Raw genomic sequence first — 57,671 nt, 5'->3', positions numbered from 1 at the left:
GGTACGTATTTACGGATAACGGAAACCACGGGATTTAGTATCCTGGATAGCGCAGAAAACGCACGGTACACAAATTCGTTGTACCTGTTAACAACGCCCATAGCAATCAGCCACCCCAGCAACACCCAGGCAATGAGCGCCACATTATATATGCTCAGCAACGTGTCAATAAGGTAGGCCACCGGGTGCATACACGAGCTCCTCCACTACGCCATCTGTCCAAAACAGCGGGCCATTATACAGCAATAAGAGACAATTAAAAACCGTAAATGTTCGGCATTTTTTGATAATGCTCTGGCAGGCATCATAAAAATCGACTTGAGGGACGTAAGGTTATTGTGTATATTCCGACCCATGGTGGGTTTTGTTCCCTGTAGTGTTTCTTGTTTTCATTTTTTTACTTCTGGCCTCTGCTTTTTTCTCGGCAGCGGAGACTGCGCTAACCTCGGTCAGCGCTTCTTCTATACACAGGTTGGTGCTTAGCGGGGATGAAAGAGCAAAGGTTGTGGACTCGCTTAACAAGCGGAAGGAGCTGGTTATCAGTGCTTTGCTGGTAGGCAATACTATCGTTAACATATCCTCCTCCTCAGTGGCGACCGCTATGTTCTTGAAGTTTTTGGGTCCCGAGGGGATTGTGGTTTCCACATTCACAGTTACCTTGCTAATTCTACTGTTCTCTGAAGTATTACCAAAAACATACGCCATACAGAATCCGGAGAAGATATCGTTACGAAGTGCCAGAATTGTGGCCTGCTGTTCATTCGTCCTATCGCCTTTATGCTCTTTAGTGACGCACATAGTGAACTACATGATGAAAGTACTCGGGATACAGGAACACAAAGAGATAGTGTCCGCTGCCGAGGCCGTACGAAGTTTGATAATGATGCACGGAAGCAAGGGAACCATGCTCAAGCAAGATCTGGACATGCTGAGCAGTGTGTTGGATCTTGCGGAAACTGAAATATCTCAGGTTATGACGCATAGAAAGAATCTGTTCGCGCTGAACATAGACGAAGATGTTAGTGTTTTGATCAAGCAGATCCTCCAAAGCAGCCACAGTAGAATCCCAATGTGGCAAAAAAGTGAAGAGTCTATAGTTGGCGTCGTGCATGTTAGGGATGTAACTGACCTGGTGCGAGAGAAGAGCAGTAACGTCACGAGGGATGATATCTACAGCATAATGACCAAACCCTGGTTTGTGCCTGACACTACACCTCTTAGCGTTCAGTTGCACAACTTCCGCAAAAAGCGCAGGCACCTGGCACTCGTGGTTGATGAGTACGGAACTTTGCAGGGAGCAGTGACACTAGAGGATATTTTGGAGGAAATAGTCGGCGACATCTCCGACGAACATGATGTTGTACCCGAAAGCTTTATCACCGCAATCAGCAACAGTGAATACTGCATTAGCGGTGAGGCGCCCATCAGGGACGTAAACAGGGAGCTGGGGTGGAACTTGCCTGAAGAAGCCTCCACATTGGCCGGACTTATTCTGCATGAGGTAGAGCGAATACCAGAAGAGGGAGAAACGTTCCGGCTATACGGATTCTCATTCAAAATTCTGAAAAAAAATGGGAATATCATATCCCTAGTTGGCATAAGTGCACCAGAGAGTGACCCAGCTTAGGCGACTTGTGTGCTCGAAGCAGCAGAGCAAGCAAACGCGTGGTCGGCTGAGGGCAATCTAGTGTCTACAAAGTTTTTCCGTAGATTTATAGACGTGTAAACGTGTCAGAGCTATATCCCTCCACACATTGGGCGGCGAGCACCCGACACTAGGCGGCGCAGTCAGCTGTAGCTTGTTTTAGGTGTCGCACTACACTTTCCGGATCTTCAGCCTCAGTGATGGCTGAAACCACGGCTACCCCTCTCACACCACAATCCACAACAGAACTTACATTGGACACATTAATTCCGCCAATGCCTACCACGGGAAATTTTGCACACTGTACCCACTGCTTCAACAGCTCTAACCCCTGAGGGTTAAATCTCATGTCCTTTGAAGTAGTGTGAAATACGGGCCCAAGCGCCACATAAGAGGGACAAAAAAAGCTCGCGCGTGCTAATTCATGATAGCAGTGCGTGCTAATGCCCAACCTTATTCCAGACTTCAGCATTTTATCAAAATCAGCAGTTTTTATATCCTCTTGACCCAAATGCACGCCATATGCGCCATGCTTTATGGCAAGGTCCCAGTAGTCGTTAACAATAAGCCTTACCCAGTTGTCCGCAGACAACTTGGCGCAGCGCTCTATCATTTTTTCAACCGCACCCATTGGCGCTCCTTTTGAACGCAGTTGTATGGTTTTCACTCCGCAGCGCATAACGCGCTCAAACCAATAATCATCAGGCACAATGGGATACAAACCTACTTTTTCCATCTTGCCAAAACTAGTCTTCGCATCCTGTGAGCAAAATCCATTTACAATGACAGGCAGGTACTCGCTTGTTGCACAATTCAGGCTCCACTCAGAAAGCAAGCCCCCTGATAGGACAAAGCTAGTAAGTGTTCTCGCCAGCACAACACAATCTAGCTGGATGTCCCCCGCATCCCTGCATTTTGTTGTGCTCGACACCACATCAGCTACATAGTTGTAAGAATTTGCAAAAGTGCCACTATCCGTAACTGTAGCGCACCTATACAAAAGCTTGATCTCCTCTACCCCGTCGAAGTAATAATCCGCATAGACGCCACAACTTTTGCACTCCGCATTCACCACGTAAACACCAGTCTTCATCCGCAAATGGGCGTCACGCACGACTTCTGCCATCACCCCATGCGCTGAGTCTGCTCCATCAATCAGGTGCATGTCACAACCGACTAGAGCTGCAATGGTTACGCAGAGCACATGTCACAAGTGCTACCAACACGCCAAGCCTGGTAACGTTAGCAGAACGTTCCCCCAATCTGGTTACTCCTCTTATTATTAAAAAATTGCGTAATTGTGGCTGCAATTTCTTCAACGGATTTTTGAGTCACATCAATCACGGGCCACCCGTGTTTGGCGCATATTTTCTTCATATCATTAATTTCTTCCACAACCTGTTCGTAGCTAACGTAGTTGCAGTTTTCCTGGTGTCGCATTGAAATCAGCCTATTCCGACGAATTTGTATTAACCTATCAGCATCAATGGTTAGCCCAACAACCAGCTTGTCTGTGAGTGTGGCTGGGTCTATTGGTAGCTGAACAGAATGCACCAGAGGAATATTAACAACTTTATAGCCACGATAGGCGAGATATATACTCGTGGGTGATTTTGAAGTTCTGGATACACCGACAATTATGATGTCGGCCTGGTCTATATCCCACAAACTCTGACCATCGTCGTGAGAAATCGTGTAGTTTATGGCATCCATACGGTTGAAGTACTCGTCACCAAGTCTATGCGGATGCGCATCCGGGTCTCTGGCAACCTGTAAGTAGCAGGAAATCTCCCTTATGACGTGCGAAAGAATTGGTATGCATCGAACCCTCTGCGCTGTAGCCTTCTCCTTTAAATACCTCCTGAGATCATCATCTACCATGGTGTACATTATCAAGTTATGCTTCTCAGGGTTTATATTCAGCATGATCCCATCCACCTGGCGCCTACTACCAATCAGCGACCACACAAACTCGTTGACTTCCAGAGACTTAAAGTGCTCCACTGCAGACCTGGCAACGGTGACCACAGTCTCGCATGTAGAATCGGAAACCAGATGCAGATCCAAAACAGCCTTACTACGCATAACAAACGAAACAGCCCCCAGGAGAGTAGCACAAACCCCCACTCCCGGCAAGAGCGGACACAGAACCAGCCAAGGGCCATCAACTGTTGTCCTCCAGCATCAAAAACACAGTTCAGCCAGTATAGACTAATTGCTCTCCTATGCCCGTGATTTACAGCTCCTGCACAGGATATGTCCTTTGGAAATGGAGCGGATATCACCGGCGTCAACCTTTTCCATACACTCAACGCACTTTGTGTCCTCGGTAGGCACCATGTTACGATCAACAGCTATTCTATCATCAAAGACAAAGCATTCCCCTTCCCACAGGCTGTCACCCCCACGTACAGTCTTCAAGTAATTAAGTATTCCCCCCCTAAGGTGGTAAACATTCCGAAACCCGAGGCTTTTCATGAACGCAGTGGACTTCTCACACCTAATCCCCCCGGTACAATACATAGCTATACCAATACCCTTTTCCTTGTCTGACGCCCAGTTCCTCGCCCACTCGGGAAATTCTCGAAACGAGGAAGTGCCTGGGTTTATGGCACCTCTAAATCTACCAAACCTTATCTCATAGCCATTTCTGGTATCAATCACATGCATGTCCGGAGAATGTACAAGCCCGTCCCATTCCTGAGGATCAACATATTCCCCCCTAGAAGAACAATCGAAGCCATCTATACCCAAGCGCACAACCTCACTTTTAAGCCGGACTTTCATCTTAGAAAACGGCTCGCGATCGGAGTAACTCTCGTGGTACTTCATGCCACAAAGCCGGTCATCCAAGTCCAGAAAGGAAAAAAGTTTTTCTATAGAGGACAGAGAACCCGCTACAGTCGCGTTAATACCTTGCTCTGCAAGAATCACAGTCCCCTTAATGCTGTGCTCCAGGCAAAACTCCAAAAGCACAGGGCGCATATCATAGTAATTATGCAGGTGGACAAAGCGGTAAAATGCCGCAACGACGTAACCCATAGCCACGACGATACCAAAGCCAATGACTCAATGCTATTGTAGAAGGGCAAAATTGTCAATTTTCACTCTGTAGTGCCAAAAACCAAAATTGCGGGTTTAGGTACCATGAGCACACCCTGCTACCAGGGCTCGTGGCACAACAGCAAATCATGTTTTCAGTACGTTTGATGCACAACCGCGAAACCCGCGTAAGAAGCTGTCTATATCACAGGGCTTTTTTGACTCCGGTTGCACAACTTGGGGCACCAATACGGTGTCATAGCCACATTTGATGTGCATCTTGTCATTCAGCACATCACCAACTTGTCCTCCGACAAGTGAGTAACTCTCGGCCTCCAGAATTCTGACCCGTTTATCCTGTAGGAAGAAAAACATCTTCGGATACAGGGCCCTAACTTGTCGACATATATAATCCGCAGCGTTGCTGAAATCCACCTGGAACTCTGTGGGCTTCTTGGCATATGTAGCCCCGGCATCATCCTGTTTTACGGGTTTTATAGTATTCAGATTATTTATCACCTCCAGCAACATTCTGCCACCTATGTGAGATAGTCTATCACTCAGCATGGCAATATTCTCGCGGTCATCCACTGGTGTACTTTCCTGCAGAAGAATGTCCCCAGCATCCAACTGCGCATCTAGTTGCATAATTGTTACTCCGGTAACTGGATCTCCAGACAATATTGCGTGCTGCATAGGCGCAGCACCCCTCCATTTTGGAAGCAGGGACGGGTGAACATTTATACAGCCAAAACGCGGCATAGTGAGCATCCATTTCGGCAAAATCATGCCGTATGAGGCCACAACTATAGCATCAGGCGCGTACTCTGCAATTACGTTCTTCTCCTCGTCAGAACTCAGCGAAGCGGGAGACCTAACACGGATATTGTGGGCATCCGCACATGTATGCACCGGTGTTTTTGTCAGCACATATCCCCTACCCGCAGGCTTGGGAGCTTTAGTATAAACAGCGACAACCTCGTGCTGAGAATCCAAAAGAAACCTAAGGGTCGGAACTGAAAACCCCGAGGATCCCATGAAAATTACTCTCACAACACCCCACAATAGAGACAAAATGCGTATCCAGGTACACAATCAAGAAAGGCTGGCCGAAAAGCGGTAGCTCTTGATACAAGGTGTGGGGCCGGCAGGATTTGAACCTGCGACCCACTCGTTATGAGCGAGTTGCTCTAACCCCTGAGCTACAGCCCCAACACTAGCCCATTGTACGATACAGCGTGCAAATTACAATGGGTATTTCCCACTCCGATCGGCAACGAAAACTCTGAACTTGACCTGCCCCCGACAGTATATTGGTCACAAACCAAGCACGTGTAAAGGTAAATAATTAAACCACACCGTAGCTGCTAAGCTCAAGCACGCCATAACGCCACACCGGCCAACGGTGGCGCACCGCGAATCTCAAGCAGTTTTAGTTGAAGAGCGTGCAATCCCCCCCTTCCCCAACACTGGAGACCCTATCTACAAACACTTCGTCCTCACTTAGGGGCACAACCTTGCCTACTAGCGCGGTCTTAATCACTTCATCAACATCGGAGACTAGCACTATCTCCATGCACCGAGTCACACTCTCTGGAAGCTCGGCCATGTCTTTCTTGTTTTGGCTAGGAATAATGGCGGTAGTAATCCCGCCACGCAGCGCGGCCAGCAACTTCTCTTTTAATCCACCTATAGGCAACACCCTACCCCTGAGCGTAATCTCACCAGTCATGGCAACCGTGTTCTTCACAGGAATACCAGACATGAGCGAGACTATAGAGGCGCACATAGCAATACCGGCAGATGGACCATCTTTAGGAATAGCCCCTTCAGGAACATGAATGTGTATGTCATTCATCTGGAAATCCTTGGATCTTATACCAAATCTAACACATCTGGACCGAACATAGCTATAGGCCGCTCTGACGGACTCCTGCATCACCTCACCCAGCTTGCCTGTATATTTCACATTCCCCTTACCTGGCATAGCAACAGACTCTATAGTTAGAAGATCGCCACCAGTGTCGGTATAGGCAAGACCAGTAACCACGCCAACCATGCTATCCTTCTCTATGATACCAAAGTCATATTTGCGCACCCCGGCATACTTGCCCACGTTGTCAGAGGTTATAGACATGCTGGTGACAGTCTTGGTCTTATCAAGAAGAATCTCCTTCATCCCTTTCCTCATGAGAGAGGCAAGTTCCCTCTTCAGGTTCCTGACCCCACTCTCCCTGGTATAAAACCTCATCAGATCGTAGATGGCCCCATCAGAAATTTCCCACTCTTTATTGCGCAATCCGTGCTCCTTGCGTAGACCGGGGATTAGGTGCGACTTGGCTATGTGTAACTTCTCTTCCTCGGTATAACCAGACAGCTGTATCGCTTCCATGCGATCCAACAACGGCTTTTGCAAGTTGAGACTATTAGCAGTTGCAACAAACATGACATTTGAAAGGTCAAACTCAACCTCCAAGTAGTTGTCAACGAAGTGCTTGTTGTGCTCAGGATCCAGTACTTCCAACAACGCAGCAGTCGGATCACCTCTGTAGTCCGAGCCTATTTTGTCAATCTCATCTAACAGAAACAGAGGATTACACGTTTTCGCTTGCTTCATCTGCTTAATAATCTTACCCGGCATGGCACCTACGTACGTCCTGCGGTGACCGCGTATTTCAGACTCGTCGTGAATACCACCAAGGGACACACGAACATACTCGCGTCCAGTGGCCTCTGCTATAGACTTCGCCAGAGAAGTTTTACCCACACCCGGAGGACCAACAAAGCATATTATCGGACCCTTAGGCTTTTTTACCCTCTTGAGGACAGCCAGAAACTCCAAGACTCTCTCCTTCACCTTATCCATCCCATAGTGATTCTCATTGAGGATCTTCAATGAGTTCTCCATGTCTATCCTCGTATTCTTAAACTTCCCCCATGGGAGGTCCAGTAACCACCTCAGGTAACTGGAAATTATATTCGCCTCGGGTGACATCAAGTTCATCTTCCTATAGCGCTTCAGATCGCTCATCGCGCGTTCTTTAGCCTCTTCGGAGAGGGGCGTAGCATTTATTTTCTTTTCAAACTCACTGGCAGAATCACTATCACAACAAGCCCCGTCACTCTCTTCCAGCTCGCGTTGTATGGCCTTAAGTTGCTCGTTCAAGTAATACACCTTGTGGGTAGACTCAACCTGAGACCTGACCCTGTCATCGATCTTCTTCTGAGCATTGAGCACGCTAATTTCCAGCTTGATTAAGCTGAAGACCATATCGAGGCGCCTGACCACGCAAAACTCCTCTATCACCTCCTGCTTATCTTCAACACTAATAGCGAGGTGCGACGCTACAACGTCAGACAGGTGACCTAACTTTTTGATTTCATATGCAGAAGCAACTATCTCGGACTGGGTTTTCTTGCTCAGCTTGTTCCATATGTCAAACTCCTTCAGCACAGAACGCCGCAACGCTTCTATCTTGCTGTCTACGACCACGCTTTCATCGTCTTCAACGACTTCCACCTCTGCGCTAAGAAAATCGTCACCCTCTATAAAATTCAGTACCCTAGCTCTATTTTCACCCTTAATTAAGACCTTCAATACCCCATCGGGAAGCCGTAACAACTGAACCACATCTGCAACGGTACCCACTCTATACAGGTCATCATTTCCCGGATTATCAACAGAGCCATCTACCTGCGTCAGAAGCAGAATCTTGCAGCTATCGTTCTTTGCAGCATGCTCCAGCGCACTCACAGATCTGCCTCTACCGACCGAAAGGGGCATGACGATCTGAGGAAAAACCACAGTGTCCCGCAGCATCAAAACAGGCAGCAACAAAATCTCACTCTTTTCCATAAGAACCCCCACCCTACTAGCTACTCTCAAAACAGTTTCTGTTCATCATGACACCTTCAACCATGGCAGCATCAACTAAAACTTTGCCATCTTTGCAGCCCAAGGGATCAAACATAAAATCCAGAAGCAAGGACTCCATGATGGCTCGCAACCCCCTTGCACCAGTATTCCGATCAACGGCCTTCTTTGCAACAGCCAGTAGGGCCGCACTGTCGAATTTCAGCTCAAGATTGTCCATCTCAAACAGTTTTGTGTATTGCTTAACCAAAGAGTTCTTTGGCTCCACTAGAATGCGATAGAGAGTCTCCTCGTCCAGTCTCCCCAAAGAAGTGACTACCGGTATCCTTCCAACAAATTCTGGTATCAACCCGAACTTTACAAGATCCTCAGGTTCAGTATAGCACAAAATGTCCTTTCGTTTATCGGCTATCTTCTGAACGTTCGCCTCAAACCCCATACAGCTGCCACGATTTCTTGCTTCTATAATCTTCTCAAGTCCATCAAAAGCTCCGCCAAAAATGAACAAGATATTGTCGGTGTTTATCTGTATAAACTCTTGGTGCGGGTGCTTTCTACCGCCTTGGGGAGGAACAGAAGAGACAGTGCCTTCTATAACCTTCAGCAAGGCCTGCTGTACTCCTTCCCCAGAAACATCTCGGGTCACTGAGGCATTTTCCGACTTTCTGGATATTTTATCCACCTCATCTATGTATATGATACCGCGTTGCGCAGCTTCCACATTAAAGTTGGCAGCTTGCAGTAGCTTTAGCAGTATGTTTTCAACGTCTTCACCAACATACCCAGCCTCGGTCAACGTCGTAGCGTCTGCCATGGCAAATGGCACCTGAAGCACTCTGGCCAGCGTACGTGCAAGCAGGGTCTTCCCGGAACCAGTTGGTCCTATGAGCAATACGTTAGACTTGGATATCTCAACCTCGCTTATAATCCCGGAATTCCTTAGGCGCTTGTAGTGGTTATACACAGCCACGGAAAGCACCTTCTTAGGGTGCTCCTGCCCTATGACGTATTCGTCCAGCACCTGCTTTATCTCCCGTGGTTTTAGGTCGAAACCGCCCTGCTTTACTGGTCTACCCTCTTCCTGCAATATGCCACCGCAGAGCTCAACACACTCATTACAGATGTAAACCTTAGGCCCTGCTATGAGCCTCCTCACCTCGCTGTGAAGCTTTCCACAAAACGAGCAGCTATAAGCGTCTTTTTTAGCTTCTGACATCTATCTTTCCTACGCCTGCTCTCCTCCGCGCTTGTCTATCACTTTATCTATTATGCCAAAGTCCTTGGCCTTATCTGCAACCATGAAATTATCCCTCTCCATACTGCTCTCTATCTCCTCGAGGGATTTGCCGGTATGCTTGACGTAGATCTCGTTGAGCCTGCGCTTGATCTCCAATATCTCCCGAGCATGTATTTCTATGTCAGTGGCCTGACCACGAAAGCCGCCTGAGGGCTGATGCACCATTATTCTGGAATTCGGAAGTGCATATCGCATACCGGGCTCACCACCAGCCAGCAGGAGAGCCCCCATGGACGCTGCCTGTCCCAAACATAACGTGGACACCTTGGGCTTTATGTATTGCATAGTGTCGTATATAGACAGACCAGCGGTGACGACACCACCTGGAGAATTTATGTACATCGATATGTCTTTCTCGGGGTTCTCAGCCTCAAGAAACACAAGCTGGGCAACGATTAGGCTAGCCATACTATCCTCTACGGGACCAGTGATAAACACTATCCGCTCTTTCAGTAGCCTAGAATATATATCGTACGCGCGCTCTCCTCTGCTGGTCTGCTCAACAACCATCGGCACTAAGTTCATAACTCTCCCCTCAAACCTACACAAAGCACCAGGACCAACAGCTCCCAAATTGCGAAATCTAGATACTCTCAAAAAGTGACTTAAGATCTCCGGCGGGCACATTCTGCCTATCTTTCTTTGCCTTGGCAACCATATATCTGACCACCTTGTCCTCAAGCACCTTGCCCCTTATCTGATCTCTGATCCCCCTATTGGATCTAAAAAGCTTCAACACAGCATCCAGACTGACTCCATAGCTCAGATAGTTAGACTGGATAAACGACACAACATCCTGAGCCTCCACAACAATATCGCGGTCCCGGGAAACCTTCATCAACAGCATACCAAGCTTCACGCGCCGCTCTGCTTCCTTCAGAACACCATCCTCACCCATGCTTTCAAGATCGCTAGAACCTAGCTCGCGCCTAATCCTAGCGGATTCCTGAGACACCACAAATTCCGGGGCTTGCACCTGATAATTGGCCTCCATGTGGTCAAACAACTCTTTTCGCATTATGGCATCACTCATATGGGCAAAGCGTCCCTTAAGGCTTTCCCTGGCAAAGTTCATCATATCCTCTGCGCACTTGAACCCACAGTTTTTGGCCAACTCCTCATGATCATTAACACTTTCGGGCACCATGATGTTCACTAGCCTCACAAACATCTCAACTTTCTTGCCCGCAAAAGACCTGACTCTGTAATCTTTGGGAAACTCGAGCTCAAACTTTTTGGTGTCCCCAACCTTCATCCCAGCAACTTCACTTTCGAGCTCCGCGGGAAGACTATTCCTGCCTAGTATCATCACAAAGCCATCAGCGCTACCACCCCTAAGCTCCTTACCCATAAATGAGCTACGATAATCAATCGATACTCTGTCCCCGACAGCAGCACATCGTTCGGGATCACCCGACGCAACAAAGTTCGGGTACCTGGTCTTTAACTCATCAATAAAGCTCTCCACATCCGCCTGGGCGATCTCAGCCTCCACTTCCTTTAGCGCTATATCCTCAGGGTTGACCAGGGGAATCTCTGGCATCAATTCGAACCGCAGCTCGTAGACCAGGTCTTCTCCCCTTCCCTCCTCAGAGCACACCTTAGGATGGGAAGTCACCCTGACTTCCGAGGTAACAACATCCCCAAACCCGCCTTCTTTCATAAACTGAGACGAAGCATCATCTATCACCTCAGAGAGCACCTCTCTGATCACGTCTTCGCCGCAATTGCGCCGCACTAGGTCTAGAGAAACCTTACCTTTCCTAAAGCCATCCATTCTTACGTTCGCCGCAACCTCACGCAGCTTATCGTCTACCTTTTGCTCTAGATATCCATTTTCTACAGTAAACTCGTACCCGCGCTTGAGCTTGTCATTCAACACTTCCTTCACAACGTAGAACCGCTGCATAAAAACACTCCACCTATAACGGCGTACAAGAGTGCGGATAGAGGGACTTGAACCCCCAAGGGCTGAGCCCACTAGGACCTAAACCTAGCGCGTCTACCAATTCCGCCATATCCGCATGGGCAAACCCAGATCACCGCTACGCGGTTGACAAAAACGCGGCTGCGCCAGCAACCCGATTGCCAAACCCCGGCACCATCCCTGAAACTCTAAACACAGGATGTTTCACCAAAGCGCCGAGTGGTTCCGGCGTGACTCGAACACGCGACACACTGATTAAGAGTCAGGTGCTCTACCAACTGAGCTACGGAACCCCAGAAGCAAATGGAATACAGGCCACCCACAGCGCCCACGCGCCGCACCGCCTCAGCGGTTCTTGATACTACCATACAGGCAGCATGTCAATAGCAAGATCGTTTCAGGGCAGGCTTGACTGCAAGGTTTATTGGTTTATAATGCGGACCGTTTATCCTCGGCTTGCGTGGCGGCGGTCTCTACGCGCGGGCTTTCGCCTCTAGGTGGGTTTTTGTGGTGGTTTTTATGAAATTTTCTAGGATGGTGCTCTTGCTGCTCGTTGCCATGTTCGGGCTTCATGGGTGTGGTGGTCTGTTTTCTAAGGGGGAGCGCAAGATTAGAAGTCCCTGCGTTAAGGCTAGTGATGCTCGCACATGTGAGCGTCGCCCTGTAAACCAGTGGTGGCTCGGGTGACGTACCTTGGCGGCGAGCTACTCGGGCGCCCGCGCTTGTCTGTAGCTCGTTCACTTGCTGCTTAGGTATGCAGCACATCGCCTTCTCTCTGTCTGCGTGCGCACGTGTTGTGTCCACGTGGTTTCTGCTTGGCAGGGTACCTAGAGCCCCAGGCACGGTAGGCAGCGCCTCGGCCCTTTTGTTCTTCCCTGCAATAGCCTCCGGCGCCGGCTGTGGCGTCTTCCTTGCAGCTGGAATATTCTTCCTGGGCTTGTGGTCCGTGACCCTCTACCTTAGAGACAATCCGGAGGAGCGCGATCCAGCAGAAATCGTGATTGACGAGGTGTGTGGGCAGGTGCTCGTATTTGTGATACCCAGCGCGCTGGCGCAAGGTGGTGTCGCGTTCGTGCATTTACCCAGTGGAATGCTACACAAGGCAGTTCTCCTGTGCATGGGCTTTTTGTCTTTTAGGATCTTTGACATAGCAAAACCGTGGCCGGTGTGTGTTGCGGACACCAGAGTAAGTGGTGCGCTAGGTGTTATGCTCGATGACGTAGTAGCGGCGGTATTAGCATCTATTGTGTGCCTTGCAGTAGCAAGTGCGGTCTCCACCGTGTAATATGATTGCATACAGAAATAGGAGGCCAAGCTCAATATGCGTTTTTCTTCTTTAGCAACGGACAACCTCAGGGAGTACATGTTGTACGCTGTTAGCACGTCAGGGTGGACTACCCACAGAATAGGTAATTTAGTGCTGACAATAAATGGCCGGCCAGACTCCCTATTTAACTACGTATTTCCTATGGAGGGCACGTACGAAGAATGCGAGAGCTCCGCAAGAGAAGCTCTGGACTATCTCGCAAAAGAGAAAATCGACACGACGTGGGTTGTGGATTCTCACACAAAAGAGTTCGGTGTCACAGTAAATAAATTAGGATTTACCTCACCAACCGTGGTAAAAAAGGCGTTTATGAAAATACCAGCGCACACCTATACCAGGAACCATAGCTCAAACCTTGTGCTGGAAGCCGTAAGTACAGACTCTGCATTGGCCGAACTCGACTGTATGGCATCAAAAATTTTCTATTGCAATATGAACGATCTGGCAATACTGTTGAGGGGGATGGTTAGGCGCCAACCTTCAGACCTCAAGTTCTTCCTCACCAAGCTGCATGGCGCCACGGTGGGGCTGTGTGGGATGTACATCCATGATCAGGTAGTAGGCCTATATAGCGACGGGGTGCTGCCGGAGTACAGGAATATGGGTATCGCTAGTGATATGGTATCACAGAGGCTAGAGATGGCCAGGGAGCAGTATGGGTGCAGGTACGCTGTTGCTCAGTGCATGAAGCAGTCCTTGGGTGTATATGGCAGGCTGGGGTTCAGGATTACCGGAAACCTGTCATTGTATGCTTCCCTTATGGCATGAGGCATTACTTGGCAAAAGGTGAACTAGCGCTCGGTGGAGGGGTATAAGAGAAAGTTGGTTGATGTTTACGTACGCTGCCACCTATGTCTTGGTCTTCGTCTTAGCGGTACTCGTGGTTTTCTGTTTTTATGCCAGCTTAAGCATAAATGACTTCAGACATAACAACAACTTACTTACCAGCTTACTACTTTCCCTGGGGGATGGGTTCTACCTTTGGGATGAAAAAAAGCGGGTAGAGAGGTTTTCTCCCAATTTGCAGATGCTACTGAACAGCATATTTTGTTCTTTCAATGAGCTTGCAAACTTTTTTGAGGAGTCCGACCAATTGCGCAAGAACTTCATTGAAGCCCGCAAGATAAACAAGTCTTTTACGATGGATCTCAAGGGAAGGGACACAGAAATCTACTGTTCGTGCTACGGCCAAAGCATTGTTGACGACCACGACAAGATCGTCGGAGTCCTGCTGTGGATTCAGAACGTAACCGGGGGAAGGTCACTAATTGCAAGCCTAAATCGTAAAAATGCAAAACTCGCACAGGGGCTAAGCAATTGCAACAGCATGATAGACATGTTGCCATACCCCGTATGGAAAAGAAACAAAAATGCTGAAGTGGAGATGCACAATCCCTTTTACCTGAAACTGATAAAAAATAATCAGGGCAACACGTTGGTGAGGCAGCTTAGCTCGGGCTTTGCAGATGGCGAGACTGAATTTCAGGAAAAGGCATTCATGATTGTCGATAACGAGCGAAGGCTCTACCTGCTGACAGAGGTTAAAACAGAGGATGGCGGCTCTGTCGGGTACGGGCAGGATATAACGCAGAGCTGGCAGCTCACACAGGAAATAAAGGGCTACTTCAAAGCACAGAGAAGCCTTCTTGGTAGTTTACCGTGTGCTGCCGCGCTTTACGGCAGTGACGGAAGGTTGTTATACCTTAACAGCCACTTTAGTAAGTTTTGGCAACTAGACCAGTCATGGACCAAAGGGGGTGCGACCTACTCTGAGGTAATACGCAGGATATACGAGAATAAGCTTGTAGATGATAGTTCCTTTGAGTTACTAAAAAAGCACCAGTATGAGCTTTTCGGTAAACTGGCAGAACCATACCACGACACTTTAACACTGCGAGATGGCACAGTCTTGGAAATCTCCGTAGTTCCCAACCATAGGCAGGAGCTTTTGTTTCTCTACAACCACGTGAAGGATTAGGGCCACGCACCCCGGGTAACAGCCCTACTATATGGCTACGACTACCCCACTGGTAGTTGAAAACTTAGACCAAGGAAAGGTGATACGATGGCTTCTGAGCCACACAGTGAACAGCTTGGGTCGTTATCATTCGGCTGCGTGCTGGAAGGCCACAGCTCAAAGCATCAGCCAACCCAATTTGGAGAACCCCAAACGCCAGACATGCAGCACAGGATTAGGAGCGCTAACCACAACCCTCCGTCCACCCCAAAACCAGAAAGGCAGGAACCGATTGCGGAGACGCGCCAGCGGGCGCCCCGACCGGTGATATAACAACACCCACAACAACTGCGCACCCCACGCGAAACTAGCCACCCCGACACCAGCCACCACAGCGACAAAGGCCCAACTCGTGGTGCCCATGGGGAGACTTGAACTCCCACGACCGCAAGGTCAGCGGATTTTAAGTCCGCAGCGTCTGCCATTCCGCCACATGGACAAAGGGAGCAACAGCCCCTACCCGGAATAGAACTCAACAATCAAGTTAACTTCCATGTTGGCAGGATAAGGGACTTCACAGTACTTAGGCACCCTAAGATACCGAGCAGAGCGCTGTGCAGTATCAACTTCCAAATGGTCAGGGATGCGCCTCTCTTGAGATTGTATAGCAGCAAGCACCATGGGCAACTCAGCCGCCCGCTCTCTCACTTGCACCACATCACCAGGCTTCACCGCACAGCTGGGTATGTTCACCACCCTGCCGTTCACAGTAACATGCTTGTGGGAAATAAGTTGCTTTGCAGAGAATATCGTTGGCACGAACCCGGCACTATACACAACTGTAGCAAGACGAGACTCCAGCGCCCCAACAAGGTTATCACCAGTATCACCTCTTCTGTTGTACGCCTTGAGAAACGTATTCCTCAGCTGCCGGCTGGACATCGCATAGTAGCACTTAAACTTCTGGTGCGCTGCAAACTGCTTACCGAAACTCGAGAGCTTTTTATACCCCATACTCCCGTGCTGGCCCGGGGGATAGTTCCTCGTGTTAAAGGGGTCCTTGGACCTCCCCCAGAGATTCACTCCCAACCTACGACTCGCCCTATACTTTCTCTCTACAACCGTCACAATTACGACCTACACAAACAACCTGCAGGAGTGAAAACATGCTCCACTCCCCCCAGACAATACTAAAACACCATACGGGGAGGGAGTATGATCATTTTAAGCAAGTGTGTCAACCAATTTTATACCCAAACAGAAACTGCCTAAGAGGCCGTCGTGGCGCGTGCATTACTCCGCACGGGATTTGTAAACTGCACAATCCCACCGGAAGATACCCAATGATCCATCACTATCATGGTTGCAATGTAACTTCAGCCAGTTTTGGCTTGTGTTTGGCTACTGTAACGGTTACTGTGTGGCCTGAATGTGCGTTGTTGGAGTGGAACGGTGAAGTGGGTTGACACAGAAGATATAGCTGACTCTTTGGAAAAGGCACACCCAGAACAGGACATTTTTGCCCTTAGATTTACCGAGCTGAAATCCATGATAGTCGGCCTGTCCGAGTTTGATGACAACGCTGATGGGTGCAATGAAAAGATCTTGGAGGCCATACAAATGGCCTGGAGTGAGAGAAGAGACAGTTGAGCACGCATTGAGAATGCTACTATCTGGAATTTGCGCTCCTTACCCCCTCTACTCTGGCCCGACAGCACAGATTCACCATCGCACAGAGTAGGCGTTGCGTTGGCCGCGTAGGTTCTTGCTGTAGTTCTCAAAGGTGGGCGCAGCCGCGGTCCGTTCTCGGACGTCTCAAACACAGCACCGGATCTGCGTAGATTCCGCGCTCATAAACTGTTGAACCGAAGCTATAAATCATTATACAATCAGTGCCGCGGGTTGCTGTCTGTACTATCTCGAAAGTCGCTGGGGGTAAGGAATTAGGGGGTGAAGTACTTGAACTACCTACTGGGAGCGGGTTGTTTCGCTGCCCTTACGTTGGTTATGTGGCCTGTGTTGCCGTCATGCTGTGTCGCAGCCGTGGTTGCGTACCTGCTTAATCCCCTGGTAAACAGGCTAGAGTCTGTGGGCCTCCCCAGACCGGTCTCGTCTTTCATAATAGTATTCTCCTCTGTTAGCTTGCTGACAGCTTCTCTGGTGTTTTTAGTGCCAGTGGTATACTCCCAAACATTGGAAATAGCGCAACTACTCGCTGACAAGCTCCCCCTAGGTGCCGGAGTCGAAGGCATAAAGAATGCTATACGGGCCCACAATGTACTGCGCTATGGCGTTATTGATGCAGTGAATTCCGCCACTCTATCCCCATCAAACCTATTCAGCAGCGAAAATGCGGAGTTCATCAAGCTATTAAGCATGCTATACAAAAACTTTACTAAGGTAGTTGTCGGAGTTGTGCAGTCTGGGGTAGGAATCGGGTCCATCGCCGTCAAGATGTTAATAACTCTCCTGTTGTCGTTCTACATTCTGGGTAGCTGGCCGGTAGTAGTGAAAAACATACTTCTCATGGTTCCCAGGCGCCATTTGGAAAGCTTTTCCCACTTCATGTCGCGAGTTGACAACATAGTCTCCGCATACATAAGGGGACAGACTTCTGTGTGCATTGTTATGTCAATCTACTATTGCATATGCTTCACAGTAGCCAGTTTGGGATACTCTCTAGTGCTCGGTTTTGTCTCTGGTATTATGACGTTCATACCATATGTGGGGCCAGTTCTGTGCGCAGTACTCGGTGTCTGCCTAGCACTACTTCAGGGGTTTAGTTGGACCAACACTGCAGCTGTAGTCCTTATTTTTGTAGTGGGAAACGTAGTAGAGTCCAACATAGTCACCCCAGTGTTAATCAGCAAAAAGTTGGACCTAAATCCGGGGTGGGTAGTAGTTGGAGTCGTGGTCTTTAGTGCTCACGCAGGCTTTCTTGGAGCGCTAGTTTCGATCCCGGTAACTGCAATTGTGGGTGTTTTAACGCAGTTCGCTGTGGAGAAGTACAAACGCAGTAGTCTCTACCTTGGTGAATAGGTATGTATAGGCAACTAAGGCTGTTTGATATGCAAGAAGTGCACTCGTATCAGTGCTCCGACTACGTGCTTTTGGACCACAACAGACACACCTATAATCTGCTGATGAATAGCGATAGCTGGAGCTGCTTCGTACTTTACGGGAAGTCCGGGTCTGGAAAGACTCACTTGGCGCACATGTGGCAAAAGCTCAGAAGGGCAAACTTCATAGATCACGACCAGACATTGAACGAAGCAATAGGCATTATACGGGAAAGCAGCGCAGTAATCATTGAGGACATAGACAGCTTGAAGGATGAGTCGTGGGTGCTACATTGCTATAACTTCTCGCGCGAGGCCGGTAAGCCACTATTGATGACGTCTTCGCTGCCACCTAGCAGGCTTAACTACCAACTCAAAGATCTGGGGTCTCGCATAGTGTCCGCTATGAGTGCGAGCCTCGCTGACCCAGACGAGGAGCTGCTACGGATAATGCTGGTAAAATTATTCACTGATCGGCAGATGCATATAGACATAAGGACTGTAAACTACATACTCAACAATGTTGAAAGGTCTTTCAAAAAGCTCAGTGGAGTGGTGAACCTGATAGACACTGAATTGTCAACCAATACCAGAGGTGTTACCATCCCGTTTGTGAAATCTGTAATCAGGAGGAGTGACTCTGTATAAGGGGAATGTGTTGAGTATAGCTGGCTCCGACTCCGGCGGTGGAGCCGGGATACAGGCTGATATAAAAACCATCACCATGCTGGGGTGCTATGCTGCCAGTTGCATAACGTCTGTTACCGCGCAAAACACTACGGGAGTTTACGGAGCGTGGGATTTGGCCCCAGAAGTTGTGGAAAAACAGATGGTAGCAGTTCTGTCGGACATGAAAATAGATGCAATTAAAATAGGCATGCTGCCCCCCAGTTTGGTGGAAACCGTAACACGCCTAATCCCAGAGGGCATTCCAGTAATATTAGATCCGGTTATGGTCTCAACATCCGGATTTCAGTTGGTTGATGTCTCAGAGTTTGTTGAAAATATCAGCGGACTACTGAAGAGGGCATCTCTTCTCACGCCTAACATTCCAGAAGCCGAGCGTATAAGCGGCCTAAGAATATGCACACGGCAAGACGTGATTAGGGCAGGAGAAGCCATAAGGTGCCTAGGAGCCGGCAGGGTCTTGGTAAAGGGCGGGCATTGTTCTGACGAGGAATACGTGGAGGATGTACTGCTCACGGAAAACGGCATGTTATGCTTCAAAAACGCTAGGATTCCTAGGAGAGTGCACGGTACCGGGTGCACGTTGTCGTCTGCCATAGCAAGCTTTGTAGCATGTGGGATGTCAATAGAGGAAAGCGTCGAATCTGCAATAGGTTACCTGGGAAGCACCATGCGGACCATACCTAAAGTCGGCCGCGGAGACAACCCTGTGTTTCATAGTTACACACTGTTCTCAGGTGTCGCACCTGCCCCGCTTCACAAACACAACACTCTATCTTGAAGCATTGGCGCCAAGGCTTTCGGCAGGTATGAAGTTATCTCGCAACTGTGCCCTTGTACCGTAACTCACGGTCAACCCGCTTCCGGCAAGGTCTCTTCCGGCGCCAATAACTTTGAGCATGTCACTTTTATTCAGGACCACAGGTTGTGATCCAGTCTCGTGCCCACCCGCAGCACGCAATTGCCGACTGCTGCCACTATAACTTTCATTCACTTTAGAGGCACCTTTACCACCTGGCCTACCATAGCGCTGCAGTGAATCTTGAACCTGCTCCCCTATAGCATCCCGATAAAAACCCATAGACGACGACGCGTCTCTGATATCTTCCTTGAGGTCTACTGCAAGGCGGCCAAACGCGGGGGTTATTGAATCCTTAAGAAGCTGCCAACCGACACGAAATTGAGAGGCATCGGCATTATATATCGAGTTCGCAAAGATTGGCACAGACTTTAACGTCCCAACAGACGCTCTTCTAGCGCCTCTAAAAAGGCTTTCACCTATTGATGCGGTACTCTTTGCAATTCTAAGTACAAACCCACAGGACACGCAGATATAATATTGGTAATACGGGCTTTCCAAAGTGCCATTACTCTTTGCCAAAGCGCGGTGCCGGGCTTCGTTTTCCATATAGCTTGCAAGCATACCGAGCAACCGTGCACACACATGACAAACTCCCTGTGGAACCATCAAAGCAAAATTCAACGCAGACGCACACACATTGAAAGGCATTACCAAGGAGGTAGCCGGCCATGAGGTTGAACCGGTTTTTTGGTTTATCACCCGCCTGGTCTCGGCAGTTACCTCGGCATTGTATACAGCCCTCATAACTTCCACTGCACCGCGCTCAGGGGAGGGAGGGATCACCTTACTGCCCTCACACTCCACCACCAGCCTTTTGTTCTTGTATTTACTAGCATCTAAACCCAGAGCGGATAACGCCTCCTTCTGATGGTTAGTGTTAAGCGCATACAGAAGCCTGTTGTCACAGGTGACTGCCCTCTCAAACCCGGTATTATCTTTTACTGGCTCGGCTGGAAACGCCTTGCCCCCAACTATCAGTTGCCCTCTTTCAAGCCTTATATTTCTCCTTTTGGTAAAGCACCCCCGGGGCAGAAATTCACATGGTTGGCCACGATCCACAAGTTGTGACATCATCACAGGGACACGCACCTTTTGCTGCTCACCAAAACCTTCTGGATCCAATCTGGCAATGTTCTTGACATGAAGACCAAAAACGGCCTTGAGCCCACTCCAAGCACTACCAAGAACGCCAGACTCTTTTGCGCGCTTACCGAAACCACTGGCACCTGCTGCAGCAGACGTCCAAAGCTCATCAAGTATTGCTGCCACGCTCAATACACCTCAGGGCATAAGGGAGACATTCTAAAAAGAATTCTCTAAAAATTAATAAATCCCAACAGAAGACACACCACCCCGCAACTAGAAACACTGGGCCAATGTACACCAACGAATCGCACACAACCGAACGGGCAATACCCCGCTATATGAACCTTACACAGCGGAACCGAAAAAAATCGCGAAAACCACCGAGAGCACGGTAAATACGGCAAAAAGCTTACAGAACGTTACAAGAGATGCGCGCAGAATCCCAGAGCGCACGTAGTCCTCCAAGACCACTTGCACCCCCAAAACCCCGTGGTAGAGGGCAGCAACAAGGAACGTCACAGCAAACAGGCTAGCGCAGAACCCATAGCGCAGGGTATGGACGGACTCGAGATCTAAGGTACGAAACAGGACCACAAAAAAGAACGGAAGGGGAAGCATAACAAGCCCAGCTATCCTCTGCATCCACCAAAAATGTACGGACCTTCCACCCATAAGAGCCAAAATTATAACCAGACAAGAAGGAACGAAACAACCGAGAACACCCCGGTAAGGAGAAGTACGAGGCCATTACTGACCGCAACCGACGATTTACTAAGCCCCACGCCACAATCCCACAGAAGGTGCCTGATCCCATTAAAGTAGTGGTAGCAGAACGCCACGCAACACACGAACAGCAGCAGCTTCACAGAAAAGAAAACGAAGGGATAAGCCAACAGCGGCATCACGAAGCCCGGAGCACAACGCAAAAAAACAAAGAGCCACGAAAGCAACAACAGCCCGAAAAAGAGAAAGAGACCCGAAGCTCTATGTGTTATGGAAAGCAGGGCAGCAACCGGCAGCCTGTAAACCTGTAAATGCGGGGACAAAGGCCTAGACCTCAACACCACACAGCCTCCAGCAACAATCCAAAGAAACAAAGACCAGAAACAAAGACGGCGGGGCGCTCGTCCTTTGCGCCACCAAAAGATGGCACAAGCAACGAAAAGCCTAAAGGAGGTAATCCAGCCGCAGGTTCACCTACAGCTACCTTGTTACGACTTCACCCCAGTCACCGACCCAACCTTAAATGGCTGCCCCCTTACGGTTGGCGCACCAGCTTTGAGTTAAGCCAATTCCCATGGCGTGACGGGCAGTGTGTACAAGACCCGAGAACGTATTCACCGTGGCATGCTGATCCACGATTACTAGCGATTCCGACTTCATGCCCTCGAGTTGCAGAGGACAATCCGAACTGAGACGACTTTTACGGATTAGCTCAGCCTTGCGACGTTGCAACCTATTGTGGTCGCCATTGTAGCACGTGTGTAGCCCACCCCATAAGGGCCGTGCTGACTTGACATCATCCCCACCTTCCTCCGGTTTATCACCGGCAGTTTCCTTAAAGTGCCCGGCATTACCCGCTGGTAACTAAGGATGAGGGTTACGCTCGTTGCGGGACTTAACCCAACATCTCACGACACGAGCTGACGACAGCCATGCAGCACCTGTGTGAGGTCCAGCCGAACTGCGCCTTTCTGTTAAGAAAGATCTAACCTCCATGTCAAGAAGTGGTAAGGTTTTTCGCGTTGCATCGAATTAAACCACATGCTCCACCGCTTGTGCGGGTCCCCGTCAATTCCTTTGAGTTTTAGTCTTGCGACCGTAGTCCCCAGGCGGAGTGCTTAACGCGTTAGCTACAACACAGAGGCAAAAGCCCCCACATTCAGCACTCATCGTTTACAGCGTGGACTACCAGGGTATCTAATCCTGTTTGCTCCCCACGCTTTCGCACCTCAGCGTCAGTACCGGACCAGACAGCCGCCTTCGCCACTGGTGTTCCTCCTAATATCTACGAATTTCACCTCTACACTAGGAATTCCGCTATCCTCTTCCGGACTCTAGTCCTGCAGTATTAAAAGCAGCCCCAGGGTTAAGCCCTGGTATTTCACCTTTAACTTACCAAACCGCCTACATGCCCTTTACGCCCAATAATTCCGAACAACGCTTGCCCCCTCCGTATTACCGCGGCTGCTGGCACGGAGTTTGCCGGGACTTCTTCTGTAGGTACCGTCATTATCTTCCCTACTGAAAGAGTTTTACAACCCTAAGGCCTTCCTCACTCACGCGGCATAGCTGGATCAGGCTTGCGCCCATTGTCCAATATTCCCCACTGCTGCCTCCCGTAGGAGTCTGGACCGTGTCTCAGTTCCAGTGTGGCTGATCATCCTCTCAGACCAGCTACAGATCACTGCCTTGGTAGGCCATTACCCCACCAACTAGCTAATCCGACATAGGCTCATCTAATAGCGATAAATCTTTCCCCCGCGGGGATTATACGGTATTACCCACCATTTCCAGTGGCTATCCCATACTACTAGGTAGATTCCTATGCATTACTCACCCGTCTGCCACTAACCAAATCCGTAGCAAGCTACAGATTTGGTCCGTTCGACTTGCATGTGTTAAGCTTGCCGCCAGCGTTCGTTCTGAGCCAGGATCAAACTCTCAAGTTTGATTAAAATCACAAAAGCAAATTATGATCTGGACTCATGCAAAAACCAAAAACAAAATAAGCTTAAGTGCACTAAATAAAAAATTTAGCTATACGCACCGCCGCCTTTATTTCTACTCTAAAGTTTCCCTTCCAACTAATCAAGCAACAGAGCCAACCGGCCCTGACCGGGAGTATCTACCATAGCTAAAATCGTGTCAACAACTTTTAAGAACTTTTTTCACAATTGTCCTGCATAAGAGCCGTGAGAGGCCGTGTGTCCTCTCCCAATCTTTGGAGTATTCCGACAAGTTCCGCAAATCTGCGACCAGAGCACCCATTCACTGATATAGCGGCTCGGGAGACCATGTTTAAGACCGCAAATGAAACGGCGATTCTATCATCACCACACGTTTCTATTATGGCCCCTCCATCTACCATACCACCGCAACCATAGATTACCAAATAGTCATCGCTCCTACTAAACTCTACGCCGCATTTTGCCAACCCTGCAATGGCCGCATCCAATCTACCACGCGCACTATCCTGCAGGACAGACAACCCAACAATCGTTGTGCGCCCCACAGCGCACGCACCCATAGCACATATTATGGGTAACTCCTCAGCTATGTAGCGCAGCCCATCGCGCTCTATGTCAATCCCATGTAGTGTGCCTGGCCCCACTCTTGCATCATATAGGCTGCCATTGGGCACTAGGGCTATGCGAGCACCCATCCTAATGAACACATCAAGCACACCCTTAGCTACATTGTCCAGTAGAATCCCCGAGACAAAAGCAGTCAAACCCCGTGTGACCGCCGCTGCTATAACGTATATAATATCAGATACTGGGGGTGGAACGTGAATGTCTCTGGCAACCAGTTCTTCCTGTCCATCTATTACAATCCTGTCTGCGTTACTTCCGGTTTTTTTTACATGGATTTTTGCGCCTAAACGCTTCAGTAGCAGCTCCGTATACCCACTCAAAGCGCTCATTGCATGTATACTGCTTCTTCCGCCCACACCTATACATGATAGCAGCATTGCGGATTTCACAGTATCAGAAGAGATAATCTCGTCGGAAAGGGCTGGCACACAATCCTCTAGCCCTATCACCAGCATGGGAAGCGTGGTACCACTGCACACAAATCTCGCTCCCATAAGTGCGAGCATTCTTGTCATCGTACCGATATCAGCGTCATCAGTTACAGACCCGGGAGCAGCGTATCCACCACTCCCCCTACATAAAAATGTAGAAAATGGATATGTGGCCAACAGGCCAGCCACAATACACGCAACCAGTGGTGAGTACCCCACACAAACCTCGCGACGGGGCTCAGCCAATCCTCCTATACCCACCCCATCAACAATATAGCATCCTCTCTCTCTCGTTATTTTCACTCCAAGAGTGCCCAATACCTCTATAGTATCCAGAACTTCCCTACACTTGCGTGCACCGTAAATTTTTGAAACACCCACTGCCTGGGACGCTGCAAGCAGCGCCACACATGATGCATCCTTGCACCCAGGCATTGTAACAATGTATCCGTACTCTGGATTGTACACGCATGTACACTCTTCAAACATCAACCTGCGTTTATATTTTCTCATGCAGATATATCTTCACTATGTTACGGACAAATTCTAAACTACTTCGCACAAACGATGCAAATCGGAACCATGTGCACACAGGCCTCCTTGTAGAGAGGGCGAAGATACATCCCCAACCCAAGCCACACACGCTGCCTAAGATGCCCGAGCATACACAAGGTACAACGCACCGTTACGAACCTGGTCGCACTAGCTCACTGGAACACCGCTTCCATTTGTTCTGCGATAAAATCCGCAGTGATTAACACTGACATCCTGCACCCAGTCTAGTGCCAAAATCCGCATGCACATTTCAGCCGTGATTTTAAACGCGCCAGGCAGTTTTATAAGCACGAGATTGCCCTTGGACAAAACCTCAACAAAAACCTCTGTCTTGCCACGCTCTCCACGTAGGATCTTCCCGAGCACATTGGGCTCATAGTCGCTCTTACCCAGGTGAATCACCACACTTTTCACTTTTTGCATCATAACCGTGAGCCCATCGACAAAGCTATATATATTCTTGCCTATCAACCGCGACTTAACGGAGTTGTAGTCCATGTCTATAATCACTGCAACCCCACCATGAAACAGGTCTCTACTTGCCTCTATAACCCCACTGTTGTAGAACGCAACATCGTTGACCCCATAGGGATCGGAGATCCTTACAACTGCAAATCTTTCCTTGTTTGCAGACCTAATTCTCACGCTAGAAATAACACCAGCAGATTTTTTGAACCCGGATGACCCCAAAGTGCTTTGACACTCGCTCACAAATTTCACTCCCAGACCACGTAAAACCCTCTCATATTTGGTCAGAGGGTGATACCTTAGGTAAAATCCAAAAATGGAAAATTCATATTCGATTTTTTCCTCTTCGGACCAATCTTGCACATCCACAAGCTTGTGCCCCTCCGTCACCCCAAACAAATTAAATTGTCTGGACTCCGCACTGTTTCTGGTGTCATCAATAACATCCAAAATTATCCCCAGAGATTCAAAAAGCTGCCTCCTGTTCGGATGTATGCTATCAAGAGCACCAGACTTTATAAGGCTTTCCATAACTCGCTTACATGCCCACTTCGCCCGCATGTTACGTGCAAAGTCCCATATATCGCTATACTTCTTGCCTGCCTCCGGGACCACCTCTCTCGCCGCAGTCTGGCCTACATTTTTTAGTGCACCGAGCCCATACTTGATTGAATCACCTGATATGGTAAACAACACGTCAGAAGAATTCACATCAGGTGGTAACACCTGTACACCGCACACCTTGGCCTGCTGGCACAGAAGCTCCAGCTTGTCTTTATCCCCGATGTCAAGGTTCATGGACGCGGTGAAAAATTCTTTGGTATAGTTCGCTTTTAGATACGCGGTCTGAAAGCTGATTAACGCATAAGCAGCGGCGTGCGACTTATTGAAACCATAACCAGCAAACTTGGCGACTAGGTCAAATATGTAGCTGGCCTTGCCTCGATCTATGCCGTTCTTTACCGCTCCATTGACAAAATCCTCACGCTGCCTATCCATCTCCTCCTTAATTTTCTTACCCATGGCGCGTCGTAGCAAGTCGGCGCTCCCAAGGCTATAACCAGCCAGAATTCTGGCTATTTCCATAACTTGCTCCTGGTATATAATCACCCCAAAGGTCTCTTTAAGAACTCCCTCTAACATGGGATGTATATAGTCAGGCTCTTCCAGCCCGTGCTTGCGCGCTATGTACATAGCGATGTTGTTCATAGGACCAGGACGATACAGCGAAATCAGTGCAATTATGTCCTGTATCCCATCGGGGCGTAGCTTGCTGATCGCTTCCCTCATCCCAGCACTTTCAAGCTGAAACACGCCTACAGAATTCCCCGTCGATAGCATCTCATATGTCTTACTATCGTCAACAGGCAACTCAGCAAGTTCAATGTTTATACCTCGAGCTCGTATCAAGGAGCGTACCTGGTCTAAGACTGTCAGGGTGCGCAGCCCAAGAAAGTCAAATTTCACCAATCCCGCTTTTTCAACGTATTTCATGTTATATTGCGTGATAGGTAAAGCACACGATTGGTCGTAGTACAGAGGAACAAAATCCTCGAGCGGTTTGTCACATATCACGATACCCGCAGCATGAACCGAAGCGTGTCTATACAGCCCCTCCAGTTTTAGTGATACCTCTAGAAGCTTAGCTACCATATGGTCGCTCTCCTGCTCCCACTTTAAATTCTGGTCCATTTCTATAGCTTCAGAAAGGGTTACCGGGCTCACCGGGTCAAGGGGGATCATCTTACATATCTTGTCAATCTGCGCGTAGGGTATTTGCATCACTCTTCCTACATCACGGAGTACAGCTCTAGCCTGCAGTTTTCCAAAAGTGATGATGTGGGCTACGTATCCATATTTTTTTCTAACGTACTCTATTACCTTGTCCCGCTTCTCCTGACAGAAGTCTATGTCAAAATCGGGCATCGATACCCTTTCTGGGTTCAAGAACCTCTCAAAAATCAGCCCAAATTCTATCGGATCGAGGTCGGTAATCCCCAGGGACCATGATATCAGCGATCCGGCGCCAGAACCCCTACCGGGACCCACCATGATATTATTCTTCTTACTCCAACAAATAAAATCCGCCACAATTAGAAAGTACCCGGAATAATCCATGGATATCACAACACCAAGCTCGTACTGCAGCCGGTCGTAGTATTGCTCCCTCTTGTCCCCGTCTATATTCTTAGCGCGCAATCTGGTTTCCAGCCCGGACTTTGCGCACTCTGTCAACTCTTCAGCTTCAGTTCTACCACCTGAACATGGAAAGTGCGGTAATGATGGTTTTCTGATCTCAGCAATAAATGAGCACCGCTGTGCTATCATCGGCGTATTGCGTACAGCTTCCGGAATATCAGCAAACAATTCAAACATCTCCTTGGATGTCTTAAAATAGTGCTCCTGCGTCAGCCTGCGCCTATCCTCCTGCACTATGTAGGTCCCATCCGAAATGCAGGACAAAACATCATGTGCTTGAAAATCATCCCTACATGCAAAAAACACATCATTTGTGGCAACTAGAGGAACATTTCGCTCATACGCAAATCCAATTAGCAGCTCCTCTACCTCCCTTTGAGATTCTAGGCCATGGCGCTGTAGTTCCACGTAAGTGTCGTTGCCGAAAGTCTCCAAAATTGCATTGACAGCACTCAGCCCCTCACTACCTCTGAGCAGAGCACGAGCTAATATATCGTCATGCCCTCCTGTGAGGAGGATAAGACCGGAACCGCGTTGCAGCAGACTGCGAACACTGATCCTGTTGATCTTCCCAGATTGATTCTCCTTGAACCCGTCACTTACCAAACTTATCAGGTTTGCAAAACCCTCACGCTCTTTTGTCAGCATGAGAATATTTCCCAGGTCCTTGCCTTCATCATGCACCATGATATTGCACCCCACTATGGGTTGCACACCAGAACCTGCAGCACAGTCAGAAAACTCCAGTGACCCGAACAGGTTGCCGGAGTCAGTCAATGCAACTGCTGGCATGTTTTGATTTACGCACATAGCCACCAGTGACTCTATCTTTATCATGCCCTCCAGCAGGGAGTAGTCGCTGCGCGTCCTCAGATGAACAAAAAGTTCATCAACCATGCACCGGCCTCTAAAAACTAAACCCTAGTAGGACATTATACAGGTAAGGCTCTACATGAAAAGACCTGACAGCGTCTGATAACCGACAAAAGATTCGGGGAACACAGCCACTTTGAATGCCTGAAGTTAGGCATCAGACGCGCAAAACTATGCATCTAGCGGAATGCTGACGAACCCCGGCAGCCGTACATACTTCCGCTACTCTAGGTAATTCATGCAATCACACTTTGCAGTATTTATCCCCGAAGCGCACACGGGGTTCGGAGCCATAGTTGGATAGAACGTTACAATCGCGTTCTGCTTTGCCACCAAAACGTACGCATGTTCTTCGTCGCCTCCATCGTAAACACAGCGCCTTATCTCCCTATGCGGTATGTGAGATTGCAACCCTTTATACGCTCTGGTCGCCCTGATTATTATGTCGTCAGCATGCGAGAAATCAACTTCCATCTCCTTTTTATTGCTCACCAATACCACACTATCCGGAGCCACAAACTTTATCGACGGAGAAAAATCCCAATCGTCAGCGTTTTCCAAACCTTCGTAGTTCCTACCAGCCCATTTCTTATCCTGAGCTTCCAAGTACCTCCCGTAAAAATGCATACCTTTCAACCCCTTCTTACTGGGCACACCGCAAAACACGTCAGCCACCCCTCCCTCGTTTGTCCATAATTCAGCCAGTTCATCCTTAAAAAGCGAGAAATCTGCGTCGGCGGTAAACACTTCGTGGTTGAGCTCGTCATAAATGCGCCGCACCTTCTGTTCAACCAATGGCTCATTCAGCATACTTAAAAAGTCACCCCTACTCGGCTCGTATCCCCAAGCCCCACACACACTTAGCACTGCCTCATCAAATTCGTGCATCTGGGGAGCCTGGGACAACATGCATTTGTTGTCAGCCTCTCTAGCAAAAAATGGATTAAATCCCGTGTTGCTGTAGCGGCAATCTTCTGATTGCAAAACAATCTTGCCGGTATCACTCACTTTCTCAATTTTCGTGGGCACACCTCTCTGTGAAACGCGCTTGCCGACAGAATTGCCAAAAACCGCGCTAGGATGGGCACACATAGGCACAAAAACCACGGAAAGAACAACTGCTATCTTACTCGCTTTCATAAAAATCCTATATATCTAATTAAGAATCATAATATTCTCGGTATTTTGTCCTAATAAAGATAGAATTATTCTACTGTATCAGACCATGCGTTAACACGCGATTAACTAATCGCGTAAATTTCACTTAAAAAGCACGCGGTTGAATGCGGCAGCGGGCGTGATTTTGCGTTGACTATTGTTGTACTTTCCACATACAATGCCCCAGTTCGTAGATAGCACCTTAGTATGGAGTCGCGTGGAGCTCGGAACATGGAGCCAACCGGAAGTTTGGACGATGGCCTTGGTGCCCAGCGGGTGCCGCCCGGCGGAGAGCATTTGGGGATTGCCCAGTCTATACGCGAGAAGATACTTACACACATTGGAGAGGCGCAAGTGGAGGTTACTGACGAGTCTGGTCTCCACGCTGGGCACTCGGGGAGTCTCGGCTACCGCGTATCCCACTTAAGGGTTTCAGTGGTCTCTGACAGTTTTGCTGGCATGAGTAGGCTACACAGGTGGCGGTTGTTACATGAAGTTCTGGCAGATGAAGTGAAAATGGTGCATTCCATCTCCTTCCTTCTGACAACCAGCAATGAACAATTGGACGGGTAGGAGCGAAATGAAGGAGTCTGCCAGAGAACAGTCGGCTGCAGAGTCTAGGAGCTGTGGAGTAGTCACCACCTACCCAGTATATAGACGCTCTACTGTGCCTTTCTCTAGTATAAGAGAGATTATCAGGGCGTACGGTGGATATTGCAATGCATCCGGAAAGATAGTAGGTGTCGACGCGAGCTATGGAAACATCGCCTCCCCTTCGTGCACTTCCCTTACTGAAGACGTGCAAGCTGTGGACGGTGGTAAGTACGCGTTGCTATTCCCATCTGGGCTTTTGTGCTTGGCAATGGCTTGCATAACGTTTTCTGAAGTTGGATCTCAAGTATTAGTCTCGAAAAACGCGTACTTTAAGTTGCACAGATTTGTACAGGAATCTTACCACAAACTTGGAAGAAGCGTCTCTATTTACGAGTCGGCTGAGGAAGTTCCCAAGCTAGTAAGTGATAAGACGTCGCTGATATTGGTGGAAACTCTGAGTTCTCCTAGGCTTGTAATGGAGGATGTGCTGCCCATAATTGAGCTAGCAAAAAAACGTGGCATAATGGTAGTGTGCGACAATTCCTGCATTCCAACAGTCTTTAATCCCCTGGAGTGTGGCGCAGATGTCGTAATGTATTCTCTCACAAAATACTTTGGTGGGCATTCAGACGTAATGATGGGTGCATTGGTAACAAACAGCGAAGAGGTGTTTGAAAGGCTGTACAGGGATCACAGGAACTACGGTATTTACGTATCTTCAGACGACTGTTACCTGGTACAACGCGGGATGAAAACCATGCGTGTGCGCATGCAGCAGGTACAAAACACCGCTATTGCCTTTGCGTCCAGGCTAGAGGCACACAAAAAGGTCGCCAGGGTAATCTACCCCGGGATACCGTCGTACCCGTATCGTGACATTTGGCAGAAGTATTGCAGCGGAAAGTACGGCTTAGGCCTGGTGATCCTGATGTTTGATAGGAATTATTCCGTTGAAGAAGTTGACTTTGCACTAGAGGGTATCGAAGTCTTCAAAATTGGGCTGTCTTGGGGGGGTTGTAGAAGCATAGTGTTCCCGGTAACATCAAAAGGGTCGCTGGTTAACGCGCCGCAGTTCGGCATAGATGGAATACGCGTCTACTGCGGCCTAGAAGACCAAGAAGAGATCATATCATCAATGGAAAATGCCTTGTCAAGGCTGCCGTAGTTGCGTAGCTTAGCAACATAAATGTGTGTAAGGTGGGCCTGTTGCGGTTTTGCTGTGACGCGCACACCGTACATACTCATCGCATGGAAAATATTCTTGAGAATCCGGAAGCCCGTGGCGGAGTTTAAAATGCACTTGTGGTGCACCACGTTGTATGCTTTACTCCTCCGAAAAATCGTCGCCCGACCCTTATGAATATCGACAGCATTGCCAGAGAAATAGTAGGCAGAGTTTCTGGAGTTGCAGCAGATTCCAGAAGCGTTAGGCCCGGATTTGTCTTTGTATGCTTGTCAGAAGCTGCAAAAAAGTTCATACCGGACGCCTTAAAGGCCGGGGCAAAGTTTGTGGTAGTAGACAGCACGGAAGGAGTGGAATGCGTGGACAATTCACAAACGATAGCCTGCCCTAACCGGCACGACCTATACTATAAGATAGCCACCGCACTTTATGAGAACAAGCAACCCAAATTCGTTGCAGCAGTTACAGGCACAAATGGAAAAACTTCCGTAGTGGATTTCTGTAGGCAGATTTGGAATCTTACCGGATACAGATGCGCTAGTATCGGCACTCTGGGAACCATAGTGGGTAACACAACTCTACCCGGAAACACCGCGCTTACAACGCCAGATGCCGTGGAGCTGCACAGAACGTTGAATGAGCTGCACAGCCTACAGGTTGAGCACCTGTGCATAGAAGCTTCTAGCCATGGTATAGAGCAAAAACGCCTGCACGGCATGGAAACCAGCGCTGCTGCATTCACAAATTTGTCCCGCGACCACCTAGACTACCATGGCAGTATGGAAATGTACTGGGCAACAAAGAAAAAATTATTCTCCGAAGTGTTATCACGCAAGGGGTGCGCCGTCCTAAACACAGATTCGGAGCAGTATACTGAACTAAGGGAACTAGCCGGAGATAGGAACATCGTCACCTACGGTACCAAAGACGGTGATGTAAAATTGACACGCTTGGAAGGAACCAAACTAGGACACAACATAACAATAGAGATATTAGGCAAAGTTGCATATGAGGGCGTTTTTCCAGTGTTTGGAAAGTTTCAAGTATCAAATTTGCTCTGTGCCCTTGCCGTGATAGTTGCTTCGGGATCCAACTGTGGAAACACACCAATAGAAAAATTGGTTGCTCCCAGGGGACGCATGGAGTTGATCGGCAATCGCATCATTATTGACTACGCGCACACACCAGATGCTTTGAAGCATGCTATAACCTCATTGAGGTGGCACGGATTTTCCCAAAAAATAGCTTTGGTATTCGGATGCGGTGGCAACAGAGATAGGGAAAAGCGCAAAGCCATGGCTGCGGTAGCAAACAGGTATGCTGACACAATTATCATTACAGATGACAATCCTAGGAATGAAAACCCAGCAGCCATACGCCAAGAGATTCTATCACACTGCAGACATGCAGTTGAAATTCCTAACAGAAAAAATGCCATACATCATGCCGTGGATCTTGCGGTTCACCATAACCATGTGCTCCTGATAGCCGGCAAGGGACACGAGACCGTACAGCAAATTGCTGGCGAGTCGATAGAATTCAATGACGAAGCTGTAGCAAGGAGTTTTTTGGATAAAATGCAGTACGCGCAGTGACGGGCTACTAAGGATATAACTCGGCACAGCTCCAAGCGCCATCGTCTCCCATGCTGTACTGCTTTCTTGAGTGCAATCTGTGTTCACCTTCTTCCCAAAATTCCACCATGCGGGGGACAACCCTAATCCCACCCCAGTATTCCGGCCTGGGGATTTCCTTGCCTTCAAACTCTCTTAGCATGCAATTAAACTGCGCAAGCAATTCTTCCCTGCTGTTCAGAACCATCGATTGCTTTGAGCACAATGCACCGATCCTGCTTTCGCGTGACCGCGAGGCGTGATACGCATCAGACTCGCTCGCACTCAAAGGCACGGCGCTCCCCTCCACACGCACTTGTCTACCCATGTGTCGCCAATCAAAAACCAGCGCAACATTGGGATTTCCGGCTATTTCTTTGCCTTTTCTGCTCTCAAAGTTGGTAAAGAACTCAAACCCCAGCTTGCCGTACTTCTTAAGCAATACCACACGAGCGGATGGCTTACCTTGAACATCGCAGGTGGCAAGCACCATGGCAGCAGGCTCCCCCATGTGGCTCTCAGTAGCTTGCAACATCTCCGAATACCATGCGCTGAACACATCCATTGGGCTACTGCTAGCTTTTTGCACACAAGCACCGCTGAAAGGCATCATCAAGCCATGATACACCTACAAAAAAATCTATCAACCTTTTACAGGCAAGGACCACTATAGTATGGCCACTACCGCCATCTACGTGTAGATATATGAGTGCGGCTTGTTTTGATTAAGCGCGCCCAGTACTCATAAGTTCAGGTTCATACTCACTTTCTTACCGATCGCATAAAACTGTCTATACGCTCCGAGTTTTTCGCTATAATCTCGTCGGCATCCATCCGCAGCGCCAGCATATTTTTATTCGACGCATCGGTAAAGTCGTGCTTTGCTCTGTTCAAAAACCCGGTAATCCTCGTACATCGCACATTGCCCATTCTGGACATCTGGTAGTCCACAGCATCCATGCCGGCATCAAGAAACACGTTTGCTGCGTTAAATGCCCAAAATGTTAGGTTGTCACGCACACGCGCTATGGGATTAGACCTTTCCCCAGATCCCACAGAGAGAAAATGTACTTCCTCGCCCGGATATAGCACACACGATGCTGCATATCCACAGACTGATGGGTTATTGGCAACGAGCCCGCTGTCCACCATGCTGTACTCCTTATCCTGAATAACAATTTTCCTAGGGGGGAAAATAGTCGGAGCAGCCGAGGCAGCCAGTAGAATATCAACGAGTTTGAGATCTTGAAATTTCGGCTCCCAATTGCGCATCATAAGAGTATGCCCCGTGCAAAGATCATAACTTGGCACCATAATACTAGCTGCCACGTCCCCCATCTTTAAATCAGCAAAAAAGCTTCTGAGCGTTTTTTCTAGATTCGCTGGGGAGAATCTTGCGCCTACAGCAATTGATAAAACTTGCCTCACCAGTGAAAAAGAAAATATCTGCGGACCAAATTTCAGAAAAAATCCTAACAGATCGGAGGCGGTATATTGCGCTCTTCCCGCACTGTCCTTGATAGCGAGAGCAACGGCTATTATCGATCCAACCGAGCTCCCAACAAATAGATCGAAGATGTCGCACACGGGTCCACCCAGTCTCTTCTCTATTTCACAAAGTACTCTGGCAGCAATAATGCCCCGTATACCGCCACCATCAATGGAAAGAACGTATTTGGTCATTGTACAGTTCAAAATTACGCGGCGATGCGCGTAGAAAATTATTGACCAAAACACCGTGTATGCGAAGCACATTAATGGCCAGGAGGTAGCCAAAAACCCGCGCAAGTCTACCTAAAGGCAATACAACACAAAGACTAGGATTAGGAGGTAAAGCCGTCTTTGATGAACTGGGTGCCAATTTTTGCGCCTTCTTCGTTTATTGAATGATCCAAACCCCGCAGCTTGTGCTCTGAAATCGGCACATTGTTGCCACGACAAAAACTCACACATTCGTTGAAGTAGTGAATAGGAATAACTTGGTCGTCAGTTCCGTGAACTACGCACACGCTGGGTCTGGACCGAATCTTGGGCGCAAGAGCGTGAGGAAATGGTACAGCCCCAGAATAGGCCACAACAGAAGCACATTGCTTCTCTCTGCACAATCCCACGTATATGGCAAGCATTGCACCCTGAGAAAACCCCATCAAAGATAGTTTGCTGTCGTCTACCCCAAACTTGGCTAATTGCACATCTATAAACCCATTAACAGCTTCCACCGCCTTCATAATACCAACGAATGCGGTGCTTTCTTCCATATCCTTAACACTATCGGAAAACCAGGTGTAACCACTGCCGTAACTCATGTACGCGTGAGGTGCCACAAACTGCGTGGAGGGCAGCTCTTTCGACATTTGCGGGGCAAGGGAGATCATGTTATCGCCACTGGCCCCCCTACCGTGGAGCATTACCACCAGGTTTTTTACCGAATCCCCGGAAAGAAAACTCGGACCATTGATCTGAATAGCCACACATCCCTCCATTTACTTACAAGGCAGGCACACATTGTAGCAGGCAATGTTTCCTCACACCAGCCAAGTTTCCGAATAGACGATTAAGCAACATTCTCTGGCCGCAGCCTGGCCATATGCCCCTAGTTCGCTATAGGTAATGTGGCCCAGAGGAAACTGTTATGAGTCGTTGCTGGCTTCTTTGTTCAGTAGAAATATGTGTACAGTGCTGAAATCTTCTTCAGAAACACTTTTCGTGTCCGGATTTCTAATATTATCTACCATGTTGGCAAGCAACACCCCATTGAGGTGGTCCATCTCGTGCTGTATGCACCTGGCAAGCCAGTTGTACGCCCTGATGACGCACTCGTTACCCATAAGATCTGTGTATTTTAGGTCTATATGCCTAGGCCTACTTATGCCTATCATGCCATAGGAGCTCGCAGATAGGCATCCCTCGAATAGCGTAACAATGTCCCCCGAGAGACTGACGATTTCCGGGTTCACGCACACTAAATTGGTTCCGTTCAGCGAGTGATAGCCCGATATCACCTTAACATCCTGCGCCATATTAAACAGTTCACTTGCCACATTTATGACAAACACCCTTTTGAAGCAGCCGAGCTGTACAGCAGAAAACCCCGCGGTTCCGCCGGCGCTTATTACCCTTTCTATGCGATCAACCAGCCCTAAAATTTCATCGTCTATTTTGTTTACTGGAGAGGATTTAGTTTGCAAAATCCTCAATTCCCGTGTGTTGTCTACAGACAAAACCCGCATCTCCCACCCTCACATGTGAAGATTTTAAGCACAAAAGCGACACAAATACCCAACTGTATCCATGTAACTGCAATGCGTGTCTCCCCATCGCGGTTTGACCCTGCTACACGCAAGTCCTCCCGAGCCACAACTGGTAGTGTACATATTGTTGCTTATGTATGTATTGATGGTTGATGTATCGGCAGTCGCTGCGATCGCAACAACAGCAAGCAAACCACATTTCACGGGGCTTTTGCATTTATTGACTTGGCGTGGTATTATTCCGGCAGGTAGTTGAGGTGTAGCGGTGCCGTTCTCCAGATTTAGCTACAGCCCACTTTTTTGGATACCACCCGAAGTTGCGCATTGGTTGGTGATTTTCGGGCTCAAGCATGGGTTGTTTCCGGAAGTACGAGAGCAAATGCCTGAGTGCTTAAGCATTCAGGTGTGCCACTTGAGACTTAGAACACCTATTGGCTTGGCCGCAGGGTTTGACAAAAACGCTGAAGCCATAAAGCCCCTCATGGCCATGGGTTTTGGGTTCGTAGAGGCAGGCACCGTGACAAAAAAGCCGCAGGCGGGCAACAAAAGGCCGCGGCTTTTCAGAGTGGTAGATCAAAAAGCTATAGTAAACTGCCTAGGATTCAACAACAAGGGCATACGGCGCCTGATCAAAAAAATTGACAACAAAGAATTAAATAATCTGGTATTTGGCGTAAATCTTGGCATCAACAAAACTTGTACTGACCCTCCGAGTGAGTATGCAGAGCTGGTCAGGAGTGTTTATGGCCTTTCTAGTTACATCACCATCAACGTTTCTTCCCCCAATACTGCCGGGCTTCGTGACCTGCAGAACAGGGCTCGCCTGGCTGAGGTCCTATCCTCTGTAAGAGATGCGCGACGCTCCGCTGATCAGGCGGAGTCTGTGCCTATATTTCTAAAAATAGCCCCAGACATCAGCGACGAGCTTAAGCAGGACATAGCCGATGAGGTCGTCCAACACAAGATAAACGGTCTTATAGTCAGCAACACCACCACAGACCTTGGCCTGTTGGGAAGTGAAAGGAGTGTGTCCATCACGCATGGAGGGCTCAGTGGTAGGCCACTGTTCGACTTATCAACGGTGGTCCTGTCTGAAATGTACTCTCTACTGAGGGATAAGGTAGTGTTGATAGGGTGCGGGGGGGTAAGCAGTGGTGCGCAAGCCCTACAGAAGATAAAGGCCGGTGCGTCATTAGTGCAGCTTTATACCGCTTTGGTGTACGAAGGCTTCGGAGTGGTAAAGAAGATCAACATAGAGCTGGCGGAGCTTCTAACACAGGAGGGATTCTCAAAAGTGGAACAGGCTGTGGGCGCAGATGTGCAGTAAAACAGCATGATAATCGCGGTCGATGTTGGAAACACTGCTACCAAGGTTGCATTGTGTAAAGGCAGTGAAATCATAAAAAAACAGTGGAGAATATCAACTTGCAAAGACAGAACGGCAAGTGAGTATTTTGCAATACTCCGCGCGTTGGCATCACACGCATCCGTAGACCTTGCAGGAATCCGCGGGGCCGTAATCTCAAGTGTCGTACCGGCAACAAACAGACACATAGAAGAATTATGTGAAAGTTTTTTGAGCGTCTCCCCAGTATTTGTGGCAAGCTCCCATGCGGCTCTGTTCGGGCTGAAAATTTGCCTGGAGCAAAAGTCTATAGGTGCTGATAGAGTGGCTGATTTGGTAGCTGCAAAAACTTTGTGGCCTGCAGAGGATCTTCTGGTAATTGACATGGGCACAATTACTGTTTTCAACCTACTTGATAAGAACGGAAGCCTATACGGGCAAGTCGCTGCACCGGGCGTGTCATGCCTAGCTCATAGTATTAGAGAGTGCACAGCACTTCTACCCCAAGCACTTGCACAGAAACCTGAGCGCATAATATGTGATTCTATAGCGCCGGCACTGGAGGGCGGTTTGTATTGGGGGTACAGGTACATTGTAGAAGGAATAACAAAACAAATAATCAGCGAAGAGGAGGACAGAACCCTGCGCGTTGTGGCAACCGGCGGAGCAACGCACTTCTTCAAGAACTGTGACTACATCAACAACATTGATGGCTCTCTCACCATTAGGGGTATAGCTCAGGTCTACGAGAAGACGAGAGCCGCCACTTGAGGCAGGAAACTCATTGCGTATCGGCGCCGAGAGAGCAGATTGGCTACTTCTTAGCATAACCCAATAGAATAGAGCGAACCCTGCTGTCTATCTCCGAGACTCCGGGTATAAGACTAGGTTCTAGAGCTAGAACTCTGATTTTATAGTCCTGAGTGACATGCATGCCCACAGTACCCGGAGTGAGGGTTATTGAGCTGGCAAGAATGAACGCACCGAGCTCGCTGTCCTGATTAGTGTCAACAATCTCCGTCACGGGTGTGATGGCACCAGATGCATTACTAGCAAGTATTTTTTTAGTTACGAACCACGCAGACATTACCGCCTGCCCGAACACCCATGGCAAGTACCGAAAAGCAGCGCTGAAAAGCTTGGACACATCCCCAACAGACATAGCAGCACGACGCGCATCCTCATCCCTATTCAACAGCTTACAGAACACAAAAACGGACAATAGCGAGCTAACGGCACCCGACAACAAGAAAAACGTACCAACATGTCCGGAAAACACCATCCAAAGCGCCATTTGAATGAGATACAACCCCCAAATGTTCATAAAAACCCAAATATTGCGTGTGAAATACTAGCACTAAATTCTAATAATCCTAGCATTTATGCAGCAATGAGCTATTGTGTTGAATCAGATTTACTGGCGTAACGGTATGCATAGACATATTTGGTTCGTTGTAGTGGCAAGTGCCGCGGCGTTTTCGTGTGCTGTTTTCATAAAAAACCTTATCGGTTTAGGTTCCCACGACAAAATCGTGACGGTTAGCGTGAAAAACATCGAATACGGAGCCCTGTATGATGACTGAAGATACGCACCATAGATGAAGCCGACGCGCAAATTCCGAACCAATGCTATAAACACGCCACTGTGTCGCGCAATCGTGTGCGGGCCTTACTGGGGAAAATCACATAACAACTGTACAAATTTGCTCCGTGGCGTATAAATAACCATGGAACGCAACTGTAATAGGTATGTGCATGCTAGAAAGCGTGCTAAAAGCAAGGCTGGAGTCCATTGCGTCGGAGGGCCTGCTGAGAAGAGTTGCTACTGTAACTAGGCAGGCAAGTGGTAACTTAGTGGCGACTGAAGAAGGGTCGGGGCTAATTTCTTTTGCTTGTAATGACTACATGGCACTAGCAAATAGCAGCGAAGTAAAAAGGGCCGCTATCAGGGCCATAGAGCTTTATGGAGTTGGTGCACAGGCATCGAGACTGGTTACAGGGAATCATCCACTATATCGAGAGTTAGAGAAAAAAATCTCCGATATTTACCAAACGGAGGCTGCTCTGGTCTTCAGTAGTGGATACTTGGCAAACATAGGCAGTATAACCTCAATCGTTAACCGGCACGATATGGTACTGGCCGATAGATTTATACATGCCTCTGCAATTGATGGAGCCAGGTTGTCCGGAGCTAAGATATACAGGTTCGCGCATAACGATCTCACTCACTGCAGAGAATTACTACAAAAATATCGCAGCGAGCATAGATATTGCCTTGTCCTGGTTGAAAGCGTATACGGCATGGACGGGGATCTAGCCCCTGTGGATGATCTGGTCGCGATGTCCAAGCAGTACAACGCGTGGCTCGCAGTGGACACGGCACACGGATTTGGAATAACGAGCACGTTACAACCCGACATATACGTAGGTACGCTCTCAAAGGCCACCGGAGCACTGGGAGGATATGTCTGCTCCTCAAAAACGGTCATAGAATATCTACAAAACACCGCCCGAAGTTTCATATATACAACCGCCCTTCCCCCAGCGATAGTCGCGGCTGCAAGCGCTGCCATAGACGTGATAGCAAAAAACTGTGAGCTTCCCGTCAAGATTGCAAAAGAGTTTTGTAAAATAATGGAGCTACCAAAACCGCAAAGCCACATAGTACCCATCATTATGCGGGACTCGCAATCGGCAACGCACGCGGCAGAAATCTTAGCAAAAAGGGGGTTCCTAGTTGCGGCTATACGTCCACCCACTGCACCCACTCCTAGACTCAGACTCGCGTTCACTGCAGCTCACACGTTGCACGATATTCACAAATTATGTAACGCATTGAAACAAGAGGACGTGATTCCCAAATTTGGAAAGTCGTTTGATGCGGCACCCGTGGTCACATAAGTTGGGCTGACGTTCGGGCCACTTCACGGGAACACAATCCATAAATAAATTAAATGCTGTTGCAACGTGGTTCTTATTGGGTTTCTCCTCCGGCAACATCTAGATTTTGCGGACATGCCAGCGAAATGTTAGTTGTCCAAGATAGAAGATTGTGTAGAATGTCAGTGTCGGAGAGTTCTGCGCTCTTGGGGCCGTAGCTCAGTAGGATAGAGCATTAGATTCCTAATCTGAGGGTCGTGCGTTCGAATCGCACCGGTCCCACTTTCCGCCCCGGGTGTGTTGTGAGGTGACCGTGAGTCTTTCTCATACATTGGAGGTGTACATGTTGCTGCTAATTGATAGCACCATGGGGTCTATGGTGCTGCCTCCTAGCAGGGCAACTGTGTTTGACATCATATGCTGCTTTGGGGGCTACAACCCGGTGTTATCCATATTGGTAGCAACCCTAGGGTCGTCACTGGGAGGCACTGTTAACTGGATCCTAGGCAGACTTGTAATTCTCGCACGAATGAAATACCACAAATCAGAGTATTCCGATCCCAATCGCCATTTACAGTCGGTGCTCTTAGTGCATCTTGCGCTGCTGTCTTGGACACACATAGTGGGCTCCCTAATCAATGTGCTATGCGGGTACTTGAGGGTGGGCATTGTACGCACGTACCTGGCAGTGTTCACATCCCATGTAGTGCATTCCACATATTGTGCTGTGCTTAGCAAGTTCCTTAACCTCTGGTAAGCCACCACGCAGCACCGGGGACGTGCATTGCATAAACATTACGCGTAAGACCGCTGCACCCTGCCTATAGCACGTTGACAGCATCCAGTACACCTACGCCACCATCCATTGCATTGTGCACATCCACACTTCCAACAGTAACAACATTACCCGCAGAGCCAACACTGACCACTGGCAAAGTTAGAACGCTACTGATGGGCATTTGTCTCTCTTTGCTCGCGGCACAACAAGGAGTCAACGCTTTACTACAAGCGGTAGGGGCACTTGCATCTTTGGTGGAGCCGGCACATTCTATTGGCGACGTTGGCCTCTCTCTGGGCAAAGCTTGTTGTGTACCAGCATCGGGACACTGTTGCAAATGCGACTGCCGGCAACCTGAGCCACTAGCCCCCGAAGAATCACCCATCCCAGCGGATGGTGGCGCTTGTAGTACCGGACCAGCACTGTAGTTTTCCTCAAAACGCCTGGCTCTCTCAGCAGACTTAGGTTGTCTACTTGTAGAACGACGTGAGCGACGGCTACTAGTCCTCTGAAGCCCAGAAGTACATGGAGTTGGCTCAAAAATTGCATCTCTACCAACCACAACGCCGGCAGCCACACTCCCTGTTGACGGGACATAATGTGAATCTGCCTGAGCCCTGTCAGCAGTCATCTCAGCGCTTTCAGAGCGGGGCGAAGATGTTCGTGAAACCTCGGTACTGGACTCAGACGATGACCCGTCACACCTCTCCTTCACGGTACATAGAATATCCTGCTGAGCGCTATTAACTATCCTCAATACGTGAGTGACGCTGTCCTTGAGACATAGCCTTTTGCTCTCTATAAGCTCGCGTTCTTTGAGGAGATCTGACTTAACGGATGCGCTGCTGGCAAACCGCTCGCATACACTTTCGAAGTGCACAACACCCAAACGGTCACCCTTCCTGGAGGAAGAAGCACTTTTCCTGCTAACAACAATACCTCTGCTATTCCTTGGAATCCATACGCTAAAAATATCTCCAGAAAATCTCTCGGATACGGGCATTTGCCTACCGGATACTGACATTTTCCCATCGGTACGTGCAATAGGCCTCCCCCACCTAGTAGCGCTGCTATCACGTAGCCACAGTACAGCAAATGTCATGTTCATTCCTATTACGCTATCCTCAATACTTTGAGGCACCACTAGCCTGGAGTCACCAGTAAGCTTTATCCTACTACTTAGCACTCTACTCGCCTCTAGCTCCACTCCGTCACCTATTATCTCACCACTGCACCCTTCTAGGATACCTAGGCATATCTTTCCCTTTTGCCTGATATACAGTGCACATCTTTTCGCTGCCTGAGCAGACAGCGACACACCCTCGTGCGGAACGTCTGCAACGACAACCTCTGCACTTTCTATACACCCAAAATTTGCCACACATCCTTCCTCCTCCCAACCGCTACCCTTTTTCAGAGGAAGATTGAATACAAATCTGCTAGCGCTTTTGACACCACCCACTTCGTGTGTGCAGCGCACTGTGTTTGTAAACCTAACTTTCTTCTCGGAAGGTCCAGCGCCTCTTTGCAAGGGCATACGCTTGCCTATGCGAATACAACCTCTCCTAAGGTGAGAAACCCTGATGTTACCGTATTCCCCCACTACCAAATGCACGTCATTCGCGCTGTAGGCGGCTACATTTCCCCCTTCTACGTAGATCATCCCCCGGTTTATAACGGGCACGTTAAGTTCAAGTTTGCCCGCTGGCACACCACCGCCTTCCTGGGTTTTATTTGTACTGTGCGCATATTGATTCCTCAGCATTAGGACTCTGCACGAGTTTAAAGCACTGTCAACACGAACGCTGCCAAGATCTTTAAGCACGATATTACAGGCGCGCATCTTGCACGCAACCAGGCTCGATACCCCGCTCACTTGTACCGCACTGAGCGCAATCTCAGCCCTAGGAAGAGATATCTCACCACCCTCGAGGAATATGCTGCTATCACACATATGCCTGATTTCCGCACCCGCATCCTGAAATATCTTGCTATTGCGTAAGAATATTGTACAGCCACTTACATCATAAGGTGTCTTAATTTGAGCAACGCTACCGGTGAGTCTAACGGTGTTATCCTCCCCAAACATCAATAGACCAGATAACTGCCCCGCCTCCACAGAAATATCGCAGTGAGCTGAGTGGATGTAAGAAGGAACCTGTGGCCGCCTATCTTCAGACTCCCGCACATTTCCAACAGAGAGCCGTGAGAGCCCGAAGATGCCCAGAATCCTCCTTAACAGACGTAATCCCCCACCAGGCTCTGAGTGCCCCTTAGGACTTTGCTCAACCCCATCAACTTTCTGACCGCATACCTTCAATCTGACATTATCGCAAAATACGTTACCTATGTTTACACCCCGAATAACGACCTCAGACTTGTCCACGGATCTCCCTTCCGCACACATCACACCAAGATTATTTCCCATAACTTTCAGGAGAAACTTGCCGCCTGACCGCGCGTGAACACGAACTCCAGGTTTTGTAGCAGCTTCAACTCGTGCTCCACCGCTAAACGAGGAATCGTGCCCCGACTCCACGACGTCCTCTTGTGGCTGCAACATGTAGACTTCTCCCATATTGCTTCCCCTAATTACGGTCATGCTTCCACAAGGCCTTACATGCATGAGCAGACAACCCACGTTGTTTCCGAGAATGGTGGCATTACAAAAACCCTCCACCTTCCCCTTAGCAGAGATGTTACGCGCAAAAATACTAGGTGGACTCTCTAGGGAATTGTGTTGTGCGGCAACAATGGTACCCGCGATGTCACCTAGAACCATAAGCTCCTCACCATATATAGTGAGCTCAGTATCTTGTGGAACAGCGCAACATATGCACACTTTGTGCACTACATTCTCAGGATTTCCAACTTCGTGCCTAGTGGTAGAAAAGCACAAAAGCACCTCCTCACACAACTCATCCGGTTCTGCACCCTTGATACCCGAAAACCTTTTTAGCACTTCGGTGATGCTTCCCGGATACTTAGCCACATCACCAGAATTTTGGTCTGATTGAGAGGTATGGACCGTCAGGTGCACGATGTCATGACGCAATCTTGGACAAGCAGCCATCAATGATGTAACTATTTCCTCACGCGGGTTACCACCTACACATCCCGTATGGTACGCTTCGTGAAAAAACTTTAGTACCCTACGTACCTCACGTTTTTCTGCTGAGAATAAACTTATCGTATCCGGAACACGGGCAATGGCTTTGCTCGTATCGGCACAAGCACCTATCTCGCTATTTACCTTTGCGCTGATAACGCTGTGGCACTTTTTGTAGCTTCTGAGCGCCCTGTTCATCACAGAAACCCCGTGTCCGTAATCAGTGTATGAAGTCAAATACTTCACAGCGGTTCTGAAACAGATGTTCTCTGTACTCCCGTCTCCGCACAGTGCTTTCAAATCGCGAATTGCAAACTCAATCCCACCCAATCTTTGACTGGCACCGGAGTCTTTCGCTCCCACAAAATTCATATCCAACCTCTAAAATCTCCCGTCACACAGAGCACGGCATATTCCCTATATCAGGTACACAAGGCAAATTTCACACTTAATCGGCTAATATTTAGATATATCCTAAATATCTAAACTACCTGGCACAAAATATAGGAAAACAAGCCACCACGCGCTGCCGAACACGTACAGCGCATCTTGTTGTGTAAAGATATACCTGATTTAACATAACAACTACGGAGGCTATCAGTTCTCCCGCCAGTAATCAAGAAAATATTAAATCTTAACATGCATGTATCCTACCTTATGGACATGCCACATATATGATTGAACAGGGCCAACATCGAAACATGGCTGCGCACACAAGACTCCCGTGTTTCACCGGATACGCTTGCCTTGGATATTTCGTATAAGAATTTGGGTTAGATTGGCGCAAACCCGGAGGAGGCGCTTTTGGCACTACGACAATGCACCTAGCAATCACTCATTTCTATGCACACAGCACCCAAACATGGGCTTGTCACGTAATCGCGGATTCGCTATATACCCAGGGGGTTTTTCTTTACTGTCGTATGCCTAGCTTTCTTATGGAAGACCAATTCAAGTCCGAGATGGTTGCGTCGGTTGTCGTTGGCGTGGATGAGGTCGGATACGGGGCAATAGCCGGCCCTGTTGTTGCGGCAGCAGTATATTTTACCAACAGGGAGCACGATTATATAGGCGATATCAAAGACTCCAAAATGCTATCCCCGAAGAAACGCGGTGAGCTCTTCAACAAGATCGCATCGCATGCCAAGTTCGGAGTTGGCTTCGCCAGCGTTGCCGAAATAGAGCAGCACAACATACTTGTAGCTTCGCATATATCAATGAGAAGGGCCCTGGAGAACTTAAATGTGGCGGTGGACCTTGTCTTGGTTGATGGCAGTAGAACACCAGACTTACCTTGGGCAACTAGAGCAATAGTCAAGGGTGACAGTATAAGCGCGTCAATAGCCGCGGCGTCAATAGTAGCCAAAGTCACACGTGATAGGTTTATGCAAACTCTGCATAAATTGCACCCGGAGTACGCCTGGGATAAGAACTGTGGCTACGGAACAAAGGCCCACATGCTATCGATAAAGCTTCATGGACGGACCGCGCATCACAGGAGCACGTTTGCCCCCATCAGACGACTCACCGCAGAACAGCAAGAAAGAAATCTCGCGTTTAGTACAGCTGAAGCCCTATCGATGGAAGCACCTCGAAGGCTAGTAGTCAACAACCCCCATGCCGCCGATTCCTAGATGCGCGTCGCCACCATTTCCTGAGGAGGCTTCACCTTCCGCAATCAACTTGTCTCCGAGGTCGCCCATAATTTCTCGCAATTCGCTATTGTAGTAAGTCAAGTAGTCGCTCTGATCAAGCATGGCCAGCTTCTTGACTTTATTCATTATGAATCCGGTACCAGCAGGTATCAGTCTACCGACTATAACATTCTCCTTGAGCCCATATAGAGGGTCTTCCTTTCCTGAAAAAGCAGCCTCGGTCAAGACCTTGGTAGTTTCCTGGAATGAAGCCGCAGAAATGAAAGAGTTAGTGTCCAGGCTCGCCTTAGTAATACCCTGAAGTATCGGCACATAGGCAACTGTCTTTTTCCCAGCATCTTCGAGCTTGCGGTTAAGCCTCATCACCTCTTCGCGTCCGGCGTGCTCACCCACCAGGTACATGGTATCACCAGGATCAGTTATCTCCACTTTTTGCAGCATTTGCCTGAGAATAACTTCTATGTGCTTGTTATCTATCCTAACACCCTGCAACCTGTACACCTGCTGTATCTCTGAGATCATATAGCCAGCTAGAGCCTCTGTACCCAAAACCCTCAGTATATCGTGCTGATCTGGGTCCCCATCCATGAGCAGGTCACCCTTATGCACAAAGTCACCCTCGTTCACTATGGTGTGCTTACCCTTAGGCACCAAATACTCCACAGGCGGCAGGCTCTTGTCCACAGGTCTTATGAATATGCGGCGCTTAGAGCGATAGTAATCCTTGCCAAACTCAACATAACCGTCAACGTCGCTAACAATTGCATGCTCCTTAGGGCGACGTGCCTCAAACAGCTCAATAACCCTGGGTAGCCCCCCCGTGATATCCCTGGTCTTAATAGATTCCCTTGGTATCCTGGTAATCACATCCCCAGCGTGCACCTTCTGCCCATCTTGAACGTTAAGCACCGCGCCTATAGGCACAAAGTAACTCGCCTCCAAATCGTTAGACAGAGTAGCTACATTGCCATCCTCATCCAGAAGCACAAGTCTTGGTCGCAGATTAGCCCCCTGCAGATGTAGCTTCCAGTCTATAACAACCCTATTTGATATACCCGTAGACTCGTCCAGGACCTCGTTTATCGACACCCCATATATCAGGTCTACGTACTTTATCGTCCCAGTTTTCTCGGTAATTATAGGTATAGTATAGGGGTCCCACTCGGCCATTTTCTCCATCATTTTGACCGACTGCCCATCAGAAACATAGAGTTTCGCCCCGTAAGGCACACTGTGCCTCATCTTCTCGTTACCAACACCATCAAGAAGCACCACCTCGCATGACCGACTCATCACTATCTGGTTGCCATACTTATCCGTGACCACATTGCTGTTCACGAGTTTCACCGTAGCATCCAAGACCGCTATCAGATTGGACACCTCTACGCCACGCATAGCGGTACCACCTACGTGGAACGTACGCATGGTCAGCTGAGTACCAGGCTCACCAACAGACTGTGCAGCTATTACACCCACAGCCTCACCTATAGACACCAAGTCTCCGACGGCAAGGTCCCTACCATAGCACAATGAGCATATCCCCTTCTTCGATTCACAAGTCAACGGCGACCGCACCTTCACGGCGTCAAGACCCGCTATTCTAGCCTTTTCGACTTTTCCTTCGTCTATCAGCTCACCCGCACTGAACAGCAGCTCCCCGGTCACGGGGTTGTAGGTGTCAACAGCAGCAACCCTACCGAGAACTACGCTATCAAGCGTTGCCACAACTGCACCGCCCTCAATCACCGCCCGAGCAACAACTCCACCCTTGGTCTTGCAGTCATGCTCAACAACCGTACAGTCCTGCGCTACATCAACAAGCCTACGAGTTAAATACCCGGAGTTTGCAGTCTTCAACGCAGTGTCAGCAAGCCCCTTGCGCGCACCGTGTGTGGAGTTAAAGTACTCAAACACGCTCAACCCCTCACGGAAATTTGAGATGATAGGAGTCTCAATAATCTCTCCAGAAGGTTTAGCCATCAACCCACGCATACCCGCAAGCTGCTTCATCTGAGACGCAGAACCTCTCGCACCAGAGTTTGCCATCATGTAAATAGAATTCAACTTCCCTTCTTCATCAGACAGAGATATAGCCTTCATCATGTCCCTAGCGATCAAATCGGTACACTTTGACCACTCGTCAACAACTTTGTTATAGCGCTCACTTTTAGTTATCAGTCCATCCTGATATTGGATGGAAAACTCCTTAATTTTCTCGCTGGCATTCTCCACGTGAGCGGCCTTGGTGGAGGGAATGATCATGTCCTTGCAGCCGAAAGAAATACCCGACTGAGAAGCATACCTGAAGCCCAGACACATAAGCTTGTCAGAAAATTCTACGGTCTCTTTCTGCCCACAGCTCCTGTACACTAAGTCAACGATGGATGTAATTTCCTTCACGGTCAGCACTTGGTTGACGAGATCAAACGTCAGATTTTTATGCTTAGGGAAGATCTGCCAGAGAATGAGCCTGCCGGGAGTCGTCTCAACGATCTCACTCACTGTGACCCCATCATCATTGGAATGTTGCATTCTGTACTTTATCTTGGATGAAGTATGCACCATTCCCTCGTACAGCGCGTACTCTACATGGCTGAACTCCCCAAAGACCATGACCTCCTCGTCATCCGTACTCGCCGTCTGCAGCGTAAGGTAGTATATACCAAGCACAATATCCTTCGATGGAACTATGATTGGCCTACCATTGGAGGGGCTGAGAATGTTATTCGTCGACATCATCAACACCCTAGCCTCAAGCTGTGCCTCGAGCGACAGAGGAACGTGCACCGCCATCTGATCTCCATCAAAGTCTGCGTTAAACGCGCTACACACGAGAGGATGCAGCTGTATAGCCTTACCCTCTATAAGCACCGGATCAAACGCCTGCAGACCAAGCCTATGCAAAGTCGGCGCTCTGTTTAACAATATCGGGTGCTCCCTTATAACCTCATCTAAAACATCCCAAACTTCGGGCTTCTCACTTTGAATCATTTTATTTGCAAGCTTCACGGTAGGAGCCACCCCATACATTTTGAGCTTGGAACAAATAAACGGCTTGAAGAGCTCTAGGGCCATCTTCTTAGGTAAACCACACTGATGCAACTTCAGCCCCGGGCCAACAACGATTACAGATCTTCCAGAATAGTCGACCCTTTTACCAAGTAGATTCTGCCTGAACCGCCCTTGCTTACCTTTCAGCATGTCACTCAGGGACTTTTTGTAACCCATGCTCCCAGCCCTACTGGAGACATAACTGCGCCTACTGCTATCAAAAAGCCCATCCACAGCCTCTTGCAGCATCCTCTTCTCATTGCGGATCATGATTGTGGGAGGATTGAGCTTCAGCAGCTTCTCCAACCTATTGTTACGGTTTATGATTGTCCTGTAGTGGTGATTCAGATCGGAAACCGCTGGTCTACCATTTTCCAAAGAAACCAAGGGTCTCAAGTCCGGGGGTAGTACAGGAATTACGGTCAATATCATCCATTCGGGTTTATTCCCAGAATTGATGAAATTCTCGATAATCCTCAGTCTTTTTACCACCTTCTTTCTTTTCATTTCAGAAGACGTGGACTCAAGCTCACTTCTCAGCCCAGACCTGATAGCCTGAAGGTCCAATCTGACCAGCAACTCCCTAATAGCCTCAGCTCCAGTTAGGGCGACAAAACCCTCCTCTCCATACGCATCACGAGCCTGGTTGTACACGCCCTCGCTGATCACCTCCCCCCTGGAAAAGGGAGTCGTCATGGGATCAATAACCACAAAGTCCCCGCTATAGAGGATGCTCTCAATAGATTTCAGGGGCATATCAAGCAACGCTCCTATGCGGGATGGTAGGGACTTTAAGAACCACACGTGCGCCACGGGGGAGACCAGCTCTATGCGCCCCATCCTCTCCCGCCTCACCTTGGAGGAAGTAACCTCGACGCCGCACTTCTCGCACACTATACCCCTGTATCGCTTTTTCCTGTACTTACCACAAAGACACTCGTCATCGTTCACAGGGCCAAAAATCTTAGGACAGAAAAGGCCACCTTTTTCCACCTTAAATGTGCGATAGTTGGTAGTGGAAATATCCTTAATCTCCCCGTAGGACATCGCCCTAATACTCTCAGGGCTAGCAATGGATATGCAAATCTTATCGAATGACTGCGCTATACTCGTATAGCCGTACAAATCCAGCATTTTCATAATATAAATCCCTACTCCACTTCGCCACTAGTAAACTCTTTATCCTGCTTAAGCACAACGTTAAGACACAGGGACCGGAGCTCCTTGACCATAACGTTGAATGACTCAGGAATACCGCACTCAAAGTTGCTATCACCCTTGATTATGGACTCGTAAATCTTCACACGACCCACAATGTCGTCAGACTTCACTGTGAGCATCTCCTGCAAAGTATAGGCCGCACCATACGCCTGAAGAGCCCAACATTCCATTTCACCAAATCTCTGTCCACCAAAGTGCGACTTACCACCAAGAGGTTGCTGCGTTACCAAGCCGTACGGACCCACAGACCTGGCATGTATCTTGTCATCAACCAAGTGATGCAACTTCAGCATGTATATGTATCCGACGGTGACTTTCCTATCAAACTTCTGCCCCAGCCTTCCATCATACAGATCCACCTGCCCTGACGGATCAACCTCCGCAAGCTCCAGTAACTTGGAAATCTGCGCATCTTTCGGGCCCTCAAATACCGGAGCCGCCATGGGCACGCCCTTTCTTAATCTGTTAGCAAAGACCAACAAAGCTTCATCGGACATGGAATCTATGTCACCCTTCAGCTTCTGCCCATCATAGACCTTACCCAAAAACTCCCTAAGATTTGCAATTACGGATGGCCCCCCCTTGTCGAGTATCCTGCCCACCTTCTTGCCTAGATTCACGGAAGCCCAACCCAAATGGGTTTCCAGAATCTGCCCGATATTCATGCGCGAAGGAACACCAAGGGAGTTTAGAATGATATCCACCGGAGTCCCATCCTCCAAGTGAGGCATATCTTCCGCGGGAACAATTCTCGATATAACACCCTTGTTCCCGTGCCTACCCGCCATTTTGTCTCCAGGCTGCAGGTTATGCTTAACCGCCACGAAAACTTTGACTATGGTCAACACACCTTGAGGCAGATCGTACCCGTAATTCAGTTTGTTTACCTTCTGCTCGAACTTATGGTGCGCCTCACCCACAATCGAGTCAAACTTCTCCTTCATATCCTTGACCTTGTCGGCCACCTTTGAGTCGGCAAGCCCGGTGTTCCACAAAGTCTGACTGGGCGCCTCAGCAAAAAAGCTATCAAGGTCGCTATAGTCCTTGACCTTCACCCCAGCACTGCGGAAAAGACTTTTTAGCTCATCGTGGAAATACTCACTCACGACATCGATTTCATAGTCCCTCTCCTTAACAAAGTTGCTGATCTCACTTTGTTTGATGAGCAGCGACCTATCGTTTTCCTCGACTCCTCTTCTCACAAACACATGAACGTCTATCACGGTCCCTTCAACATCAGGGGGCAGGTAAAGCGAGGAATCCACGCAGTCAAAAACCTTCTCACCAAAAATGGTTACAAGAAGCTTGGTCTCGGGAGGAAGAGACACAGGCGGCCTGGGGGTAACCTTACCCACTAAAATGCTACTAGCGGAAACTTCCGCACCTATGTTCACAATTCCTACGTCGTCAAGGTGACTTAGGCTTTCCTCATTTACATCGGGCACAGATCTCATTATCTTCTCGGGACCCAATGGGGTGTCTCTCACAACACACTCAAACTCCTCTATGTGTATGGAGGTAAACACGTCTCGCCTGACCACATCACTTGAGATTACGATCGAGTCTTCGAAGTTATAGCCCTGCCAAGACATAAAGGCCACAAGCACGTTCTTGCCGAGTGCTAACTCCCCTCTATCGATCGCGGAACCATCGGCTATAACGTCATTGGCCTTTACACGATCCCCAAGCCTAACTACAGGCCGCTGATTTATACACGTGTTGTGATTAGAGCGCTGGAACTTCCTGAGCTTGTAAATATCGACACCCAGACATTCATCCTTGTCGGCATCAAAGGCCCGGATCACCACGTAAGACCCGTCAACCCTGTGGACTATGCCGTCACGCTTTGCCAACACAACCGCACCAGATCCTGCAGCAACCACAGATTCCATACCGGTTCCAACCAGGGGAGCCTCCGCTTTTAGCAAGGGCACGGCCTGACGCTGCATGTTCGAACCCATCAGGGCACGGTTCGCGTCGTTGTTTTCCAAAAACGGGATCAGAGAAGCAGCGACTGACACTATCTGCTTTGGAGAAACATCAACATAGTCAACGTCTTCGCTCTTAACCATAACGAAGTTGCCGCCATGCCTACAGTAGAGCATGTCATCTACAAAACGATTATTCTCATCTATGGCTGCTCCAGCATCAGCTATGTAGTAATCCCCCTCTTGCATCGCCAACAGGTATTCCACTTTATCCGTCACCACCCTGTTCTCAACTTTCCTGTAGGGGCTCTCTATAAATCCATACTTGTTAATTTTGGCGTATATAGCCAGGCTACTTATCAAACCAATATTTTGGCCTTCCGGTGTTTCTATCGGGCATATCCTGCCGTAGTGCGTGGGGTGTACATCACGCACTTCAAACCCAGCTCTCTCCCTGGTAAGTCCACCAGGCCCCAGCGCAGACAGCCTGCGCTTATGCGTAACTTCAGACAAAGGATTAGTTTGGTCCATAAACTGGGACAGCTGCGAAGAACTAAAAAAGTCCTTTAGCACAGTGGCTAGCACCTTGGGGTTCACAAAGTCACAAGGCATCGCATTGTCAAAGTTTACCGACGACATGTAATCCATAATCATGCGTTCCAAACGCAGTATTCCTATCCTGAATTGATTCTCAATAAACTCCCCTACGGACCGCACTCTCCTGTTACCGAGGTGGTCTATATCATCAACAACACCCTCGCCATCGCGCAGCAGAACAAGCTTCTTTACCACGTGCACTATGTCTTCTTTGGTGAGCACTGTAAGATTCTCATCTATATCAAGGCCCAGATGGCTATTCAGCTTTATTCTACCAACAACTGACAGATCATACTTTTCGGATTCAAAAAACAGCCCGTTGAAAAAGGACTTAACGGCATCGAGATTTGGAGACTCCCCTGAACGAAGCACTCTATAGATTTCAAACAACGCATCTTCCTGGGTCATATTCTTATCCAGGAACAGCGTGTTCAGCACATACGGACCAACTGTAAGAAAATCTATGTTCAAAAACGCAATTTCGTTTATATCGAAAAGCTCCAGCTTTACTATGTGCTCAGAAGTTATGGTCTCACCAGCAGTTATGATAACAGAGCCGCTACCCGGATCCACAAGATCGGTCGCCACGAACATCCCAGCGATGCCAGAAAACGGAACTAAGTACTCTTTCAGGCCATCAGCCTGCAACTTCTTAGCAATCCTAAGGGTGATCCTTGTGTTAGCTTCCACAAGCACGTTGCCATCAACATCCATTAGATCGTAAGGAAGGCGCACACCCTTAAAACGCTCAACAATAAATGGCACTCTCCAGCCCTTATCGCCGCACTTAGCGTAAAGCACCTTATCATAGAAGGCATCGAGGATTTCGTTGTTAGACATCCCCAGAGCCTTAAGCAAATAAGAGACCGGGAGCTTCCTTTTCTTGTCTATGCGAAAATAAATTATGTCTTTTATGTCAAACTCGAAATCGAGCCACGAGCCCCTATAGGGTATAACACGAGCCGAATAGATCAGCTTACCCGAGCTATAAGTCTTACCCTTATCACTGTCAAAAAAGACCCCAGGGGACCTATGCATCTGGGAAACTATGACCCGTTCTATACCATTAATGATGAAAGTTCCGTACGAGGTCATCATCGGCAAATCACCGATAGACACCTCCTGTTCTTTCATGTACTTGACGCTGCGCTCCATAGTGCCTTCGTCAACTACGTATTTGACCTCCTTGAAGGACACTTCCTGCACTTTCCACACAATAAAGCGCAGAGTGATGCGTATGGGCACCGAGAAGGTAATACCACGCTTAATGCACTCATACTCGCCGTATTGTGGTTCACCTATGTTGTAGTCCACAAACTCCAAAACCGCCCTACCAAGGAGATCCCGAATAGGAAACATGGATTGAAAGATGCTCTGTATACCGCTGCTCCCGGCTCTATCTATGCCGATAAACGCGTCATAAGAATCCCTCTGTATTCTTATGAGATCTGTCAAAGAGTCGCGAATGTCTATGGACTTCGCGTAAGAGAGCCTAGGAACAGCATCAAAATCATTCAGCACATACCCGGGACTAGAAGAAGAACCACCCGCAGAAGACATCAATTCCCTCAAAAACCACAAAAAGAAAATCCAAGACTACTTGATGCTCACTGTAGCTCCAGCATCCTCGAGCTTCTTCTTGACCTCTTCGGCCTCAGCCTTTTTATACTTTTTACCTTCAATCAACTCCCTCTGACCTTCTTGCTCAACAAAATCCTTCGCTTCCTTCAGACCCAAGGTGGTACACTCCCTAACTGCCTTGATGACTGCGATCTTCTTCTCTGGAGCGTATCCATCAAACATCACGACAAACTCTGTCTGCTCTGCCCCTCCAGAGTCCCCTGCACCCTGGTCTGCACCCCCAGCCGTAGGCATAGCAGTTAGCAATCCACCCTTAGGAAACCCTAGCTTATCCTCTATCTTCTCCACCAAAGCGGCAGCACTGCACAAGTCGAGACCGCAAATCTGCTCGACGAGAGAGTCTAAATCAACACTACTCATAACAAAACCCCTACAAAACTACACCCACTCACAGGAAGTTCGAAAGCATGGTACGGAAACACCCAGTCCATCCCTTCCCTGACGGGCCCTACACAACACGCACACCCAGTACACAACTATAGGCAGCACAAAATTCTCACACACTAGCTTCACCCTTACCGATAGCCCTCAAGCAGTTGGCCAACCTGACCGGGACTCCGTAGGCTATAAGGCCCATTATCCTCATATGTAGCTCCCGCAACGAAGGCAAATTGGAAAAAAATACAATTCTATCTGCGGGCAGCACCTGCCCCCCATCATATGCGCACACTAAGGTGACTTTATCGGAAGCGGATTTCATAAACTTGTGCACGATCTTGGATACTGTCACTATATCCTCAGAGTAGGCCACAAATACAGCCTCACGAAATTTATCCTCCAGTTCCCCTGCCTTACCAACCTGCTTCAGCGCAACACGGGCAATGCTATTCTTCATCACAGTAACCCCGCACCCTTGGGCCTTTAGCTCCTTTCTTAGCATGACAAAATCCCCAGCGGTCATGGACCGAAAGTTCGCAAGCACAAAGCTACCGAACTTCGTGAACACATCCTCGATCTTACCCAAGTGCCTCTCTTTATTTACGCGCTTCACCCCAAACCTCAATTCCATTCATACGCAAAAACCGGACTACCCCACGCCAGCTATCCTAAAAGACCTGCCCATAGTAGAATTCACAAAAACCCCCTTGAAGTAGGAGCCCTTAACAGTGGACGGCTTCAGGTTTTGCAAAGCGACAACCACAGCATTAAAGTTCTCTAGCAGATCCTCAGGAGCAAAGCTCACATCCCCGATCTTGACATGAACAATGCCGTACCGATCAGACTTAAGCCTCACCTGACCGGACTTTATTACACCGAGAATTTCTGCAATCTCAAGCGTCACAGTACCAAACTTGGGGTTGGGCATCAGCCCCCTTGGACCCAGAATCTTCGCAATAGCAGAAATCTTCGACATAAAATCGGGAGTGGCAACACACCAATCCACGTCCAGCTTGCCCCCCTTCTTGATTTCCTCTATCAGCTCCTCGTCCCCAACAACGTCAGCACCCGCATCCAAGGCCTGCTTCGCATGCTCACCTTTTGCAAAAACCGCAACTTTTACTTCTCTGCCAAGACCTTTGGGCAGAACCGCCACACCGCGAACCGACTCCCCAGATTTAGAGTCAGCCACGCTCAATTTTATGGCAACATCGACAGACTCACGGAACTTAGCCCGAGAGGACTTCAAAAGCTCACGAATCCCCTCCTCAGCGCTGTAAGAACCACGTTCACCAGACATAATAGATGCAACCCCCAAAATCACTCCTCAACCGCGATGCCCATGGACTTCGCTGTACCAACAACCATTCTGACCGCGGCTTCTATGCTATCAGCACTCATATCAACGATTTTCCGCTCAGCAATCCTAACAACCTCTGACATCTTAACACTCGCACAGCTCTCCTTGCCCGGACTGGAAGACCCCTTTGTAAGCCCGGCAGCTTTCTTCAACAAAAAAGACACCGGTGAGTCACTAATAGAAAATCCGTAGCTATTGTCAGCATAAACACTAATTCTAGCAGTGACTAGATCTCCAACCTCATAGGGAGTGCCCTGTGCGCTCGTGGCCTCGTTAAACTCCTTGCAAAATTTCGGCATAGGAATACCACGCGGACCCAGCACAGAGGCAACCTTAGGGCCGGGCGCAGCCTTCCCAGCTTCAATAACTAAATTTATCCTAGAAAGCAACGCAGCACCAGCCATGAATTACTCCTCCACCTTTTGTATGCTACTCAACTTGAATTCTATTTTTGTGAGCCTGCCAAATATCATTACACTGATCCCCGCAACTTTTTTGTCTTCGTTCACGTACTCCACTCTACCATTAAAATCCTGAAACAGCCCGTCGTTTATGACTACTTCATCACCTACCTCAAAGCTACAAGCCTCGGGGCCAGCTTCACTGGTAACAGCCTTGTTCATACTACTACGCATCGCTTCCATCTCGGACGACGGCACAACTTTAGGCACCCCAGCATCGTCCAGAAGAAAATTCGACACCTTAGGAACCTTACGCACGAAATTCAAGGAGTCGTCACTCAGCTTCATACACAAAAACACATACCCAGGCGATAGCTTTCTGCGCATAGCAACCTTTTTGTTGTACTTGATCTTGGTAACCTCCTCATACGGGATGAAAACCTCGCTAAAGACACCAGACATACCCAACTGCTGGGATCTCTCAAGAATCATCTGAGCAACTTTCTCTTCGCTTCCAGAAGAAACCTGAACTATGTACCACTCGTGCCCACTACAATCATGCTGCATAAACGACTCCTAGCACCATTTTAACAAGCCTCAAGAATACAAAATCCACACAACTAAACACAACCGACGAGGCAATCACAGTCAGCAACACTATCAACAAAAAAACAAAGACCTCTCTCCTAGAGGCCCATGAGATCTGCGATACTTCCTGCTTGACGTCACACAAAAATCTAGCAAAGCTGCCAATCATATCCAAAATACTCACCAACTCGTGGCAGGAGTGATAGGAATCGAACCCATATCCTCAGTTTTGGAGACTGATACTCTACCATTGAGCTACACTCCCAGTTATACGCACTCACCACTACTCCAAAATCTCAGTTATGATGCCCGAGCCGACAGTTCTACCACCCTC

The 57,671-nt window shown here is 48.6% G+C and carries 48 protein-coding genes, 6 tRNA genes and 1 rRNA gene (1 of these 55 running past the window's edge); 19 read left to right on the top strand and 36 right to left on the bottom strand.

All coding sequences use genetic code 11. The features are described 5' to 3' along the window. On the bottom strand, positions 1-191 hold the 5' portion of the coding sequence (locus OC187_RS02630; RefSeq protein ID WP_262997754.1) for a YggT family protein. It extends 88 nt beyond the left edge of the window; only the first 191 of its 279 coding nucleotides appear in the window; it begins with the start codon at positions 189-191; its stop codon lies off the left edge, out of view. Between the two features lie 185 nt (positions 192-376). On the opposite strand from OC187_RS02630, the gene OC187_RS02625 reads away from it, so the two are divergent. Then, a complete protein-coding gene (locus OC187_RS02625) occupies positions 377-1,627 on the top strand; it encodes an HlyC/CorC family transporter (protein ID WP_262997753.1) in 1,251 nt (416 codons plus the stop codon). 148 nt (positions 1,628-1,775) lie between these two features. Here OC187_RS02625 and thiE read toward each other — a convergent pair whose 3' ends face one another. From thiE to OC187_RS02570, 11 genes are all read right to left on the bottom strand, one after another. After that, positions 1,776-2,810, bottom strand: coding sequence for a thiamine phosphate synthase (thiE, locus tag OC187_RS02620; protein WP_262997752.1), 1,035 nt, complete (start codon positions 2,808-2,810; stop codon positions 1,776-1,778). A gap of 77 nt (positions 2,811-2,887) precedes the next feature. Beyond that, positions 2,888-3,730 (bottom strand): pyruvate, water dikinase regulatory protein, encoded by an 843-nt coding sequence (locus OC187_RS02615; protein WP_262997751.1) that lies wholly within the window; start codon positions 3,728-3,730, stop codon positions 2,888-2,890. 138 nt (positions 3,731-3,868) lie between these two features. Further along, positions 3,869-4,687 (bottom strand): oxygen-dependent tRNA uridine(34) hydroxylase TrhO, encoded by an 819-nt coding sequence (gene trhO / locus OC187_RS02610; RefSeq protein WP_262997750.1) that lies wholly within the window; start codon positions 4,685-4,687, stop codon positions 3,869-3,871. Between the two features lie 147 nt (positions 4,688-4,834). Then, positions 4,835-5,740 carry a methionyl-tRNA formyltransferase gene (gene fmt / locus OC187_RS02605; RefSeq protein ID WP_262997749.1) on the bottom strand — a complete coding sequence of 302 codons (906 nt, stop codon included), beginning with the start codon at positions 5,738-5,740 and terminating at the stop codon, positions 4,835-4,837. An 86-nt stretch (positions 5,741-5,826) separates the two neighbouring features. Next, a tRNA-Ile gene (locus tag OC187_RS02600) sits at positions 5,827-5,899 on the bottom strand. A gap of 220 nt (positions 5,900-6,119) precedes the next feature. After that, positions 6,120-8,543 (bottom strand): endopeptidase La, encoded by a 2,424-nt coding sequence (gene lon / locus OC187_RS02595; protein ID WP_262997748.1) that lies wholly within the window; start codon positions 8,541-8,543, stop codon positions 6,120-6,122. 16 nt (positions 8,544-8,559) lie between these two features. Then, complete coding sequence (clpX, locus tag OC187_RS02590) at positions 8,560-9,777, bottom strand: ATP-dependent Clp protease ATP-binding subunit ClpX (RefSeq protein WP_262997747.1); 1,218 nt, start codon at positions 9,775-9,777, stop codon at positions 8,560-8,562. A gap of 9 nt (positions 9,778-9,786) precedes the next feature. Beyond that, positions 9,787-10,383 carry an ATP-dependent Clp endopeptidase proteolytic subunit ClpP gene (gene clpP, locus OC187_RS02585; RefSeq protein ID WP_262997746.1) on the bottom strand — a complete coding sequence of 199 codons (597 nt, stop codon included), beginning with the start codon at positions 10,381-10,383 and terminating at the stop codon, positions 9,787-9,789. Positions 10,384-10,441: 58 nt separating this feature from the next. Further along, positions 10,442-11,767, bottom strand: coding sequence for a trigger factor (gene tig, locus OC187_RS02580; protein ID WP_262997745.1), 1,326 nt, complete (start codon positions 11,765-11,767; stop codon positions 10,442-10,444). A gap of 32 nt (positions 11,768-11,799) precedes the next feature. Continuing rightward, a tRNA-Leu gene (locus OC187_RS02575) sits at positions 11,800-11,882 on the bottom strand. A gap of 123 nt (positions 11,883-12,005) precedes the next feature. Continuing rightward, positions 12,006-12,078: transfer RNA gene (locus tag OC187_RS02570), tRNA-Lys, on the bottom strand. Between the two features lie 226 nt (positions 12,079-12,304). Here OC187_RS02570 and OC187_RS02565 point away from each other — a divergent pair. From OC187_RS02565 to OC187_RS02550, 4 genes are all read left to right on the top strand, one after another. Then, positions 12,305-12,472, top strand: coding sequence for a type IV secretion system protein VirB7 (locus OC187_RS02565; protein WP_262997744.1), 168 nt, complete (start codon positions 12,305-12,307; stop codon positions 12,470-12,472). 67 nt (positions 12,473-12,539) lie between these two features. Continuing rightward, on the top strand, positions 12,540-13,070 hold the full coding sequence (locus OC187_RS02560) for a phosphatidylglycerophosphatase A family protein (RefSeq protein ID WP_262997743.1): 531 nt from the start codon (positions 12,540-12,542) through the stop codon (positions 13,068-13,070). A gap of 36 nt (positions 13,071-13,106) precedes the next feature. Beyond that, positions 13,107-13,880 carry a GNAT family N-acetyltransferase gene (locus OC187_RS02555; protein WP_262997742.1) on the top strand — a complete coding sequence of 258 codons (774 nt, stop codon included), beginning with the start codon at positions 13,107-13,109 and terminating at the stop codon, positions 13,878-13,880. A 112-nt stretch (positions 13,881-13,992) separates the two neighbouring features. Next, positions 13,993-15,090 carry a hypothetical protein gene (locus OC187_RS02550; RefSeq protein WP_263008564.1) on the top strand — a complete coding sequence of 366 codons (1,098 nt, stop codon included), beginning with the start codon at positions 13,993-13,995 and terminating at the stop codon, positions 15,088-15,090. 392 nt (positions 15,091-15,482) lie between these two features. On the opposite strand, the gene OC187_RS02545 is transcribed toward OC187_RS02550, so the two are convergent. Together OC187_RS02545 and rpsD are read right to left on the bottom strand one after the other, a co-directional pair. Beyond that, a tRNA-Leu gene (locus tag OC187_RS02545) sits at positions 15,483-15,568 on the bottom strand. Positions 15,569-15,585: 17 nt separating this feature from the next. Further along, positions 15,586-16,200, bottom strand: a complete 615-nt coding sequence (rpsD, locus tag OC187_RS02540; protein WP_262997872.1) for a 30S ribosomal protein S4 — start codon at positions 16,198-16,200, stop codon at positions 15,586-15,588. A 321-nt stretch (positions 16,201-16,521) separates the two neighbouring features. On the opposite strand from rpsD, the gene iscX reads away from it, so the two are divergent. The 4 genes from iscX (at position 16,522) to thiD (ending at position 19,596) form a co-directional block, all read left to right on the top strand. Further along, positions 16,522-16,719 carry a Fe-S cluster assembly protein IscX gene (gene iscX / locus OC187_RS02535; RefSeq protein WP_263008563.1) on the top strand — a complete coding sequence of 66 codons (198 nt, stop codon included), beginning with the start codon at positions 16,522-16,524 and terminating at the stop codon, positions 16,717-16,719. A gap of 300 nt (positions 16,720-17,019) precedes the next feature. Then, positions 17,020-18,108: an AI-2E family transporter gene (locus tag OC187_RS02530; RefSeq protein ID WP_263008562.1), complete on the top strand. Its 1,089-nt coding sequence runs from the start codon at positions 17,020-17,022 to the stop codon at positions 18,106-18,108. Positions 18,109-18,110: 2 nt separating this feature from the next. Then, positions 18,111-18,776: an HdaA/DnaA family protein gene (locus OC187_RS02525; RefSeq protein WP_262997737.1), complete on the top strand. Its 666-nt coding sequence runs from the start codon at positions 18,111-18,113 to the stop codon at positions 18,774-18,776. A gap of 7 nt (positions 18,777-18,783) precedes the next feature. After that, positions 18,784-19,596 (top strand): bifunctional hydroxymethylpyrimidine kinase/phosphomethylpyrimidine kinase, encoded by an 813-nt coding sequence (gene thiD / locus OC187_RS02520; protein ID WP_262997871.1) that lies wholly within the window; start codon positions 18,784-18,786, stop codon positions 19,594-19,596. Here thiD and OC187_RS02515 read toward each other — a convergent pair. The 7 genes from OC187_RS02515 to OC187_RS02485 all read right to left on the bottom strand — a co-directional run bounded on the left by OC187_RS02515 (position 19,588) and on the right by OC187_RS02485 (position 29,746). After that, a complete protein-coding gene (locus OC187_RS02515) occupies positions 19,588-20,946 on the bottom strand; it encodes a hypothetical protein (RefSeq protein WP_262997736.1) in 1,359 nt (452 codons plus the stop codon). The two genes, thiD and OC187_RS02515, sit on opposite strands and share 9 nt — an antisense overlap. A gap of 162 nt (positions 20,947-21,108) precedes the next feature. Further along, entirely contained in the window at positions 21,109-21,435 is a 327-nt protein-coding gene (gene sdhD / locus OC187_RS02510; protein WP_262997735.1) for a succinate dehydrogenase, hydrophobic membrane anchor protein, read from the bottom strand. Positions 21,436-21,446: 11 nt separating this feature from the next. After that, a complete protein-coding gene (sdhC, locus tag OC187_RS02505) occupies positions 21,447-21,830 on the bottom strand; it encodes a succinate dehydrogenase, cytochrome b556 subunit (protein ID WP_262997734.1) in 384 nt (127 codons plus the stop codon). Between the two features lie 102 nt (positions 21,831-21,932). Further along, positions 21,933-23,435, bottom strand: a 16S ribosomal RNA gene (locus OC187_RS02500). Positions 23,436-23,641: 206 nt separating this feature from the next. Then, the gene (locus OC187_RS02495; protein WP_262997733.1) at positions 23,642-25,024 is read right to left on the bottom strand and encodes a 3-phosphoshikimate 1-carboxyvinyltransferase; all 1,383 of its coding nucleotides are present in this window, start codon (positions 25,022-25,024) and stop codon (positions 23,642-23,644) included. A 189-nt stretch (positions 25,025-25,213) separates the two neighbouring features. After that, positions 25,214-28,630: a DNA polymerase III subunit alpha gene (gene dnaE / locus OC187_RS02490; RefSeq protein WP_262997732.1), complete on the bottom strand. Its 3,417-nt coding sequence runs from the start codon at positions 28,628-28,630 to the stop codon at positions 25,214-25,216. A 198-nt stretch (positions 28,631-28,828) separates the two neighbouring features. Continuing rightward, positions 28,829-29,746 carry an EndoU domain-containing protein gene (locus tag OC187_RS02485; protein ID WP_262997731.1) on the bottom strand — a complete coding sequence of 306 codons (918 nt, stop codon included), beginning with the start codon at positions 29,744-29,746 and terminating at the stop codon, positions 28,829-28,831. 225 nt (positions 29,747-29,971) lie between these two features. Between OC187_RS02485 and OC187_RS02480 the strand changes: the two genes are divergently transcribed. The 3 genes from OC187_RS02480 (at position 29,972) to OC187_RS02470 (ending at position 33,136) form a co-directional block, all read left to right on the top strand. Beyond that, on the top strand, positions 29,972-30,337 hold the full coding sequence (locus OC187_RS02480) for a BolA family protein (RefSeq protein ID WP_263008561.1): 366 nt from the start codon (positions 29,972-29,974) through the stop codon (positions 30,335-30,337). Between the two features lie 7 nt (positions 30,338-30,344). Next, on the top strand, positions 30,345-31,523 hold the full coding sequence (locus OC187_RS02475; RefSeq protein WP_263008560.1) for a trans-sulfuration enzyme family protein: 1,179 nt from the start codon (positions 30,345-30,347) through the stop codon (positions 31,521-31,523). A gap of 191 nt (positions 31,524-31,714) precedes the next feature. Beyond that, entirely contained in the window at positions 31,715-33,136 is a 1,422-nt protein-coding gene (locus tag OC187_RS02470; protein ID WP_262997728.1) for a UDP-N-acetylmuramoyl-L-alanyl-D-glutamate--2,6-diaminopimelate ligase, read from the top strand. 7 nt (positions 33,137-33,143) lie between these two features. Here the strand turns inward: OC187_RS02470 and pdxH are convergent, their stop codons facing one another. The 4 genes from pdxH to OC187_RS02450 form a co-directional block, all read right to left on the bottom strand. Next, positions 33,144-33,764, bottom strand: coding sequence for a pyridoxamine 5'-phosphate oxidase (pdxH, locus tag OC187_RS02465; RefSeq protein ID WP_262997870.1), 621 nt, complete (start codon positions 33,762-33,764; stop codon positions 33,144-33,146). A gap of 152 nt (positions 33,765-33,916) precedes the next feature. Beyond that, positions 33,917-34,837, bottom strand: coding sequence for a patatin-like phospholipase family protein (locus tag OC187_RS02460; RefSeq protein ID WP_262997727.1), 921 nt, complete (start codon positions 34,835-34,837; stop codon positions 33,917-33,919). A 140-nt stretch (positions 34,838-34,977) separates the two neighbouring features. Further along, the gene (locus tag OC187_RS02455) at positions 34,978-35,625 is read right to left on the bottom strand and encodes an alpha/beta hydrolase (protein ID WP_262997726.1); all 648 of its coding nucleotides are present in this window, start codon (positions 35,623-35,625) and stop codon (positions 34,978-34,980) included. Positions 35,626-35,784: 159 nt separating this feature from the next. After that, on the bottom strand, positions 35,785-36,384 hold the full coding sequence (locus OC187_RS02450) for a peptide deformylase (protein ID WP_262997725.1): 600 nt from the start codon (positions 36,382-36,384) through the stop codon (positions 35,785-35,787). A gap of 286 nt (positions 36,385-36,670) precedes the next feature. Between OC187_RS02450 and OC187_RS02445 the strand changes: the two genes are divergently transcribed. Then, positions 36,671-37,732 carry a quinone-dependent dihydroorotate dehydrogenase gene (locus tag OC187_RS02445; RefSeq protein ID WP_262997724.1) on the top strand — a complete coding sequence of 354 codons (1,062 nt, stop codon included), beginning with the start codon at positions 36,671-36,673 and terminating at the stop codon, positions 37,730-37,732. A gap of 6 nt (positions 37,733-37,738) precedes the next feature. Next, positions 37,739-38,521 carry a type III pantothenate kinase gene (locus OC187_RS02440; protein ID WP_262997723.1) on the top strand — a complete coding sequence of 261 codons (783 nt, stop codon included), beginning with the start codon at positions 37,739-37,741 and terminating at the stop codon, positions 38,519-38,521. Positions 38,522-38,564: 43 nt separating this feature from the next. On the opposite strand, the gene OC187_RS02435 is transcribed toward OC187_RS02440, so the two are convergent. Beyond that, a complete protein-coding gene (locus OC187_RS02435) occupies positions 38,565-39,074 on the bottom strand; it encodes a Na+/H+ antiporter subunit E (protein ID WP_262997722.1) in 510 nt (169 codons plus the stop codon). 106 nt (positions 39,075-39,180) lie between these two features. Here OC187_RS02435 and OC187_RS02430 point away from each other — a divergent pair, with 106 nt between their 5' ends. The 4 genes from OC187_RS02430 to OC187_RS02415 all read left to right on the top strand — a co-directional run bounded on the left by OC187_RS02430 (position 39,181) and on the right by OC187_RS02415 (position 41,387). Next, complete coding sequence (locus tag OC187_RS02430) at positions 39,181-39,333, top strand: hypothetical protein (protein ID WP_262997721.1); 153 nt, start codon at positions 39,181-39,183, stop codon at positions 39,331-39,333. A 172-nt stretch (positions 39,334-39,505) separates the two neighbouring features. Next, the gene (locus tag OC187_RS02425) at positions 39,506-40,651 is read left to right on the top strand and encodes an aminotransferase class I/II-fold pyridoxal phosphate-dependent enzyme (protein ID WP_262997720.1); all 1,146 of its coding nucleotides are present in this window, start codon (positions 39,506-39,508) and stop codon (positions 40,649-40,651) included. 187 nt (positions 40,652-40,838) lie between these two features. Further along, positions 40,839-40,912 (top strand) — tRNA-Arg (locus OC187_RS02420). A gap of 31 nt (positions 40,913-40,943) precedes the next feature. Then, the gene (locus OC187_RS02415) at positions 40,944-41,387 is read left to right on the top strand and encodes a YqaA family protein (RefSeq protein WP_262997719.1); all 444 of its coding nucleotides are present in this window, start codon (positions 40,944-40,946) and stop codon (positions 41,385-41,387) included. Between the two features lie 64 nt (positions 41,388-41,451). On the opposite strand, the gene OC187_RS02410 is transcribed toward OC187_RS02415, so the two are convergent. Beyond that, a complete protein-coding gene (locus tag OC187_RS02410; protein WP_263008559.1) occupies positions 41,452-44,889 on the bottom strand; it encodes a hypothetical protein in 3,438 nt (1,145 codons plus the stop codon). Between the two features lie 551 nt (positions 44,890-45,440). Between OC187_RS02410 and OC187_RS02405 the strand changes: the two genes are divergently transcribed. Then, the gene (locus OC187_RS02405) at positions 45,441-46,151 is read left to right on the top strand and encodes a ribonuclease HII (protein WP_262997716.1); all 711 of its coding nucleotides are present in this window, start codon (positions 45,441-45,443) and stop codon (positions 46,149-46,151) included. Here the strand turns inward: OC187_RS02405 and rpoC are convergent. The 9 genes from rpoC to OC187_RS02360 form a co-directional block, all read right to left on the bottom strand. Next, entirely contained in the window at positions 46,116-50,363 is a 4,248-nt protein-coding gene (rpoC, locus tag OC187_RS02400; protein ID WP_263008558.1) for a DNA-directed RNA polymerase subunit beta', read from the bottom strand. The two genes, OC187_RS02405 and rpoC, sit on opposite strands and share 36 nt — an antisense overlap. 11 nt (positions 50,364-50,374) lie before the next feature. After that, positions 50,375-54,529: a DNA-directed RNA polymerase subunit beta gene (gene rpoB, locus OC187_RS02395; RefSeq protein WP_262997869.1), complete on the bottom strand. Its 4,155-nt coding sequence runs from the start codon at positions 54,527-54,529 to the stop codon at positions 50,375-50,377. Positions 54,530-54,565: 36 nt separating this feature from the next. After that, positions 54,566-54,970 carry a 50S ribosomal protein L7/L12 gene (gene rplL / locus OC187_RS02390; RefSeq protein ID WP_262997714.1) on the bottom strand — a complete coding sequence of 135 codons (405 nt, stop codon included), beginning with the start codon at positions 54,968-54,970 and terminating at the stop codon, positions 54,566-54,568. Positions 54,971-55,106: 136 nt separating this feature from the next. Continuing rightward, positions 55,107-55,601, bottom strand: a complete 495-nt coding sequence (rplJ, locus tag OC187_RS02385) for a 50S ribosomal protein L10 (RefSeq protein ID WP_262997868.1) — start codon at positions 55,599-55,601, stop codon at positions 55,107-55,109. 36 nt (positions 55,602-55,637) lie between these two features. Continuing rightward, positions 55,638-56,288, bottom strand: coding sequence for a 50S ribosomal protein L1 (rplA, locus tag OC187_RS02380; protein WP_262997713.1), 651 nt, complete (start codon positions 56,286-56,288; stop codon positions 55,638-55,640). A 20-nt stretch (positions 56,289-56,308) separates the two neighbouring features. After that, positions 56,309-56,752 (bottom strand): 50S ribosomal protein L11, encoded by a 444-nt coding sequence (gene rplK / locus OC187_RS02375; protein ID WP_262997712.1) that lies wholly within the window; start codon positions 56,750-56,752, stop codon positions 56,309-56,311. Positions 56,753-56,755: 3 nt separating this feature from the next. Continuing rightward, positions 56,756-57,316: a transcription termination/antitermination protein NusG gene (gene nusG, locus OC187_RS02370; RefSeq protein WP_262997711.1), complete on the bottom strand. Its 561-nt coding sequence runs from the start codon at positions 57,314-57,316 to the stop codon at positions 56,756-56,758. After that, positions 57,306-57,506, bottom strand: a complete 201-nt coding sequence (gene secE, locus OC187_RS02365) for a preprotein translocase subunit SecE (RefSeq protein ID WP_263008557.1) — start codon at positions 57,504-57,506, stop codon at positions 57,306-57,308. The genes nusG and secE overlap by 11 nt, the downstream gene beginning before the upstream one ends. 22 nt (positions 57,507-57,528) lie before the next feature. Next, positions 57,529-57,602: transfer RNA gene (locus OC187_RS02360), tRNA-Trp, on the bottom strand. Positions 57,603-57,671 lie beyond the last annotated feature (69 nt).

The sequence above is a fragment of the Anaplasma capra genome, from assembly GCF_025628805.1.
Lineage (GTDB): Bacteria > Pseudomonadota > Alphaproteobacteria > Rickettsiales > Anaplasmataceae > Anaplasma > Anaplasma capra.
Note: the sequence above shows the minus strand (reverse complement) of the source record. Positions and strands in the feature narration are given on the sequence as shown.

What these genes read in the sequence shown, in the direction of transcription:
- trhO (WP_262997750.1), bottom strand. Translation starts at nt 4,687, where the DNA reads ATGGGTTACGTCGTTGCGGCATTTTACCGCTTTGTCCACCTGCATAAT.
- OC187_RS02555 (WP_262997742.1), top strand. Translation starts at nt 13,107, where the DNA reads ATGCGTTTTTCTTCTTTAGCAACGGACAACCTCAGGGAGTACATGTTG.
- OC187_RS02405 (WP_262997716.1), top strand. Translation starts at nt 45,441, where the DNA reads ATGCCTAGCTTTCTTATGGAAGACCAATTCAAGTCCGAGATGGTTGCG.
- clpP (WP_262997746.1), bottom strand. Translation starts at nt 10,383, where the DNA reads ATGAACTTAGTGCCGATGGTTGTTGAGCAGACCAGCAGAGGAGAGCGC.
- OC187_RS02615 (WP_262997751.1), bottom strand. Translation starts at nt 3,730, where the DNA reads ATGCGTAGTAAGGCTGTTTTGGATCTGCATCTGGTTTCCGATTCTACA.
- OC187_RS02460 (WP_262997727.1), bottom strand. Translation starts at nt 34,837, where the DNA reads ATGACCAAATACGTTCTTTCCATTGATGGTGGCGGTATACGGGGCATT.
- OC187_RS02440 (WP_262997723.1), top strand. Translation starts at nt 37,739, where the DNA reads ATGATAATCGCGGTCGATGTTGGAAACACTGCTACCAAGGTTGCATTG.
- lon (WP_262997748.1), bottom strand. Translation starts at nt 8,543, where the DNA reads ATGGAAAAGAGTGAGATTTTGTTGCTGCCTGTTTTGATGCTGCGGGAC.
- rpoC (WP_263008558.1), bottom strand. Translation starts at nt 50,363, where the DNA reads ATGAAAATGCTGGATTTGTACGGCTATACGAGTATAGCGCAGTCATTC.
- OC187_RS02480 (WP_263008561.1), top strand. Translation starts at nt 29,972, where the DNA reads ATGGAGTCGCGTGGAGCTCGGAACATGGAGCCAACCGGAAGTTTGGAC.
- rplA (WP_262997713.1), bottom strand. Translation starts at nt 56,288, where the DNA reads ATGTCTGGTGAACGTGGTTCTTACAGCGCTGAGGAGGGGATTCGTGAG.
- OC187_RS02525 (WP_262997737.1), top strand. Translation starts at nt 18,111, where the DNA reads ATGTATAGGCAACTAAGGCTGTTTGATATGCAAGAAGTGCACTCGTAT.
- OC187_RS02435 (WP_262997722.1), bottom strand. Translation starts at nt 39,074, where the DNA reads ATGAACATTTGGGGGTTGTATCTCATTCAAATGGCGCTTTGGATGGTG.
- sdhD (WP_262997735.1), bottom strand. Translation starts at nt 21,435, where the DNA reads ATGGGTGGAAGGTCCGTACATTTTTGGTGGATGCAGAGGATAGCTGGG.
- rpoB (WP_262997869.1), bottom strand. Translation starts at nt 54,529, where the DNA reads ATGTCTTCTGCGGGTGGTTCTTCTTCTAGTCCCGGGTATGTGCTGAAT.
- OC187_RS02495 (WP_262997733.1), bottom strand. Translation starts at nt 25,024, where the DNA reads ATGAGAAAATATAAACGCAGGTTGATGTTTGAAGAGTGTACATGCGTG.
- rplK (WP_262997712.1), bottom strand. Translation starts at nt 56,752, where the DNA reads ATGGCTGGTGCTGCGTTGCTTTCTAGGATAAATTTAGTTATTGAAGCT.
- clpX (WP_262997747.1), bottom strand. Translation starts at nt 9,777, where the DNA reads ATGTCAGAAGCTAAAAAAGACGCTTATAGCTGCTCGTTTTGTGGAAAG.
- OC187_RS02485 (WP_262997731.1), bottom strand. Translation starts at nt 29,746, where the DNA reads ATGAAAGCGAGTAAGATAGCAGTTGTTCTTTCCGTGGTTTTTGTGCCT.
- secE (WP_263008557.1), bottom strand. Translation starts at nt 57,506, where the DNA reads ATGATTGGCAGCTTTGCTAGATTTTTGTGTGACGTCAAGCAGGAAGTA.
- OC187_RS02475 (WP_263008560.1), top strand. Translation starts at nt 30,345, where the DNA reads ATGAAGGAGTCTGCCAGAGAACAGTCGGCTGCAGAGTCTAGGAGCTGT.
- dnaE (WP_262997732.1), bottom strand. Translation starts at nt 28,630, where the DNA reads ATGGTTGATGAACTTTTTGTTCATCTGAGGACGCGCAGCGACTACTCC.
- OC187_RS02425 (WP_262997720.1), top strand. Translation starts at nt 39,506, where the DNA reads ATGCTAGAAAGCGTGCTAAAAGCAAGGCTGGAGTCCATTGCGTCGGAG.
- OC187_RS02430 (WP_262997721.1), top strand. Translation starts at nt 39,181, where the DNA reads ATGCATAGACATATTTGGTTCGTTGTAGTGGCAAGTGCCGCGGCGTTT.
- thiE (WP_262997752.1), bottom strand. Translation starts at nt 2,810, where the DNA reads ATGCACCTGATTGATGGAGCAGACTCAGCGCATGGGGTGATGGCAGAA.
- OC187_RS02410 (WP_263008559.1), bottom strand. Translation starts at nt 44,889, where the DNA reads ATGAATTTTGTGGGAGCGAAAGACTCCGGTGCCAGTCAAAGATTGGGT.
- tig (WP_262997745.1), bottom strand. Translation starts at nt 11,767, where the DNA reads ATGCAGCGGTTCTACGTTGTGAAGGAAGTGTTGAATGACAAGCTCAAG.
- nusG (WP_262997711.1), bottom strand. Translation starts at nt 57,316, where the DNA reads ATGCAGCATGATTGTAGTGGGCACGAGTGGTACATAGTTCAGGTTTCT.
- OC187_RS02470 (WP_262997728.1), top strand. Translation starts at nt 31,715, where the DNA reads ATGAATATCGACAGCATTGCCAGAGAAATAGTAGGCAGAGTTTCTGGA.
- OC187_RS02560 (WP_262997743.1), top strand. Translation starts at nt 12,540, where the DNA reads ATGCAGCACATCGCCTTCTCTCTGTCTGCGTGCGCACGTGTTGTGTCC.
- OC187_RS02450 (WP_262997725.1), bottom strand. Translation starts at nt 36,384, where the DNA reads ATGCGGGTTTTGTCTGTAGACAACACACGGGAATTGAGGATTTTGCAA.
- pdxH (WP_262997870.1), bottom strand. Translation starts at nt 33,764, where the DNA reads ATGCCTTTCAGCGGTGCTTGTGTGCAAAAAGCTAGCAGTAGCCCAATG.
- rplL (WP_262997714.1), bottom strand. Translation starts at nt 54,970, where the DNA reads ATGAGTAGTGTTGATTTAGACTCTCTCGTCGAGCAGATTTGCGGTCTC.
- OC187_RS02565 (WP_262997744.1), top strand. Translation starts at nt 12,305, where the DNA reads ATGAAATTTTCTAGGATGGTGCTCTTGCTGCTCGTTGCCATGTTCGGG.